Here is a 45,992-nt window from a genome sequence, read left to right as displayed (position 1 = left end):
TCAGAAGCCGAATAGGATCGTTTTTGCATGAAAAAGCTCCCCTTACCGTAGCAGGTTTTATTATTTCACCTGTCTACCGTAAGGGGAGCATATCAGCGGCATACTGCTCTGCTTTCGTACAGTATGCTAAAAGAACCGGCGGTAAAGTTCTCGCCGACGTTCTCCGCGCAGTTGGGCATAAATTTGAGTGGTTGATGCTTTTTCATGCCCCAACATGCCTTGAATGAAATCTAATGGAGCTCCGTTATCAAGGGACTGGCACGCGTAGGTATGTCGAAAACGTGGATATACATTTGCTTTGAGCTCCCCCCGATCAGCAAGCCGTTTTAAAGCCACCTGATCGTCGGAATAGCCATTCGTCTTGTAGGATAAGCATCGGTTACAAATAAGGCTTTACAGGAGTCTTTACGGCTCGCGAGATACTTCTTCAACCACACTTTACACTCGGTTGTAAAGTAAACTTCTCTCTGTTTTGAACCTTTGCCATTAACTATTGCAGAGCAGTTCTCAAAGTTCAGGTCTTCGATGTTTAACTTCTCCACTTCTCCAATTCGGCAACCGGTACTGTAGAGAAACTCTAGAAGAGCCCTTTCCCTTAGGAACTGGCAAGAGATTTTCAAGTGAATGACATCTTCCTCGATCAAAAACTTAGGAATACGCTTGTCCATTTTGGGCTCGCGTAACTTCGGACTGCTTTGCCAAGTATTCCTTCAATAAGTTCAAAGTAACATCAGAAATATCCAGGTCACCTAGTTCACTTACCAGCATCCTGAGCTGTAGGGCATAGGCTTTCAATGTACTCGGACTAAACCCTTGAATACGTTTATCAGCTTCATACAGTCGCCATAACTCACTTAAAAAGCGCTATTAAATCTAGTTTGCTTCTTATGGAAGGTTTTAACCTGATTATGTTAACGTTCCTCGTTAGCTTAAAACCTTCACGTTCGTTTATAAGAATCTAATACAGGTTTTAATGATTCTATTGTAGACCGAGCATCAGTAACAATCCCATCAAGGCGATAATAGAGTTCTGCATGAGACTCCCAAAAAGAAGAGGGCAGTTTTATAACATGTTCTAACAGGTCACCTCTGTAAAAAGACCCACAAACGAAAGGGTCATCCTTTAATACATCAATTGCAATTGGCACAAGTAGCCCTAAACTTATCTGCTGCCCAATCATTAATCTTAAATCACCTGCGGTAAAATCCTTCAGAGGCTTTTTCCTTAAACGATGTGCTGTTATAACTAAATTGGATTGCAATTGCGGTTCGCCCCAAATTACCCCTTCAATCTCCTCTAATGTTTTAGACCTATTAATCCCATCATTGGACATTTACAGCACCACCTTGAATACCTTCACAACAAATCCATATTACCACATATTGGAACCATCCTGCCCTTTAGTTTAACAAAAAGTGGAGCAGCTGCCGCGGCATACTGCTCTGCTTTCGTACAGTATGCTAAAAGAACCGGCGGTAGAGTTCTCGCTGACGTTCTCCGCGCAGTTGGGCTACAACTTCCCCTGCTTTATCCATGACCAAATTCGGTATGAGCCGAAAAGTGCAATTAGCAGCAATAAAATAAGGGTAACAAGCCATATTCCAAGTCGATTGATATTGTTTAGCCCTTCTGAATTCGCAAACACAAACACAGAGAGACCCAAGAAAAAAATGTACATTAAGATATTTGGAATAATCCAAGCCATTCTTAGTCCAATATTCGGTTTAGTCATGCCCCACCTCCACGGTTGGTCGTTGATTAATTATACGTTTCCATGTATTGTGAGTTCCGTTATTCTGCCCGTTACTTCAACGGGAACAGGGAGCAGCTGCCGCGGCGGTCTGCTCCCTGTTTTTTGCACTATCGTTCCCAGTTAACGTAATAACTTAAGACTTACTCCTTCGAAAATCGTCTGTCAAAACACCGCTGAACCCCCAATTTTCTTCATCAATTTCTTGAATAACAATATGGGTATGTTCAGGTTTCTTGCCAAGTACATTGACAAGGGTCTGAGTAAATTCTTTAACGATTTGCGCCTTTTGCTCCCTACTAGCACCCTTCGTTATTTGGAGATTTATATACGGCATTGTGGCCCCGCCTTACACAATATATTTGGACTACTTAATTATATACGGAAATAAGTGGAAATAGTTTTAAATTCACCACGCTAATCTGCCCGTTAGCGTAATAACCATTATTAAAAAATCCGTTTTGTTAATAATTTTATATTTGGGTATCACGCTTTTTGCCATGTCAAAAGGGAGTATCTCCTCGTAATCTGGAGCTCTGGTCCTTGATACATGTATACCTTGATTACATGTTCCACGCCATATAGCCAGATAACTTACTCTTGTCTCTATATCTCCAACAAATTTATATTGGATTCCCGTCTCCCCCTCTACCTGAACCATGATAAGTCTCAACATTCATCCAAAATTTTGGTGACATTAAGTACACCTATTATTCCTAAAATATTCGAAAAAAAATTAAACTATCCTGCGCTTTCACCAAAGAGTGGAGCAACTGCCGCGGCATGCTGCTCCACTCATGTATCCGTTAGCTCAGTCGTTACTTGTGAACGATGTGACGATTTCTTCGATAAATATATCTTGCTGTCCGATGTAATAGTTAGATACATCGTCTTGCAAAGCTTTGATTCTAGGGTCACTGATAAATGTTTCTAGAGCAGCATTTGACTCAAAATACAGATTGAATATAAATGAATATGGAACAGGGGAGCCATCCGGTGAAGATAAGACTTTTTTCACTTCGTACTTGGAAGCCCCCATTTCAAGAACAGTTTTCCTGGACAGATTGGGGAGATGCGAATTAAAATAATAATTTTCATCGAACGGGATATCTCGTTTGTAACAAAAGGTCAATATGACCATATGATCAACTCCTTTTGGATAATGACGTCATTATAAAGCATGTCATTAGTGGTATAGTCAACTTGATTTTGAGCATATCATGCCCAAAAGTACAGTGGGCTGCCAATGATTCCAGCAGCCCGTATGTTACTATCGTTTCCGTCGCAGCATCAAGAGATAGTCAGCACCGCCTTACCAGCAATTTGACGGTTCAAAAGGCTCTGAATAACCTTTGCAATATCGGTCCATGATGCCTCTTGTGTAATTTCCGGTTTCAATCGTCCCTCGGCAACCATTCGGGCTAATCGTCCAAGATCTTTTGACACACTCGGTACCTTACCTATTCCATCAAGAATGATTACTCCATCCGGTATAGATTCGAGTCTATCCTGGAGTGTCATTTTCGGTTCTGTGGCAGCTCCAACGTTAATGCAACTTCCGCCTTTTTCAAGAAATGTCGAAACGATGCTTAGTGATTTTCCACCCAACGTATCAACGATAACGTCATAAGGGCCGAACGATTGGGCTGCATTAACGTCTTCTCCAATAACTACCATGTGTATCCCTACCTCTTGAAGATAAGCTGCACGCTCTTCGCGTCGTACAAGAGCGGTAACTATAGCTCCTGCTTGTTTGGCCAGTTGGCAGGTAAAATAGCCCACACCGCCGGATGCTCCAGTAACCAAAATTTTGCGATTAAGCAGAAATCCTCCTTTCTCCAATGCATATAAAGCTGTGAGTCCAGCTACGGGCAAAGTTGCAGCCTGAGCAAAACTTACGCTTTCTGGGATTTCTGATAAAAAAGCCGTCTTAACGGCGACGATCTCCGCCCACGAACCTGAAGGAACCATTCCAAAGACTCTTGCCCCGAATGCAGGCCCCGATCCATCGGACGCCGGCTGTTCAACAATACCCGCTAGATCCCACCCCGGGCGCCACCCTGCATTTGCTCTAGTTGTAGTTCGCACCTCGCCCAAATTGAGCGAAATCGCATAAACGCGAACTAATACTTCCGACGGAGCTGGATGGGGGGCTCTACTTTGTCAATCTTAAGACGTCCTTCTACAACGGGATCAACAACAATTGCGCGAATTGTACTCATCATGTGTCTCCTTCTTTTAGAATTTTCGTCATATGCTTTTGACATGGTGCCGCTCGACGTATAGAGTGTAAACTATAAAGTATACTTGAAGGTCAAGGTCATTTTGAGGAGAATATTATGAAAATTTATTCGTTGGCGCAAAGGACCGGTTTAACTCCTCCTGCTATTCGTTTTTACGAAAAAAAGGGACTTCTGGATGACCGTCACGTTAAGCGGTGGGAAAACAATTATCGCGACTTTTGCGAAGAGGCAGTCGAACATCTTCTGATGATCAAAAAGCTTCAAGCCGCAGGATTTACGTTAGCGGAACTCAAAGAAGTGATCCAAGCGGATGAGGCATTTGAGCTTCCCCTTTCAAAAAAAATTGAGCTTCTTCTTCAAAAGATGCAGGAGATCGAAAGAAAAAAAGATGAATTGGAGCAAGTTCAAACACATCTGGCACGGATGCTGGCTAACAAGATGGCATTGAGAGATGCTGAGGAAAAAGAGAATGTGTAGCAGACAAAGTGTGTCTTCTTCACCAAATATCTGTCCAATTGTTGTGCAAATCTGCCCATTACTTCAATGAGTATAAAAGTGGAGCTACCCTGCGGTAGCTCCACACTATCGTATCCGTTAGCTCAATAGTCTTATGTTTTAATTAGAGTCGCTGCTAATAGTTGTGAGGCTTGCCGAACACCTAATGCAGTGACGTCCCGACGGGCTTAGGGGGCTGGATGAGGTCACTCGCTTCTCAGAGTGACCCGAAGCGCGGTGTTAGTCGAAGGAAGTTCTGGAAGCAGCCATTGCATTTAAGGCGTTCTCAAAATAGCTATATACTTCATCTGCAATTCCCAGAAACTCTTCGACAAGTACATTATTACTATCTAAGTAACAAGCATACAGATAATCAACTAAAGCGGAGTCAATCTCACAATAGTTTAATATGGCATTCTTCATCTTAATAATGTCATCTTGCCATACACCTGTATCTTCTAAAACCAAAGAGTATAATGCACGAATTAATCTCTTAGAGTAACCTTTAATTAATCTAGTTTTCATTGTGTTATCACTAGCATTAGAAAGTAAACTATGTCTACGATCTACTTCCTTCTTGGTCTCTGTATTTAAGTCTAAAATGAACTCTGGAGAAATAATTATCGGTGGTACTTTTTCACCAACGTCATGACCATATATGCAAACACAAATTATCTTAACCCAAAAACCCCAATCATTTGGTTTACTTAATACATCGTCAATCGAGCAAATTGTCGTATCAATCTTAGATACTACTGGATATTCCTCCAAAAGCCGGTCATTAATATTTGACAATCTTTCGTAATCAATATCTTTGGGATTTACACATACAATAGTAAAGTCTGCATCTGACTTAAAAGGTTTAGCAGTTCCTTTTGGAATCGAGCCACACATATAAATGCTATGAATCTTACCTTTAAATTCGGTCAGTATATTATCTTTATACTTATCAACAAAATCCTTATATTCACTTTGTATTTCAATTCTATTTATAACTTTTTCTAATATCATATAGACTCCTCCTAAACTAAGAACTTCTAACTTCTACCGGACCGAGGGCGAATGCCCGATGCGTGAATATGGTGTTATGTAATGCCGTCGACTTCTTGAATAACCACAATTATTCTCTTGTCGTAAACAGAACTGTTGGATCGTTATCGGGTAAAACAGAAGCACTTGAAATGACTTCATGACCCTTGGCTTGGAAAAACCGAATAAACTTCGTTCTAATTTCATGGGATGTATACAATTTCATCAATATTACCCCGTTCCATTCCGAATTTTTACAACAAAAAAACCGTCCCAAAAATTGGGACGATTTTAATCGCGGTACCACCCAAGTTATTGTCCTCGCGCATAGCGAAACAATCAGCTCTTGTTGACTATAACGAGTCAAACCGGCGGGTATTAACCGCACTCCTGAACCGGCAATATACTAAGTTTCGTGGGATTTCACACCAAAACATCCCTCTCTGAACGAAATGTAGCATATCTTGTTCATTCATCGTTTTCATTCGTATCATTTCCTAATTATTGTTATTGTATCAGTTAGAATTCAGATGTCAATCGTGAATATTAGAAACCTGCATAATACTCGAAAACCCACTCGTAATTAACGTAAACTGCCCGTTAGCTTAACTTATTGGGTATACTCGACCCAATATCCAACTTTTAATCGATCCAATTATCTCCAGCACTCCCCGTATAGCCTCCCCATACAGGAATCTCGATACCATCAGGATCATACATTTTGAATAAAAGTCCACATCCGCCTTGATCAATAATTTCGGTGACCTTGACGCTATTTTCTTGCAATAAGCTATGATACTTTTTGACATTTTTAACATATAGTCCGAAAGGAAGATATTGATCTAATTCATTCGGATTTGCCTTGTTTAACTCAATGTCAGGTCCCCAAGGCATTTTTAAAATGGCAAGTCCATCACCTTGTTGTCTTATTTGACAACCAAGATTAGCTACATACCATGGAACTGAACGGTTAACATCGCTAACTTTAAAACCGATATAAGCAACTCCCTTTACTTCGTTTAGCACGTTTTGTTTTAGTTCTTGTTCCATTCGCTTAACAACTCCTTTGATTAACTTAGTTTTGGTGACTTACATTTATTTTGATGCTATATGATGTCGCAAACCTGACTTATTGAAGAAATAAATCTATTAATAATTTCGTTTCCACAATCACACTATCCTGCCCGTAAGTTCAACGATTACGGTTGCCATATTTCCATTAGATTCCCATCTGGGTCGCAAAATCTAAAGTTAGGTCCGCAAGGTCTGTTTTCTGGAATTTCGGTTACGATGTTCACTCCGTTTTTCTTGAAACGATCGTACATCTCTTGAATACGGGGAGTAATGAAACAAGCCACAGGTTGTCGATAACCATCGCCATATGTATAACCGTAACTCCCGGCTGCTTCTGTTGCAGTACCCAGAAATAAAGCCGGCACCGTACTCCGAAGACCGGCTTCAGCGAAATTTCCATTATGATCGGGAAATCTCAAGATCGCTATTTCCATTCCAGGTCCATGATTGTTGTGATCTGTGTTTTGACACCCTAAATTTTTTTGATACCATTTAACAGACTCGTAAACATTGCTCACCGGAATATAAATACATGTAATACCTGTTATGTCCTCCAGTCTTTCCTCCGATTTGATTTCTTCATTCGTTTTCATTTTTTCATTTCTCCCTTCTCATTTCACATTAGTCTCTAGAATTTGACTTACAGTTATTTTGATGCCACATGATGTCGCAAACCTGACTTACTGAAGAAATAAATCTATTGTTAATTTCGTTTCAACAATCGCATTATCCTGCCCGTTCGTATTATGAGGTCACCAGAACTTACTGGTCGACCTCCTTTTTGTGTGGTCATAAGATTGAGGTAGCCGGGGATCGAACGTTTCTGCCCGTGGGACTCGGATCCCGAGAGCTATTCCGTTCATCCCCCCTACTTGTTAAACCATGATTAGGCTAGTTGGGGCTTTGACTCCGAATCACATGCGATAATGTGGACGACAAGAAGGTTAGGGGCTGCCGGCGAATACAGATTAGGAGTGGTTGAATGAATCCCGTCATAGGGTTGGATATTTCCAAAGGAGAAAGTCATGCACAAGCTTTTACAAATCGAGGAATGCCATACGGTAAGACCTTTCGTTTTGAGCATGATCTTGAGGGCTGGCGTCTTTCCTACGATACGCACAGGAGCTTGAGTCTTTACGGGACTGCGTCCTGCCGTCGTGTTAGAAGCAACCGGGCATTACCACAGCCCTGTCGTTCAGTTTCTGGATGAGCATCAGTACTTGTACATCGTTATTAATCCTTTGATTTCTCATCAGGCTAAAAAAACCAACTTACGTAAGGTGAAAACGGGTATTGCTGACGCGTACCAACTAGGGGAATTGTTTTACAAGGAAGAGTTGGAGCCTTATAAAAAACGTGGCCAATATCTAATGAATCTGCGCTATCTGACACGGCAGCATGAGTCTTTAACAGATATGTATGTGCAAGCGAAGCTGCAGTTTCAGGCGGTCCTCGATCAGGTCTTTCCGGAATACCATGGTGTATTTGGGGATCTCTATTCGAAGCTGTCGCTTCGTTTTCTGACTCTTCACCCTACATCCCAATCGGTGCTGGCCAAGTCCCTGGAAGATATCACGGCGACGATCCAGTGCCTTGCTGGGCGCTCTAATTCCACTTGGGCGCTTGAACGTGCACAGAAACTAATGGCTGCCGCGGAGCGCAATCCTTTCAAGGAGACAGCTTTTCCTAGTCATCTTATCTCACTGGAGCTGCTTATTAACCTACTTCTTCAGTACAAGGAGAATCTAGCCAACCTTGACCAGTCGATAGATGCTCTGGCTGAAGAATTACAGGAGTATGATTTGATCCAATCGATACCTGGCATTGGCACCAAAATTGCTGCAACAATTCTGGCTGAAGTCGGGGAAATCGATCGATTTGATCATGCAAAGAAACTGGTTGCATTTGCCGGTGTCGATCCAAGCGTGTTCTCTTCCGGCAAGTTTACAGCGACTCGAAACACGATTACCAAACGTGGTTCCAAGAGACTCGAACAGCCTTATACCAAGCCGTACGTTGTGGTTTGCGTAGCTCTCGAAACCAGAAGCTCCGAGCCTACTACGAGAAAAAGCGTTCTGAAGGCAAACCGTTTAAAGTGGCCGTAATTGCCTGCGTAAACAAGCTGATCCACTGGGTTTATGCGATTCTCACCAAAAAAGAAGCATTTCGACAGAGCTAGATAAGAAATACTCACCTTCTGAGGAAAACCTTCCCAAACCCTATGGGACGGTTATTTGTTATGCCTTCTTTTAAGTATACCATCTCATGAAAAGGCCATTAATAATTAAATATTGACAAGCTATTAGCTGGAATAGTTCAATCCCCTATGGTATCGTTAAGACGAATTTTTGCCGAGAGCCCCACTCAACCGGCGCCTTGAGCCTAGAGGTCAAGGGGCACCGGTTTTATTCTAGTTTGGGGCCACGTTACTCAAGAAGCAACAAACGAATTTGGGTTATCTTGATACCATTGAGCTTGCGAATTGTACATTCGGGCATATAGGCCGTTTTGCTCCAACAGTTCTTGATGGCTCCCGTCTTCTACGATGTTGCCTTCATCGAACACGAGAATTCGATCAACCACGCTTGTAATTCCAAGGCGATGGGAGATGATGATGGTTGTTCGACCGCCTGTAAGATCGTTCAAATCCTCGTAGAGCTGGGCTTCCGCTCTAGGGTCCAACGCCGCCGTAGGTTCGTCGAAAATCAGGATATCGGTCTCCTTCCTTGCCAAGGCGCGCGCGAACATGACCCGTTGCCACTGCCCTCCGGAAAGATTGATTCCCTTCTCTCCCATCGTTCCGATCACCGTTTCCAGCCCATCCGGCATTTCGTCGGCAAATTTGCTGACCCCCGACTTCCTGCATATCTCCTCAAGTTCTTCGCTTGTCATCTCTCTTGAAATGTCTCCTATGCGAATATTATCGGCGATGCTCATTTCGTATTTTCCGAAATCCTGATACGCGCATGAGATCGTTCGGCGGATCGTTTCCGGATCGTCGTTGATGCTTGCGCCGTTAAACAAAATTTCACCTTCCTCCGCTCTGTAGATTCCCGTTAACAGCAAAGTAAACGTGCTTTTGCCGCTGCCGTTTTTGCCTACGATAGCGATCTTTTCGCCCGGCCGAATCTTGACCGACAACCCTGTGATCGCCGGCTTGGCCGAGCCGGGGTAGGTGAAGCGGACATTCCGACACTCGATCGTTTGGCGGCCCGAGACAGGCAACCCGCGTTCTTCTTGATCTACTTCGAGATTGGTTAATTCGGTGTAATCGTCCACATATTTCGCCGAATAACCGATTTCTAGCATCGTTCTGGAAAAATTGGTAACATTTCCGAGAAAAAGTCCGATCGCTCCGCTCATTAAGGAAAAAGTCCCGAGCGATGTTTGCAGATGATAAATATCGTAAACGACGAGACCCAAACCGACGATATAACTCAGCGTTGCAGGAATGCTGGACAGAAGGCGATAAAACGTCAACCGGTTATTCAACGCGCTCCGTTCTTTAAGGAGTGCTTGGCTGCTCGCGCGGAATCGATCCCGAATCAGAGGGAAATATTCATAAAGATATTTCTCGGCCGTGTAAGCCGTGCTCGACGCAACCTCGACGGCGTAGCTCATTTTTTTATAATTGGTGAGTTCCCAATACGCTTCGTTATACTGCATGTCGTTGCTTTTGTTCGTGAGCAGCAGGCCCGGAATCGTTCCGACGATAATCACAAGGCCAACCATCCAGTTGTTCACAAATACCAGTAAGCCAATACTAATTAAGTTGAATAAACTCAATAAGATCATGAAGGAAGATTGAATCATATTCGTCATTTTATCCGGTACGTTGGAGTTGATAAAAAGAAGTTTTTCCTGGTAATCCGTATCATGGATATATTTCATCTTCATCGAGGTCGATTTTTTGAGAATTCGGCCTTTGACGGCGAGGTAAGCCTTGCTGCGCAATAGGCTGAAGTACAAACTCACGAACGGATTTAATAGCGCGTTTGCGAACTGGGTCAGGAAAAGCCCGAAAATGACGGCGACAAGAATGTTCATTGCATTCGCATCTTTGTCTTGAAACAACTCAACCGCGGAATCGGTAATTTGCTTGTTGAGCAAAGGGATAATAATTGACGATCCCGTGGTAAAAATGGCGAAAACAACAAGCATCGCGATATATTTTTTTTCGTGGATAAGTCCCGTTTCTTTGACCGCATGGAAAAGCAGTTTCAGCGTCCCCTTGAACCCCAGTTTTTTCTTAATCAGAGACTGCCTGAGCTCAAAATGGCTCAATCAACTCATCTCCCCGCAATAGTTTTCAAACTCCACCTTCCGGTACCACTTCGCTTGATTTTCGAACATTTCGTAATATTCGCCTTTGAATTGGATCAGTTCATCATGCGTCCCGTCTTCGGCGACTTTCCCGTCTTTCATTACAATGATGCGGTCGGCCAGCCTGGCAAAGCCGATGCGATGCGAAATAAGAATGGCGGTTCTACCTTGAATCAGCTCACGGATTTTCATGAACTGCAAATATTCCGAAATCGGGTCCAGTTGGGCGGCGGGCTCGTCGAGAATAAGGACCTCGCGATCCCCCAAATGCGCTCTTGCAACCGCCAGCTTCTGATATTGGCCTTGCGACAGATCTACCGCGTTTTCGTTGAACCATTTCATGAGCAGTTGATCGAGCGTTCCGTCTCCTCTCGATTGAATGACCTCCGTCGCGTTGCCGCGGTCGGCGGCAGCCCATATCAACTCGTCATTATGAAGCTCATGCGGCAGCGATAAAGCGATGTTATCGCGGTAGGCATAGCGGTAGGTCATATAATTTTGCATCGTTGCGCCGATATGTCTGTTGAGATCCGCACGCTCCAGCTCGTTATACCGGTATCCCCTGAACCTGATTTCTCCGCCTTCCTGCCCGTACAAGCCAAGCAGCAGCTTGACCAGCGTCGTTTTCCCGCAACCGTTTTCCCCACATAATGCAACAATTTGCCCTGCCCCAATCTTCAAGTCCAGTCCGTCTAGTATGGTTTTGCCGCTGTCATATGAAAACTTCAATGCCTCGAGAGAGAACATCTCGTCCGATTTTGCCGGTTTAGGCGCGTAGGAGCCAGGGACGCTCGTCGGCGGAACAACCGGCGTTTCGCCTTCTCTTTCGCAAATTTCCAGAAGCTCCTTCTGATTTCGCAGCGCGATCAGCCAATGAAAGATTCCCGACAGCGATTGGCTAGCCTCATCAATGCTCGAAAGCAAGGTGAGCACGAGTTGCGTCATCATCGTCATAATCCCGACCGTAATCAGATCAGCTTTCAGCAAAAATGCGGACACGATCATAATAACGGCAACGAACAGAGAGTCCAAAATATTGCATGCCGCAAACAATAACCCGCCCCTGGCGTTAACTTTGTTTTGCTTCTCCTGCACGAGCCGCTCGGCATGAAACCATCGGCCGTAGATGAAATCCCCCAATTTCAGCATCCGGATTTCTTTGGCCTTACCGAAATCGTTCGCAAGCCCGTAATAATAACCTGCCTTGCGGTTGTCTTTTTCGATTTCGTTCCAATAGTTCAGGTGCAGCGTCATAATTTTTTTGGCGACAAAAAACCGGACGACGATCAGAACCGCGGCTATCAATCCGTAGTACCATAATACTTGAACCGCCATGACCATCAAGCTGATCACGGTTACGCATTCCGCCGCGAGCTGGATCATATCCTTCACAAAATACGTGATCCGGTTGATTTCTGCAGGCAGTCTTGCCGCTTTGTCGTGATACTCCGACTTTTCCATCGTGCGCAAAGACAACAACTGCGTTTTGATCAGAAATCTCTCTTGGATGCGCGGAGCGAAATAAAGAAATAAAAATTGTCCCATATAACCGGACATGAGCTGATAAATTTCCCGGAACAAATAGGCCGCCCCGAAAAACAACAGCAGTCTCAGTAATTCGGCGAAGCCTCCGGCAGCGCCGCTGCCAAGCGCGTCGATGATGTCCTTCGTGATATTCAAAGTAATGACGGGGACGACGGCTCCGAGCATCGAGATGAGCGACCAAACCAAAAAAGTGAGCTTGTTCAGGCTCCATGCTGTTTTGAGACCCCAAAGAAATACAGAAACATTGTCTTGCTTTGCGTTCTTCATCCGTCCCTCCGTTTGGCGATGTGGATTTGATCGCACAAAGAGTGTGCACCTTTAAACATAACCTAAATCCAGGTGAATTTCTTGTAATATCGTACAAAATATTGCAAATCACGACCGAATCCGGCTTACCCACATACGTGTAAATAAAAACGGCGCCCGAACCATTGTGGTTCAAGACGCCGTTTTTTTACGACATTACTCGCTCATTTTTGATCACAGTCAGTCGCCGCGTTTCCAGAAACTCTAGGAAAGCTTTACCGAAGCTTAAGGAAGCTCTACGGCATCTACCGTATTTCACTAACATTTCCCGTTAGTTCAGCAACGTACCTGTTATAGATAACACGGTTCAACCGCGCTGTCTGTAACGGCAAGTTAGTTTGGTGCAGTAGAAAAGGCACCCTAATCGGGTGCCCTCCAAAATCCTTATGAATGCCGCGTTTCGATCTCGGAAGCTTTGCGGCTTAAAAATTGTCGAACGGGAACGTCCGAGCTTAGTCCAATGGCACGGCTATAAGCAGAACGGGCATCTTCTTGTCGATTCATCTGCTTGTACAAATGACCGGAAAGCGCCCAATAGGGCTGATAGTTCACCACTTCTTCAGATGGTATAGCTTCCAGTAAGGCAATGCCGTGTTCTGGTCCATAAGCCTCCGCGACCGCGGCGGCTCGACCGACAAATGCTCCCAGTGTGGGGTGATTACGAACGAGGCCCTCGTACAACTGAGCAATTGCCTCCCACTCGATACGCCCCGTCCATAAGCGCTGTGCATGTACCGATTGAATCGCGGCCATAAGTTGAAAGCGACCGATTCTACCGGCTTGCGAGGCGGTATGCAGATAACGCTCCGCCTCTATGATCAAGCGTTGTTCCCATTGTGTGCAATCTTGCTCGGAGAGGGGAATATAGTTCCCCTCGTCGTCATGCCGTACCTCACGGCGCGCTTCACAGTGCAGCATAAGTGCCAGAAGACCGTAAACCTCAGGTTCGCGGGGGGCGAATTGGAGAAGCAGCTTCCCCAGATAAATGGCTTCCTCCGCCAATCCCCTGCGAGGTGAATCCGCAATAGCTGCCTCATCCCACCCGCTCCCATAAGCAGCATAGATGGCCTCCAGAACGGGTTCGAGACGATCCGGAATCTCCTCTGCATCAGGCATTTCAAAAGTGAGGCGTTCGGCACGGATTTTGGCTTTTGCCCGAGTAAGTCGCTGACCCATGGTGGAGGGCTTGGTGATGAAGGCAGACGCGATTAGAGCCGCATCGATGCCAAGCACCGTCTGCAACATAAGCGGCGTCCGCATCACGGCATCAATTGACGGATGCGTACAAAGAAACATCATCCTCAGTCGCTCGTCCGGAAAGGCGGCGCTTGATGAAGTCAGAAGATGTGCATCCTCAGACATGGCAACGAGCGTCGGCAGCGCATTTTCGGAAATACGGGTACGTCGCGATCGGTCGATCAGCCTCCTACGGGCGGCAGTAACCAGCCATGCTTCAGGCTTGTCCGGAACGCCGACCTTCGGCCAAGTTTCCAGCGCGGCGAGAAAAGCATCTCCAATGGCATCCTCAACAGCCTGAAGGTCCCGCCAATTTACAGCCAAATAGGAGAGTAATCGGCCATATGCATCACGAGCCGTTTTTTCAATGACCTGATTTATTTCCATAGAATATTTACAACGGGGGAATGTTCTGTCTGACCTCAACCGTATCGACGGGTGCTCGAGCAGCCCACTCTAATGCGGTGTCTACGTCTGAAACATCAATCACCATGATCCCGCCGAGCTGCTCTTTTGTCTCAGCAAACGGTCCGTCCTGAACCATCGTCTCGCCACCATGCCGCTTCATCGTCGCAGCTGTCTCAGGAGCATAGAGACCCGAACCATATACCACAATTCCAGCCTCCTGCAAAGCACGCACATAGTGCGTCCAGCCAGCCAAATATTGTTGTTGTCTGGCAGGATCCATTCTAGCCGCAAAGTCCTCCTGACTCTCATAAAACATCAAAGTGTAACTCATACAAAAACTCCTCCTGTAACCTTATAGAAATTTTGGTTTCGTTATAATGTCGTATCAGCTATTCCGATTTCTACAATACAGGAAAAATCATTCTTCAAAAACCTCCGACATCCTACTTCTCCTGTTCTTTATCACCATAAAAGTTTTTATGGTCACTTATGGTACGGTTCTCCGCGCTATCTATAACAGCAAGTTTTAAGGCCATCCTTCGCAGGAGGGCCTTTCTTTGATCTCGCTTTTTTCAACTATCATTCCTCGTAAGCGGAATCACTCTTATGTTAGTTTGCATCGAAAGAATTCAATGAACTCCTTTTTAACTTCATCCAGCTTGTCTCTGAGGAAATAATCCCCGTCGGGATATTCCACAAATGTATATTCTTTATTAAGCTCCCCTAATCTATGTGAATAGTTGATCTTTACGCTGTAGCTTGCTGCAATTCACCCAACGGTCATGCTGCCCACTTATTTCTCGTAAGCTTGCTTCAATGCCTGGATATCGATTTTATCCATTTGCATCATGGCTTCCGTGACGTTTTTTGCTTTTCGGGCATCCTTGTCTGCCAGCAACTCGCTGAGGGTCGCGGGAACGATCTGCCACGACAAGCCGAATTTGTCCTTCAACCATCCGCACCGGCCGGGTTCTCCCCCATTAGCAGTGAGCTTTTCCCACAGCTCATCGACTTCCTCTTGCGTTGTGCAGTTCACGAAGAACGAAACAGCCTCGTTGAATTTGAAGTGCGGACCGGCGTTTAACACCATGAACCGTTGTCCCTCCAGTTCGAAAGTGGCGGACATCAACGTCCCTTTCGGAAACGGCGCTCCATCTCCATAACGGGTGACATTCAACGTTCTTCCATTTTTGAACACCGAGTTATAGAAATTGATGGCTTCCTCCGCGTTATCATTGAACCACAAGAAGGGAGTAATTTTGTTTTGCATGAACATTTCCTCTCCTTAGCTCTAAAGTTTTGACTTTTTTAATTCTTTCGTTTTTAACGATGAAGTGAGCCGATGATTGAGGCGAACTTGTCGAGTGACTGGTTCATGCCCATGACGGCGTATTTGGACATTTGGCCCATCGTCCAGTTGTATTCGATGATCGTCAGTTCCGTCTTGGTATCGTTTATTGCTTTAAATTCTATGATGAATTGGACCTCTTTCGGAAAATCGGGGGGCATGCCCACATCTGCCGGGTCGATCGGGTTACCATCCGCGTCGGACAGGCTCTGCGTAAATTCAAGACGTTCCTCGGGCACAATCTTCGTATAAATGCCAGTATTGTAGTAAACTAGACCCCCTTGCTCTAACGGTGCCTGCATGCAGAATAAATACTTGCCGCCAACACGAAAATCAATTTCGCATCGCGGTGAGGTGTAGTGAGCTGGCCCCCACCAGAGTGCTACCAGCTTAGGATCTGTCCATCCTTTCCAGACCCACGCGATAGGGATGTCTATTATTCGAGTGATCACGAGTTCTTGCGTATTCGAGTTTTGGTTCACCGGGATTCCTCCGAATCATTTGGGGTTTTGGTATCTTTCGCAACTTCTGCTTTCATTACGGTCTCGAATGTATCCAAGCGCTGGCTCCATCGACGTCTCATGTTCCTGGACCAATCCTCGAATTCGACCATTGTATCCGTGTTGATCCGATAAATGCGTTGCTGCGCCCTTTTTTCCACAAGGATCAATTTCGCCTCAAGTAAAATCTTCAAATGTTGGGAGATCGCTTGCGGGCTGACTTCGAATTGATCGTGGATCTGAGATGCGGAGAACTCTTCAATGTCGGCAAGTATCTCCAGGATGCGGCGGCGCGTTGGATCTGCCAATGCGGAAAAAATATCGTTAGGCATACAGCTTGTTCCTTTCCCCTCCTTCCTGATTACCGGTCTTGATTGTGAGCTTCGTTTTGATTTCGTGGTGTGACTTTAGTTTATTTGTTGATCTTATATTAAACCATTTACTTTATAAAGTAAATGGTTTAATGAATATTTTCTAGTTACGGACTACACCTCTTTCCTAGAACGTTCCGCACTTGTAAGACAACTCGCAAATGCTGAATATAACTGCCTGTTACTTCAAACGAAACCAGGAAGCAACTGCCGCGGCAATCTGCTCCCTGGTTATTCCACTATCGTAACCGTTTGCGTAACAGGATGGGGCAAATTTGTTTCAACAACTGGCAGGGCATTTACACGGTGTTTTAAATAAAACATGATAGCGGCACAGTCGATGTTAATAAACTGCAGCGGATCATTGTGTATCCGTTCGGCAAGTTCGCCTACTGTGATCCAGCGGGGATTTTTCGTGTGGTTGCCTTAAGCCGAGCATAGATAACGACGCGTCCATACTATGCAACCATTGCGGTACTTATGGCCTTCTTGAGCGGGAGGCAAAATTTCTTGAAGCATCTCATTGTCGACCCGGACCGTCCCCGTGAAAGGGACTGGCGAATAGAGGCGGCACGTAAGCGTTGAACTATCATAATCAAAGTCCGTTCTCACGATAATATCGCCATCATGCGAATTGCGAAACTTAAGATCCCTACGGCCATATACATAGGTGGCATCGCCTCCGAGATGAATGAATCGCAATTCACCCCACATGTCGGTGCTATGATTGTGCTTCTCTAGAATGGAGAGATTGGCCTTCAATGCCGCATCGAATATCAAGGAAGCAACAGCACACACGCTACCGCCATTCGCAAAGGTGACCTCGCCGTTAATAATAACAGGACCTTTTTGGAAACCAAGCTTACTTGATGTATTCTTAAAGAACCTTCGAAGGGAGAATACTTGATTTGGTTCGAGCAACACGCCATCCAAGAGGGCACATGCGGTATGCAAGTTATGGAAACGACAGGCGTTAATCTCATCCCTTCCTTCCCAGCGAGAAATCTGGATGATAGATTCGGAGAGGAGCGAGCAATTTGTGAGCTCATAATCAGCATCCACCTTGTGAGTGGTCATTCGAAATAACCAGCCTCGCAATAGACTTCTCAAGTTGTCCTGGAGCAGCCTTGCAGGCAGCCATCTGACTTGAGTGCGATTCCGATGTCGAAGCATTAACTTAACCCTCCTAAAAAGTGACCATTTTAATATTTCTTACCGAATTTACTACCTCCCGTAGACGCCATAGTAGAACGTATTCCCGATATATGATTTCGAAGTGGATGTCCTTTCGATACAAACTATAAGAAAATCACCAAAACAGTTTTCCCTTTCTTGCCCTTAAGCTTAACAAAGAGCATCCGATTGCGTCTGACCTGCCTATTGAATATTGTACCGTTAGTTCAAACTTTAAATAGATTGTTTAGTTCCTTTTACTAACCCAACTATTAATAAAGCTAGTCCAAGTACTAAGAATATCCCTACGAATAAATTATCAATAACACCAGGCATAATTGGTTCAGCGAAGTATGATCCAGACCCATTAATTTGTACTGGAACAACAACACCCATCCATTTAACGACTGCAATAAACCTTTCCACTGTATACAAAATGCCACTTAATGCAATCAACCCCAAACCAGATATAAAACTGCTTTTCCACATCTGTTATTTCACCTCGCCTTTAATTATTGCTGATCGAATACTAATTAAAGGAAATCATAGCATACATTGTGAATATAATACATAACATATTGCCTACTCTGCCCGATTGCTGCGCGAGACCGCCAAAACAATTCCGCGGCAGTCTCGTGTTGTTAGTTTATTGAATTATTGTACCCTTAATCAGCCCTTCATTGAATCTGCGTCATGGGGTATTTTCCATTAAAGTAGTTTTAGAAATCAAATAGATAGGAGGAATGATCGTGAAATGTACTGTTCTATTAATCACGCTTGTTCTATCATCGTTTCTTCTACTAACAGGGTGTAGCGAAAATAATGAGAAGAGCTCTAAGGACTTGTTCAAAAACCAAATTTCTACTATGGAATCAGAGATTAAGCGTCTCAAACAAACCAACGAGAAGTTAGAAATTGAAACTAAAAAGCTTCAAGAACAACTGAACAAAAATATTGTGCTTCAGGACCAATTAAGTATGCTTATGACAAATGCAGATGTTTTATTTCAATCTACAAAACAATATAACGGCGTATTTCCTATTCTGAACAATGAGGGTGATAAAACGAAGGAAGCTATTTTAAGTAGTATTGATTTTTCTAGTAAGCTCATTGAGCTGCATGATAATGAGTTGATTTTATCAGCCGGACTTGGTGATACTGATGTAGATCAAAGCAAAATTGTAGTCGAATTAATGGTTTATCAGAGCTTTAAAGTCCCCGAGGAAATAAGTCCGCTCAAAGTTATGTTTATACATATGTCGAAGGAAAATGGAAAGTGGATCATGAATTCGTTCAGCAGGACAAACTAATCAATTAGAAAATGGGAAAGTCAGTTCATGACTTATGTAGCCTCACCTGGAGTTCAGTTATTTTGGTCATTTCCGGGCTGCCAAACGATTCCGCGGCAGCCTTGTGTTGTAGTTTTATTGAGCTCTTGTTATCCGTTAACTAAGAAGGTTCATTCACGAGCATTACAACATCACCATACATTTGGTCATCCAAAAACACTTCATATCTCCATAGCCCACTTAAAGGTAAAATGAAATTAGCTGTAAAACGATCCAAACTTGAATAGCCTGGACTTGGTTCGGATATAGTTTGGGGAGAGAATGCAGCTACACGTTTTCCTGTTTCCTTATGGTGGGCATAAATAGCGATTTTTTTCCCATTAAAAGTTTCGAACGGTGATGTGAAATGAAACATATACCCGCATGATTTACCTGCCGAAAGATTAGGATCAGGAAACATACTGAATAACACTTTACCGTTTTCTACAAATTCCGTTCGAACATTCCAATCCCTTACGTCACCTTCAGATGATTTATTCACTTGATTTTCCTTTCCTGTTCCTCTTTCTATTGAGCAACCTGCTAAAGTAAAAGTTAATATCAAAAAGGAACTTAGAATAAACTGGCTTATTTTCTTCATCACACACCCCCAAAATTTGGTTTTTACTTTTAGACGTTTACAAAATTACTTTAGTTTCTTTTTGTTAAAATAAAATCTCCGTAATTCAATTATTTCGTTAAACTGCCCGTTAGCCCCCCATGCCGCGCTTCGCGGCACCACAGATTATGAAAATGGGGCTCGTTCTTGACGATATACTTCTTACGGCTGGCGAGGAAGGTCGTTCAGCTATGGTGTCGCGAACCCATCCGTTAGTCTGACTCCGACGACCACGGTGCACCACGGACTGTCGCACCCTTTAGGGGTAGCACGCAGGGTAGAATAACCCATTTTGGTTGTTGCACCAGCCCGCAATTCCATTGCCGTAGAAGGGTGACTTTAGATGGAAGTACTCATTGAACGAGCATGCGGACTCGATGTTCACAAGAAGTCCATAACAGCCTGTATCGTTACACCGGACGGAAAGGAGATTAAAACGTTTCGTACTCACACCGTTTACCTTATGGAGTTGATTGACTGGATCAAAGAGTGCGGTTGTACCCATGTGGCTATGGAAAGTACAGGTGTTTTCTGGAAGCCAATCGTCAACCTGCTTGAGGCCGAGGATATCGAATTTCTTGTTGTCAATGCTCAGCACATGAAAGCCGTCCCCGGTCGTAAGACGGATGTGAAGGATGCCGAATGGATCTGCGATCTTTTGCGCCATGGGCTCCTCAAAGCCAGTTACATTCCAGACCGAATTCAGCGTGAACTGCGGGAATTGGTTCGGTATCGCCGAAGTTTAATTCAGGAACGTTCTCGTGAGCATAACCGCATCCAGAAAGTGCTCGAGGGCGCCAACATTAAGCTCGCTTCCGTCGTGTCCGACATCATGGGACTTTCCAGTCGGGATATGCTTCAAGCCATGATCGAGGGTGAAACCGATCCGGAAAAGCTTGCCGGCTTCGCGCGTCGATCGTTGAAGCGTAAGAAAGAAGAATTGGAATTGGCTCTTCGCGGTAACATGAGCGCCCATCAACGGCTAATGTTAAAAGCGATGCTAACTCACATCGACTTTCTCAATGAACAAATCGTGGATCTGGATACGGAGGTAGCCAAACGGCTCGACCCTTTTCAGGAGCAACTGGACCGACTGGACACCATCCCGGGGATCGCGCGTCGCACCGCTGAACAAATCCTTGCCGAAATCGGAACCGATGTAGGTGCCCGATTTCCGAGTGCTGCTCACCTTTGCTCATGGATTGGACTTGTTCCTGGGCATAACGAAAGCGCCGGTAAACGCAAGCCTTCCAAGACTCGTAAGGGGAACAAGTATCTCCGTGCGGCTCTCACAGAAGCTGCCCAATCCATACGAGGGTCAGACAACTATCTTGGGGCCCAATACCGACGTATTGCAGCCCGCAAAGGAGGGCAACGTGCGGCCATCGCAGTTGCACATTCGATGATGACGATCGCATATTATCTGCTGACGCGTGGCGAGAATTACCGTGATCTGGGTGCCAATTATTTTGAAACGAGGCAGCAAGAGATGATCGTCAAACAATCTGTACGAAGACTAGAAAACCTGGGCTTTACCGTTACAATATCCAACCCCGCTGCTTCATGACATCCATCCACCCCCATATAGAATGAAGGCGCCGCTTTAAAAAAACACGCTAGCCGCGCTTAGTTTCGTATTGCCATTTTAAGCTGCTCCGTGTATTTGATTTTCAGGGTAGTTGAGAAACAAGAGGAGCAGTTGCCGTGGCATACTACTCCTCTCATGTTCCCATTAGTTCAACAAATGAACGGGTTTCTTGTTTCCTCATAACCGAATAACGAAACCAAATTATTGATTGTTATTTTGTAAAGTTCTCTTTCCTAATTATAACGATATACATCAAATCGGTTTCCGTCTAGATCATAGAAATGAAACCAAGAAAATCCTTCAATCGCTGGATATCCTAGAATATCTGACACTATGATGCCATTATGTACTAAGAACGCATGGTATTCTGCAAATTCTTGTTTATCGTACAGGATGCAACAAGGCCTTGCCGCACCATCTAATCTTTCTTGAGATATTGCCCCGGCATCCTTCTCTAGTATCCAGTGTGAGTCATCATTCGAAAACTCCTTTCGTAACCCCATTAAAAGATATCCATGTTCAGAATGATCCTCCAACAACCACATTCCAACGAAGGTTTCATACCAACTTTTAGCAGCAGATAAATTGCTAACTCCTATACGATTCCATGACTGGACGAATTTTTGCGAACCTTCAGTAAGGTTAGGATCTTCTTGTATGGTTAGTCGTATTTTTTTATTTACAGCCCAAAAATCAAAATAATTATATCCCCCTGGGCCGGTATATGGTTCCCCAACGACCGCACCTGCACCTTGTAAGTAGGCTCTGGTTCCCGGTAGATCTTTAGTTCGCCAACACCATCTCACCCTCGATTCGTCAGAAACAGCGGTTAATAACGGATCAGCATCCTCCCGTAATTCATAGGATTGAATACATACCATGGAGCCTAGTATGGTCTTAAGCTCGTGAATAATCTTATCATTATTTTCAGGACGATTATCGAATTGATTTTCAAAGTTCCACCCCATATACTGACTGAACCAGTCTATCGCTTCTTGGTGTAGTGCCATTGGAACATATAAGTTTCCGCCATCGAATGCTAGTGCAGGGACGTTACCTACCATATTTATTTTCTCTGACTCACTCATGAACTCATCACCCTTTTCATTTGCTTTGTCATTATTATTGTCATTACCACCTTGTATAACTTTTAGTGACAGTGGAAAGATAGTCGGTTTATACCCATCCGAATTATTAGAAACTGTGTTGCTCATTTGTGTTCCTCCTTTACTGGTGATTATACCCCCATTTGAATTGTTAGTAGTGTATTTTTTATCAAAAACTTCCTTTTTGACTTTTATGTGATTTTCATTAATCTCGTTACTTCAATAAAATCTGCCGGTGGGCTGGCAGACTTGTGCATGGTGCTATCGTTGCTATCGTTTTCCGTTAGCTTCGTCTTGCTGCTTATGATTGAAACCCGTTTGGGTAGATCTATTTATTATATTAACTTGGATTCATTATTATTTTTCCACACAAACGGTATAAACAAATGCATTTCCCACTGATCATTCTCAAACGGAAGTGAGTTTTCCCATCTTTCAATCATCGCTCCATTACCGTAATCTCCATTATTATGGATCCAAGCAATAAGCTTGTCATATATGTATCCCATTTCAACTTTTGCCCCGCTATAGTGGAAGTGAGCATATTGCATTTCTGAGAATTCAAAAGGAATCATTCCGTTTGGGAGATTTTCGATCGAAGTGACTTCTACGGCTACTTTCCATACACCTTGAGGGGGCTCAACGGTCTCAGGACCGAAGATCATCATTCCTGCACCTGTTCGATTCCTTTCCTCCGTTTTCTAATCTTGTAATTATATTGGCGCTATGAATCACAGTAAAGGCTTTAGAACTGTTTGTGGTTTGTAACCATCAGCATACTTCTTACGTCCAAGATTCTTGGCATGTAGAGACATAAATTCACACTTCCTTACAGATGTTCTTTTCTCTCCATTCTAACATCGCTCCCAGAATATGTTGTGTATTTTTTTATCAACTTTATATTTCATGAACCGAGTATGGAGAAACGACTATTATTTAATTACAGATAACTGCCAGTTACTTCAATGAATATAAAAGTGGAGCTACCATGCGGCAGCTCCACACTCTCGTACTCGTTTCTTCAATAAGCTTGAATCTATAAAAAATCTACTGTAACCCTTTTCAAAGTTTTGCCCTTTAGTTGAGCGAAGCTGCCAAACGCTTCCGCGGCAGTCTCGTGATGTAGTTATATTGTGCTCTCGTCCCCGTTAGGTGAATCATTATCTGCAATTGATTACACCACAAACTTCTCAAGAGCAACAGCAACACCATCGTTATCATTTGATTCGGTAATGTGTTTTGCACAATTTTTCAGTTCAATTATCGCGTTTTCCATAGCGATCGGAAATCCGCACTTATGGAATAGTCCTAAATCGTTAAAGTCATCCCCGAATACCATCACATTTTCTGACTTCACCCCGATATCATTAAGCACCCATTGCACGGCTTCTTCTTTTGAGGCTGATTTTTGCATGATTTGAACCAATACTCCTCTATCAGTTGCGATTACGTTCACATGATCACCGTATTGCTCGATAACATCTATCCATGTGCTGTAACCATGAACCAATATTTTGGTTGGGGATAGTGAACTAATAAAATCCTTATCAACAACCAGGGGTTTAGGATCATTTGAACGGATACCGAAATGACTAAGTTGCGAGTCCGGAATTGGTGTACACGTATAGCATGAGTCATTGACCTCGTAATTAATTATCGATTGAGGTGCATGTAACTCGATGAAATTGTTGATCTGTTGGCTAATCTCCATAGGGATACTAATGTGCCGCTGAGTTTGCTTAGACTTGCATGTTATTAGAGCACCATTGTAATAAACCAAGTAGTCTACAAAAGGAAAATTCATCACAAATCGATTAGCCGCTCTAGGCGGTCGTGCTGTGGCAACAATTATATGAATTCCAGAATCATAACATCTTTTAACAGTCTGATGATTTCTAGGTGATATGGATTTGTCACTACCGAGCAATGTTCCGTCCAGGTCTAATACAATTGCCTGTATGTCCGACATCTGCTTCTCTCCTCACAAATAATTCTTCCAATAATAACCTATTTTCGGGAGAAATGCTAGACTCACTATTAAATTAATCTGCCCGTTTGTTGAACAAAAATTGGAACAGCTTCCTTGGCACACCACTCACTATTGTCTCGTTAGAGTTTAGTTACTTATTAATGTTACTAGTGACTTCGGCAAAATTAATCCATGTAATGAACTTGGCATGACCAACTAGGATATTTTATATTTAAATCCTCAAGACACTTTTTCATAATTTCTGAGTCCATAGGCAATGTTTTCTGCACATTAGACCAACCAATTATTCTTAAAACTTTAGGCATCTCAACTAAGCCTGTTATTGAATCCCAAAATGCATTCCAATTCATCCCATAAAACGGCGGAAAGCCAAGTGTCTCTTTTAGGATTGTATGGAGTTCTTTACTGGAATGAATTTCACTTAAATCCAGTTCAATGAATGNGCCTGTTATTGAATCCCAAAATGCATTCCAATTCATCCCATAAAACGGCGGAAAGCCAAGTGTCTCTTTTAGGATTGTATGGAGTTCTTTACTGGAATGAATTTCACTTAAATCCAGTTCAATGAATGTTGCCCGTTCTTCCACATCCAATCACCTCACTTAGAGAAAAACTATTCTGTATCTGACTCTAAAACTATGATTGGAGCAGGTCGCCGCGGCGCCTGCTCCAATCATAGTTTTAGAACTCATCGATCAACGAGATACCTTTCGTTATCCGCATTCTACTTTCGCGTAAGAAATCGCGAGTCCAATCGTCTGGTTGACTTAAGTCCCAGCTCCGGTGCATACCGACGACTACGATAATTTCGCGTAATCTAAGGAAAAGCTTCAGTAGTTCTTTCCAGTCGTCAGGCATTTGACGGCCATCCTCTGTGTAGCCTAGCTCAAAATGTTTAATGAAAAGTTCGTATTGCACCTTACGTTCAGACTTTGAATCTTCTCCGAATACATAAAGCAAATAATAGAGTTGGATAGCAATGTCCTCGACATACCAACTATACTGGCACTCGTCGAAATCGAAGAGCGTTATTTGCCCTAATTCATCGACCGTGAAATTTCCTACATTGATATCACCGTGAATTAATCCAAAATTATCAGCATTTACTGGCAGACTAGCCAAGTGTACTTTAAGTTCATCACGGGCATGAAGAATGGGTTGAAGCTCTGATGGTAAATAATCTTTTGCTCGTAAGAGGTATTCATTAAACTCCCAAGCGTGTCTTTTCGCAGTAGGTTTGTATAGTTTGGTAAGTTCATGAAGACGGCCAGTTATGCGACCGCATTGCTCATAAAGAATTGAATTACCTAAGCATTCTGGATATCCGATTTTGCTGCCAGGTGCGTGTCTGAAGGAGGTTACGTAGAAATCCACCGTATCTCCTTGGATACATTCAAAATCCTTTCCAGTAACCGAAGAAACCGGGGCTGAAACCGACATCCCATTCTCCGAAAGATAACGAATCCATTCTATTTCAGCTGCAAGTCCTTCTAACGTGCGAAGAGTGCCCGGAGTGAAACGGAGAATATATTTCAATTCATCGCGATCATAGGAATATATAAAGTTTTGAAAGCCACCGATGAAAATCAGATCCTTTGGGTTAACCCCAAACCGCGCAGCGCCTTCAACGGCATGTTCGTCCAGGAACATTAATTTTATTTTTGGGTCCATGAGTTCTCCTTGGTATTTGATTCATTACAAGCGAGAGCAATCCCAATTATTGAGTAAAGTATAATTGCCAATACGTTAGACAGCTTTTTTCTCCTTCAATTTAGCCTAAACCCCTCCATGAACTATCGAATCTTCTTTCCCCCTCTATATTGTTGTTACTGAGCCAAAGTGGCTAATGATCCGCTATCGAAGTAATGGACGGAGCACGTCTGCCCAGATACGATATCCTCGTTCTGAAAGATGACAAAAATCAGGAGCTGTTTCAGGAGAAAGGGTGCCATCCGATTCAAGCAAAAGTGGACCGAGATCGACGAAATCATATCCTCGCTCTCTGGCCAAATCCGCATACCGGGCGTTAATCTCAGCAATTTGTACACGCCTTGGATGATCAGGATACTGCTCGCGGGGAAATACTGCCATTATGACAATCCTCGCATCACGAGCCAAGTTGCTGACTCGGTCGCAGATCGTCCGCAAGCCTTCGGCAATTTCATACGGGCTGTTCACTCTCGCGTTTTCGGTATCGCTCGTGTTATTCGTACCGATTAGAATGACGACCGTCCTGGGAGAAAGCCCGGTCATCTCACCATGATCGAGCCGCCAGAGCACGTTTTGCGTGCGGTCCCAGCCGAAGCCAAGGTTCAGCACGCGAAAGGATCCGAACACAGCGTCCCACGACTCTGTAGAACCGTGAATGCCATCCGATTTTGGCTCGCCCCCCCAGAAATGGGTAATGGAATCACCGATCAGAACGACCTCCGGGTTAATTCTCGCCTGTTCACTTAATACCTGTTTGTGCCGTTGCCACCAGTCATAGCAGTCTTCCTCCAGCTTTGGAACCGGAATAACCGCCGTATTGACAGATTCATTTTCAATCCTCATGACGATCCCTCCATGGAATACTTTATGATACTGAAATCCAAATAACGAACTGAAATATGGATTCATTTTGAACAACCTTTTGTTGTTTGTTGTATTCAACTATCCTGGAGTAGTTCAATATGTTCGAAGAAAATAAATTCTTAGACTCTTTTTTTCAGTCTAATACTTTATTTTCTTTTGACAATACGTTATTGTGCGAGCTATGCCCAGCCGTCTGCATCACAACCCCGGTGCTTGGCGAAACTGAATATTCCAGAGCAAATTGAGCCATCGTTCCGGTGAGTGAGAGACACGTCCCGGCGTTTTTGAGCCACCCTTCCGAAGGGTGAGCCACCTCGTATCGCCTCCTGTTATAATGATTCTTAGAGGAGCAGTTGCCGCGGCATACTGCTCCTCTCATGTTCCCATTAAATACTATCTCTGGACTCATTAAAAGTTTTTCTGGAATAGAATCACTTTTTCATTTTACTTTAACTCAGTCATATATTATTGCCACACTGTGATTACATTTCCATCTAAGTCCATAAAATTAAAACTACTTATCTCCCAATCTATTTCACTAACTTCCACTCGTAATTCCTTTAACTTGTTGTAGCTTTCCTCAAGATTAGATGTTTGAATTACAAATAAAGATTCAGAACAAGGGCTGAAGTATTCTTTTTCGAATAGTACTACACCAACTCCTAGCTGGTTAGTCCTGTTCCCATCAAAACCACCAAAATTTAATCCGAGAACTTCAGAATACCATTTTTTCGATTTTTCCAGGTCTTTTACATAAATAAAGACTGAAAGAATTTCTTTAGCTAATACAAAACCTTCTACGTTCTTACTCGCCATTTCCACTACCTCCAAATCATTATTCATTTGTCCGTTAATGACTTTTAAGGCCTTTGGAATACTTGTGGGCTTGTACCCATCAGTTTTGATACCTACATCATAATCAGGAACTAGTTTTCTTTCACTCTGACCCACGAATACCACCTCACACAGGAAAAGTATACCACCCTATAACATCCTGCATATGTATTTTTTTATCAATTATTCTGCTCTGTTAGTTGGAGCAGGTCACCGCGGCGCCTGCTCCAAACATAATTATTTCGCTATCGTTCTCGTTAGAGCGTAATGAACATCGATTGTACACCGTACATGTGTGCTTACCCTTTATAAGCTGTAACGACAGAAAACTTATGTCCATCTGGATCTCGGAAGGTGAAACTTCTCCCGCAAATACCTCCATCTACTAGATCCGTTAAATCTGTACCGTCCTCTTTTAATCCCTGGTATAACGAATCAATTGATTCATCATCTACTTCAAAATTAATAGTAAACATTTCAAAATCTGATCCATCATCTCCCTTTGTAAGGAAGCTCAACACTTTCTTGTCCTTAACAGGAATTAAAAAGAATGCCCCTTCTCGCATATAAAGCATAGCACTGCTATCAATCGCGGCTTCACCGTTCCAATCAAAATTAAAATGTTTACAATACCATTCAGCGGATTTCTTTGGATCAGTCACAGGAATATAGTTACAAGAAATACGTCTGATCAGTCGTTCGTTCATAGGTATGCTCTGCCGTTGTGTCATTTTTTCTACCTCCAGAGAATTTTTCATTTGTCCATTTATGACTTTCAATGCTTTTGGAGTACCGATAGGCTTATACCCATCAGAATTTTTTTTACCCACATCATCATTAACAAGTTCTCTTGCACCATGACTCATCAATACCACCTCACATTGGTTAAGTATACCATCCGAATGTTTTGGGATATTGCATTTCTGAGAATTCAAAGGAATCATTCCGTTTGGGAGATTTTCTTTCGAGTGACTTCTACGGCTACTTTCCATATACCTTGAGGGGGCTCAACGGTCTCAGGACCGAAGATCATCATTCCTGCACCTGTTCGATGACCGATTTCCTCCAGGCGTGATTTCATTTCGGCGATTGCTAAGGGGATTGCAGTGCTTTTTTCCTCATCGTAGTTTTTACTGGTATGTATCGTCCCAACTGCAGTGAATGATTTTGAAACAACATCAATTTTCTCCATATCCTTTCCTCCGTTTTCTAGTCTTGTAATTATATTGGCGCTATGAATCACAGTAAAGGCTTTAGAACTGTTTGTGGTTTGTAACCATCAGCATACTTCTTACGTCCAAGATTCTTGGCATGTAGAGACATAAATTCACACTTCCTTACAAATGTTCTTTTCTCTCCATTCTAACATCGCTCCCAGAATATGTTGTGTATTTTTTTATCAACTTTATATTTCATGAACCGAGTATGGAGAAACGACTATTATTTAATTACAGAAAACTGCCAGTTACTTCAATGAATATAAAAGTGGAGCTACCATGCGGCAGCTCCACACTATCGTTCCCGTTTGTTTAATGACTGATTTTTTTATAATTACTTTTCAGCCTAACAATTCTTATATCTTAGAGTTCGTTTTAGCAATTTTCAAAAGTGAGTCTACCACCATATCAGGGGCGCAAATGGGGGCAAAATGATTGGTCTGTATTTCTAGATACTCCACGTTTGGATCCGACTTTGCTCTGGCTGCTTCTCTGATAGACGCATTAGACTGCATTTGCGTACAGGAAATAAAAGTCCGCGGTATCTGAAGTTCACGAATACGTACGGGTTGTAACAGTGTCGCTAGGGGAAAGCGCTGCCCATCCATACGTTCAATAAACCACTCTCGTATCGTTTTGTCTGGAATCACTTCAACTAATTGAGGACTATCTGGACGTTTGATCCATCCGTCTCCCTTCTGGGCACTGGTTTCCCACCAATCCCTTCCTTCGGGACAGACATCAAAGAATGATTGCCCGTCATCTGGCATAACGGCATCAAGGTAAACCAATCGATCCAGTCGATCTGAAGCTGTATCTGCCACCCCTGTAATCGGCATCCCCCCGTAACTATGCCCAACTAAAACCACGTTCTTTAGGTTTTCGTAGTATAAGACATTGAGAATATCCTGTACATGTGTATCCAAATTCACGAGCGCATGACCCAAATGGGAACGATCACCCATTCCTGTTAGGGTTGGGGTGTACACCTCATAGCCTGCTGCGCGAAGAGCTTTGGCAACAAAACGCCAGCACCAGCTTCCTCACCATGCACCAGCAACCAAAACAAAGGTTGTCATTTCGGTCTCCCTCCTTAGAAATATTAAATTTCTTGTGTTAATAAACTGGCATGTACCAGTTTTTTGATACTTATTGTATATTCGTGAAGTGATTACCCCTTCCAATAAATGTGGGAACATCATTCATCTTCTCTTCGCGAATTCATGTCCCTTTCAACGATGCCCGCCCGTTCATTAATGTTCGGAGTATGCAACCCGTTATCCGTTTCTATGCTACCTATCACTGCTCGACGAATCAAATGAATCGCTTCCGGATTTTCCAGTGCCGACATATCGCCGGGCTCTTCTCCCAAATAAGCTGAGCGGATGATACGGCGCATGACCTTGGCGTTTCTTGTTTTGGGAAGTGCGTCAACGATAAGAACCGCTTTCGGCTTTAACGCCTTTCCCAACTGCTGCGTGACCAATTCCAATAATTCCTCCGCCAGTCCCCCGATCACCGCAGCTTCCGAGGAAGAGACGTTCGTGACGACGAAACACACCGCAGCTTCCCCTTTGATATCATCCGGAACACCGATTGTTGCAGCTTCGATAACGCTGGGATGCCCTACCAGTACGGACTCCATTTCCGCAGGTCCAAGCCGTTTCCCGGCTACGTTCAGCGTATCGTCGGATCGTCCGGTAATGTACCAGAATCCGTGTTCAGTGATGGCCGCCCAATCGCCGTGTACCCAAATATCAGTCCATCGCGACCAGTACGCCTTCTCGTAACGCTCCGGCTCCTGCCAGAAACCGCAGGCCATTCCAACCCAGGGACTTTTCAGTACCAATTCGCCTACTTCTCCGCGGATTGGCTTTCCATCTTGGTCGAATACATCGGCATTCATACCTGGTATAGACGTGTTGAAGCCCATTGGAGCAATCGGCTTAAGCAGCACGTTGCCGAGGATACCGCCTGAAATTTCCGTGCCTCCGGAGTAATTGATAATCGGGATACGTTCTTTACCCACCTTTTCAAACAGCCACAACCAGGGCTCAAGATTCCATGGTTCTCCCGTCGATCCGATGACCTTCAAGGAGGAGAGATCACAATCATGGAAGCCTTTCTCGCCGTGTTCCATCAAAACTCGAATCAGCGTGGGGGAAATGCCGAGATGGCTTACCTTATGCTTATGCACCATGCGCCATATGCGATCCGGCTCCGGATAATCCGGTGATCCTTCGTAAAGCAGCATCGTACCGGCATTAAGCAGCGCGCCGAATACGAGAAAAGGCCCCATCATCCACCCCATGTCCGTCACCCAAAATAATACGTTCCCTGGATGAAAATCCATCGCATATCCGGCATCGAACGCCGCCTTGACCGGAAATCCGCTATGCGTATGAACAATACCTTTCGGTGCCCCCGTCGTACCGGAAGTATAAATCAGCATGAGTGGCTCGTTGCTGTCCATCGGCTCTGCCTGCAGATATTCCGCATGAGCAACTAGCTCGGTCCATTCCACGTCCCGACCGTTCTGCCAAGGAATATCGATGCCCAGCCGGCGCACTACAATTAGTTTCTCAACGGTTGAGGCGTACAGCGAAGCTTTGTCAGCTTCCTCCTTCATCAAAACCGTTTTCCCGCGCCGGTAAAATCCGTCTGCCGCAATGATCATTTTGGCATCAGCCGCCGCTATTCGTTTGGCCAACGCCCCAGCTGCGTAACCCGAATAAACCGGAGTAAAAATCGCCCCGAGCTTAGCGACCGCCAGCATGGAAATCACGGTCTCGGGAATCATCGGCATATAGATTACGACCCGATCGCCTTTCATAATGCCTGACCTCCGGAGTCCGTTCGCTGCGCGATTTACCTGTTCGGCCAGTTGCCTGTACGTATAGCATCTGACCTCCCCGCCCTCACCCTCCCAGCGGATAGCATGCCGCCGCCCTACTGCCTCATCGCCAAGCCATTTATCCAAGCAGTTGTACGCGATGTTCATTCGCCCGCCCTTAAACCAAGAAGGCCACTGAATCCCCGCCGACAAATCGACAACTTGATCGTAGCCGCGGAACCAAGTAATTCCCATATCCTTTTCGACCGCATCCCAAAACCATTCCATATCGGTGATCGATTTCTTGTAAAAATCGTCATATTCGGAAAATCCGTGCTTTTGCATCAATCGATAAAGCCGAGTTTTTTCGATCTCCGCCTTATTCGGCTGCCAAACCGCTTGTGACTGCATGTTCAGCATCATACCCTTTCGCGCTCCGGGCGCATTATTTGTCCGAGCGTGGAGCCCAGCTGTAACAGTAATTGCTGTCCTCAATCGCATGAGCCTGCTTGGCTACCTGTAGAGGTCGGAACGTGTCGATCATCACAGCCAATTCCTGCGTTTCCTTTTTTCCAATGCTCTCTTCGACTTTTCCGGGATGCGGTCCATGCGGAATACCCGACGGGTGGATCGTAACGGATCCTTCTTCGATCCCTTGGCGGCTTCCGAAATTACCCTTTACATAATAGAGCACCTCGTCACTATCCACGTTACTATGATAATAAGGGGCCGGAATAGACAGCGGATGATAGTCTAAAAGTCTGGGGCAAAAAGAACACACCGCAAAGTTATTTCCTTCGAACGTCTGGTGAATCGGGGGTGGCATATGGACTCGTCCGGTAATCGGTTCGAAATCGCCGATATTAAAAATCCACGGATACAAATATCCATCCCAACCGACCACATTGAGCGGATGATGATTCAGTACATGAGAGTGAATCCGTCCTCTTTTTTTCGTACGAACCTCATACTCCCCTTTCTCTGTGAACGTTTCCAAAGTTTCAGGTACACGAATATCTCGTTCGCAATACGGGCTATGCTCGAGCAGCTGCCCATGTTCATTGCGGTAACGCTTCGGGGTCGTAATCCAGCTGTTCGACTCCAAGAACAGAAACTTTGACTTCCCGGAATCGGGAACCAGCTTGTAGATCGTGCCGACAGGCAGCACAATATAATCGCCAGGCTTGTAAGATAATGTGCCGAACATCGTTTCAAGCTTGCCCGAACCGTGATGGACAAACAGAAGCTCGTCTCCGTTCGCATTCCGGAAATAATAGTTCATGGGATCCGATGGACTCGCGACGCCGATCAACAAATCTTCGTTGCCTAACATATACTGCCTTCCGGTAACAGCGTCACCCGCTTCCTTATAATTGTTAGTCAGAAAATGCCGATGCCGCAGTGCCCCCGGCACTTCATATTCCGGTTCGCATTCGGATAATAGTTGTGCTTTGATCAATTCGGTAGGTGCATGATGATGGTATAAAATCGATTGGATTCCGGAAAAGCCTTTCGTTCCCATGACCTGTTCGCGGTAAAGCTGGCTATCCGGCTTGAGAAATTGTGTATGTCTTTTGGCTGGAATTTTGCCCAAACGATGATAGAACGACATATTTCCCCTCCCTCCTACTGTAACCTCACTGAATCCTGTTTCTCAGCACACCCAATCCAGTGACCTTCAGTTCCACAACATCGCCCGGTTCCAGCCACAGATGATCCTCTCCCGTGAGCTCAAGGATGCACCCCGTACCTACAGTTCCTGAACCGATCACATCACCCGGATACAGAACGGCATCTTCCGATGCCCGTTCAATCATTTGTCCGAACGTATAATAAATATCTTTGAAATTCCCGTGCGATAACCGTCGTCCGTTGACCGATGCCGTCATTTCAAGTCTATATCTCTCCCCGTCACGATACGGCTCCAATTCATCCTTTGTGACCAGATACGGCCCTAAAGAGGTAGCAAAGTCTTTGCCCTTGGCCGGTCCCAAACCGATTGTCACCTCGTGGCGCTGGATGTCTCTGGCGCTCCAATCATTCATGATGCAGTAGCCAAAAATATAATTGTCCGCTTCATACGCCTTAATATTGCTTCCTTCCTTGCCGATAATGCAGGCGATTTCCAGTTCATAATCGAGGCATCGGCACTTTTTCGGCCTCCGTACAGGTTCTTCCGTTCCCAAAATACAATGAGGATTGGAAAAATAAAAAGCAGGGATCTCGTACCATTCCGGAACCATTTCCAAGCCCCTTTGAGCCCGTGCCGTCTTCACGTGCTGTTCAAACGCATAAAAATCGCGTACGCTGCCAGGCTTGGGAAGCGGGGCGCACAAAATGACCTCTGATAGAGGATAAACCGCCTTTCGTTGTTTCGTAGAATTAGCACTTGCACAGGATTGATGCAACTGCTGCAAGCGGCTCGCGATAGGCAGGAATCGTTCGGATTGCAGTAAAAAATCGATCATATTATTCGGAAGGTTACCATCGCTTACCATGTTCATGTCGATTACGCTATCGCCCTCAAGCCAGCCCGCTCGTTGCTCCGATGATACCGTAATAAACGTAACGAACTTCATCCGCCGCTCCTCGCTTCCCGGCTATTTTTTTCGTTCCAGCTCAAACGTATCGGAAACCGCCCGCGTAAAAGCTTGCCCCGCCAGCCTTCCGATCGGCCGCAGCTTCACCGTATTGATTTTCCCATTTTCGTACAATTCGTCATTGATGCGTACGCAAACGACCCGGCCGATGACCAAGCTGCCGGCCCCCGGCTGTTCACCGAATGAAACGATTTGATGCAGCGTACACTCTAGATGTACTTCGCACTCTTTGACGCTCGGCGGATCGACGCATTCGCTTTTCATTTTCGTCAGTCCGACTTGTTCGAATTCGTCTACATCAGGCGGATATTCAATAGCACAATCATTCATCTGTCCAGCGATCTTCTCTCCCACGATGTTGATAACAAACTGGTTTGTCGCCTCAATATTGGCGAGGGTATCCTTCTTTCTCCCGTCTGTCCCCCGGATCATCGGAGCGAAGCAAACCATCATCGGATCTGCACAGATGCCGGTAAAAAAGCTAAATGGAGCGAGATTGCAACGCCCTTCCAGATCGACAGAGGACACAAAAGCAATGGGTCTCGGAACAATGGAGCCAATCAGCAGCTTATACGCATCTCTCCAATCCAATGTACCTGGATCGATTTTCATCTGGATCCCCCTATCACAGATTCCCTCTGCGTGCCTGTTCCCGTTCGATCGATTCGAACAGTGCCTTAAAATTGCCCTCACCGAATCCGACTGCGCCTTTGCGCTGAATAATTTCCACAAACAACGTCGGACGGTCCACGATCGGCTTCGTAAAAATTTGCAGCAAATAGCCCTCATCGTCACGGTCGACTAAAATATTCAGCTCACGCAGCTTGGAAATATCCTCATCGATGGTCCCGACACGTTCCTTCAGCATTTCGTAGTAACTATCAGGTGTGTTCAAAAAATCAATGCCGTTATTTTGAAGCATGGTTACTGTCGAGATGATGTCATTTGTTAAAATCGCGATATGCTGTACCCCGGCACCATGATGATAGTCAAGATATTCTTGGATTTGCGATTTCCGTTTCCCTTCCGCAGGTTCGTTGATAGGAAACTTGATTCGTCCACCATTCGTCATCACCTTCGACATCAGAGCGGAGTACTCTGTGGAAATATCTTTATCATCAAAATGAATCAATTGTTTAAAGCCCATGACCTGCTCGTAGTATCGAACCCATTCGTCCATACATTCAACATTGCCCACAACGTGATCGAATCCGATTAAACCAGTGGCTTGGTGAGGGATTTGCAATTCACACGGCTCATATTTCGGCAAAAACAGACCGTTATAACCGCTTCGGTCGATTAACGTATGGATCGTATCCCCATAGGTTCCGAGTACCGCCATTTTCACCGTTCCATTTGGATCGGAATATTCCCTCGGCTCCATGACAGCAATTCCACCGCGGGAGATTGCCTCATGATAAGCTCTTTCAACATCGTCGACCCGGAGTGCAATATCTTTGATGCCGTCGCCATGCTTCTTGACAAAATCCGCGATCGGATGATCCGGAGAAAGCGAGCCGGAAATGACAAATCTCGTTTTATTTTGTTCGAGCACATACGATACCTTATCCGTCACACCCGTTTCCAGCCCCGCATAAGCCACCGGTCGAAAACCGAATCCTTTGCTTAAAAAATGCGCAGCTTGCTTGGCATTGCCGACGTAGAACTCAATATAATCTATGTCGTTTACCGGAAAAAAATCAGCGGATTTACGATCGATTCGTTTCTGTTTCTTCATTTTGTCTCACCTCTTTTACCACTATATTCTGCAAGGAAGGAAACTGTCGAAAGATCGAACAATTTGGGTAGGCCATGATGGCAAAGGCAACCAACTGCAAAAGAGTAAGACGTCCTGAACAAGTATTTGTTCTTCCCGTTTAGTTCAATGTAGGCAATCAAACGTTTATGGTCGAATTTCGCAACGTCATCCGCTTCATTAGTTTGGGACATAAAAGTGTATTGTATAATGCTAATTAGAACAATAATCTGTATCGTTTAAGCGCAACAAGCTGCCGATAACTTATCGGCAGCCTGTTCTTTGTAGTATTAACTTTAACAGACATTTACAAATGCGCTTCCGATTACTAGTTAATTATGCCAGCTGCTCCATATCATCCTCAGCCGTTCGTTCCTCCCCCTGCCATAGAAGCTGCATCTCACTGCTGAAGGTCAGCAGCTCTTGCAGCGATCCTTCCGCTTCGATACGTCCGTTCTTCATCACGATAATATGATCCGCTCGGGCTAGCGCCTCTCTGCGGTGAGATACGGCGATACAGGTAACGTCTTGTTCGTTAAACAGACGCTCCCACAACAGCTTCTCTGTTTCTACATCCAGTGCGCTGGATAAATCGTCAAAAATGAACAGGTCCGATTCCGTCAGCATCATCCTGGCGGTAGCGGCGCGTTGAATTTGTCCGCCGGACAACATGACGCCACGCGGGCCAACCATCGTTTCGAGGCCATTCTCGAGATCTTGAACATCTTGCTCCATCACGGCCATGTGAATCGCATTGCCGAGTGAATCCGGGGAAGCTCCGCTGCCTTGGGTAATGTTTTCGCGAAGCGGATCGCTGAACAGGCGCGGCACCTGCGGCGTGTATGCCGCTTTCGGCGGAACCAGGAAAGTAGCCGGATGGTCAACCGTCTTTCCGTTCCACGCGATCGTCCCGCCCTCTTTGGGTAGAAGTCCTAGAAGCGTCCGTACTAAAGTCGATTTGCCCGAACCGACTCTCCCGGTAATGACGAGAAATCTACCGCGCTCCAAGCGGAAGCTGACGTTTTGAATCCCGTTATCGGAATTCGGATACGTATACGAGAGATCTTTTACATCTAGGCATTTCAGCCGCTCATCCTCGCTGCTTTTGTCAAATACCGGTACATCTGGCGGCGTATCGAACAGATGAATGTCATTATGAGCCACAATGTCGTCTTGCGTCCCTGGACGAAACAGCATCCGAATCCGGTCAACCGCCACTTTCAAACGCATGTGCTGAAAAACCATATAGCCGAATAGGGAGATACTGTATGCGAAGGAGCCCACGTACATCGTAAAAAGAGCAAAATCGCCGACTGTAAAACGGCCGGCCTGCATCTGCGCGGCACACATCAATAAAATAATACCGGTACTGATGTTTAACACGTGCTGGCTCAGCGATCGCATCCATTGCATAAATAAATTATCCTTAAGTGCCGCCTGTCTGCGTGCTTCGTTGAGTCTTATAAAGCGGTTTAAGACATTCTCTTCCGCGCGTCCCAGCTTCACAGCTTGAACGCTTCCGAACGTTTCAGCAATAAAACTGGTGATGCGCCCGGTCGCTTCGCGGTTTAGCTGACTGAACTTTCTCGCCCGGCCCCTGGATAAGTTATTCAGCAGCGTAACGATTAACAAAGGAACAATCGCAACGACGGTGATGGGCCAGTTAATTCGGGCCATAATTGCGATTGCAATTATGGCGTACGCTAATTTCCCCCAGAAATCTACCCAGGATTCTACATACTCGACGACTTCGTCAACATCATCCCGGAACCGGGTCATCGCTTCCCCCGGAGAGGCGGGAAGATTACGTCCAGGCCACTGCATGATGCCGGCTAGCATGTTCGTACGCAATAGGGCCTGCAAATGATACGAATAGGTAATCCATTTATAAAATGCGACGAAAAACATTCCGACTCTGATAAACCGTATAAGTGCAACAACCAACAGCGGCATCGCTATCCAAGCAAAGTTATGAGACTCGCCTGTGACAAGGTCGAAGAACCACTGCATTCCAATGCCGAATAGCAAGGGTATGGAGTGAAACAAACACCATAGCAGCCCGTTTATTACATATAACGATAATCGAAATCGTAACAGCCGCCCTACAAAATGACCTACCTTCATGCAAATTCCTCCTGACGATCCGTTCGTAATAGCTTTGCGAAGCGGGAGGACGAGTCTTGCGCGAGCGCTTCCCGCCCACCAAACTCGAGAATACGTCCGTTGCCAAGTACCATGATCTTATCTACTTTCTTCAACGTGGACAAACGATGGGCAATAACGATGCCTGTGCAATGTTCCATTAACTGATCTACTGCTGCTTGCAAAGCGGCTTCCGTCGCAGCGTCGAGCTTGGAAGAAGGTTCATCCAGAATAACAAGGCTAGGTTTAGTTAGAAAAACCCGCGTCAGCGCGAACAACTGAGCTTCACCCGCAGATAACGAAGCTCCGCCAGCCGACAGATGACTATCCAACCCGTGGGGGAGCTTATCAATCCACATTTGCAATCCGAGTCTTTCGATGGTCTCTATTATTTCGTGATCCGATACCTTGCTGTTGAACAACGTCAAATTGTCCCTGAGCGTCCCGTCAAACAACTGCACATCCTGCGTGACCATACCGACCCGTTTGTACAGCGCTTCCAACCGCAAAGATCGAATATCCGTACCGCCTATTCGAATTACGCCGCTATCCGTGTTATACATACGAAGCAGTAGACGGCTAAGGCTAGACTTCCCGCTGCCTGTACGTCCTACAATGCCAAGCCGTTCCCCCGGCCGCAAGGAGAAGCTGATATCTTGAAGTACGTGGTTGTCATCGTTATAGCTAAAGCTCACCTGGTCAAAATCAACTCCGAGAGCCCCGTCAGGAAGCGTGTCCCCCGTTCCTTCACGAATCTCGCTTTGCAAAGAAAGGATTTCACGGGAGCGGCGCATTCCCGATTTTGCTTTCTGAAATTCCTGCACTTGGTTACCGAGCTGTTCAATCGGATCGTTCAGCATTTGCGTGTATTGATAGACAAGATATAACGTGCCTAAGGTGATTTGACCTTTGAGATACATAGAAACGCCAATCATCAGCACCACCGTGACTGCCACCGAGAATAAGACGACCGTGGCGTTCCAAGGGACAACCCGAAGCATCCATGCCTTGCGGCCGGTCAGGAAGACGCTGCGCATGGCTCGATGAAAGCGGTTCATCACATACGGTACGCCTCCGTTCGCCTGGACGTCTTCTATTCCGGCTATACGTTCTTCAATAAGACCGAGCAGCGATGCTCTGGCTTGTCGTTCAGCTTGTGTTGCTGTAACCCCGAGGTCGCGAATATACACCATGACCCCTATGGAAATACAGGTAAATACGGTCATCGTCGTTGCAATCGGCCAATTCGTAACAAACATATAACCCAAAATACCCGCAAGGAGAACAAAGCTGCCGATAATTTGAACAACAAACAAAGCGAAAAAGTTCGACATATGGGTCACGTCGCCGTCCACGCGTTCAATCATTTCACCGGGTGTTTTAAGATTGTGAAAGCGCATGTCGAGCCGCAGGCAGTGTTTGAACAGATCAGCCCGCAGCCTATTGGTGGCTCTCCAGGCCACATCGTTTCCCATGTAACTTACGGATACAGTGAGAAGTTGGTTGCTAACGGCTACGACCAGAAACATGCCGGCGAGACTGAGCAGCCCCCCAATCGCTCCTTTGGCGGAAGCCGTGTCGATAAACCGCTGAACAATTTGCGGATTGATAAGTTGAAGCACGGTTGAGGTAAGCAGCATTCCCAAGAGAATGGCGATTCGCCCCTTGACGGGAAGGAGATAACGAAACAGCCAAAAGATTGATAATTTTCGTTCAGGTTTCAAAACATACACTCCTTCCGAAGTTATTGCCTTGCTATTCGCTGAGATATCAAATATAAAGGATTTTTCCATTAAATTATAGACTTATGTTTTTCCGTGGGTTATACTAATATTGTAAGGGGTTGGGAATAGATCCCTTGCTTAAATAATGTCTAAAATCGAGTACGCCACCTGATTAGGTGGCTTTTTTTCATATTAGGATATCAGGTATACATAGGATGCAGCCGATTGCTTTCGATCGCAATTGAAGCACCTTTTAAAAATTAGTTTAGCTGTTTCTAATGATGAAGAGAAAATAAGAAACGATTATATTCGAATTTTCTTCAATTCACGTCAGCGTCTTTGACGGCAGACCGGTCGAGGAGCTGAGTCCGACTGCCCTCCAATGTTGTCATTACACGATTTCCATTAGTTAAGGTAACAATTTAGCCCAAACTCTTGAGCCAGCTTTTATAGAAACTTAATTGCTCGTCAATGCTTACAAAAGTTAGATCCTGTTCACATTCAAAAATATCAACCAAATCGGTTGTTTTGGTCTGTCTACCAATATTTAACAAACAAGAGGAGCAGCTGCCGTGGCATGCTGCTCCATTCTCGTATCCGTTACTTTATTATTACCATCTAATACTACTTTTCAGAGAAACAATTCAAAAACCATGTGGGTTCCAATAACGATGTTGTTAGAGGACAACACATGGCAATTTATTTAATTCGCCTTTTTTAATTTACTGTAACCTATAAATCTTTTCATCTCACGAGAAGAACAGTCTTATTCTATTAGTTCTATTGCATGGTCCGGATGTTCTTGATTAAACTGTTCCACTGCCAATTTAAACTCCCTAACCGCATCTGGATCGATCTGCTTCAAATACCAAGGTACGGATGCCTCATCATTATTAATTTTAACTTGTCGAAAAATTTCATGGCGGCCTTCTAGTGCTTTTGTAAAAAATGTATCGAAATCAAAAATAAAAAGAGTAATCATCAGCACAATTCGGTCTTTCCAATGCGGGCTATTCGATTTATTCCCGTATATTTTTAAGATTCCCTCAGCGCGTTCCGTGAGGGGAAGAAATACTTCTCTAACATCAGCTACGTCCTCCATCGTTGCGGGCTCAACAGGATCGGTCGGACACCAATCACGCTTGATGATTTCAAATGCATGCTGAGGGTGTTCCAAACTAAATTGATGCAGGGTTTCTAAAAGAGATTCCAACCCTTCAGGATCAAGTTTTTGTAATACGTTGTACCCCGGAATCACGATGCGCCGATGTTTCAAATCACTCTTTTTCACTCTCGCCAAAAACGAATCAATATCCCATCCTGCTGGTTCTTCGTTCTCATCAAAGCCGGAATTGGCCATACAATATTGCTCTTCTCTTTTCCAATTATAATCAAAACTATCAAACTTGGACCTGCATATTATCGTCTGCGGTTGCCACATATCCAGCATATTTCCATCGGGGTCATATAGCTGGAACTGTCGCCCGCATCCGCCTCTGTCATGTATATTATTAACTTTATGTCCTTGTTTCAGCATTTGACGGTGCATTGCATCAAGATCATCCACAGCAACATTAATGATCGACCAAAGTCTATGATAGGGCTGAGTCGGTCCCAGATCCAGTGATCTGTAGAAGCGAAGCTCTTGTCCTTTTCTTGTTACCGGCCACCCTGAATCATTTAACTCCAAACCGCTAACCTCCGAATACCACTTGCGCGTTTCTTCCGGGCTCGCTACCGGGAAAAATAGAGTGGTTACTCCGATTAATGCAGGAACATCGTCTCGCAACGGTTGGGGTTCAGTATCCGGATGCTGCCATACTTGAAACTTGTTCCCTTGCGGATCGGTAAATACAAACGAGTTGCCCTCATCATCCAAATCCTGCATCGGCTCCAAAGCAACACCGGCTTTCGACAGGCGTCCATACAATGCTTCTATACAATCTGTTTCAAATCGAACAGCAAACATTTCGTATGTTTCACCCGGAATGTATTCATCCGTCATGAAATTACAGTTGACCACATTTTCTTTCTTTGGTCCCCAAAAAAGTGTATGCTTTCGTGTATTACACGAATTAAAATGCTCTTTATACCAGTCTACCAATACTGGCGGATCATCTGCCGGAAGATAAAGACAGATAAATTTGTTGAATACAGATGTAGCGGTTTGCAACATTTTACTCATATGAAATAAATCCTCCTCGACACTTAAATTGTTTAATTGTAGTGGAGCAGCCGCCGCGGCACTGCCCCACTTTTGTTCCCGTTAGCCTAGCATGATTAAAAATGTGTTGTGGAGAAAGTCAAGCCATCATTGAGTCTACCGCGCCCATGCTAATTAAATTGTGATCTCAAGTAATTCCATTCCAAAACCGCCTGCCCATGCACCTACTTTATTGTTATCAGGATCCCTGAACGCAACCCAGTGTCCATGATCGTCCTCAATGACGATATTGTTTTCGGCAAGATGCGTTCGGAATTCTTCCATTCTCTTCGTTGAAAAGGACAATCCTCTTTCAGAATCCTCATCGGTGCTTAAATAGAAAATTACACCGGGCACAACCTGCATAACAGCCGTATCGGGGCCCGACTCCAGCATTTGAAACCCCCATATCTTGCAGTACCACTCGGCAGATGCTTGAATGTCACTGGAGTACAGAGTAGAAACGGAAAACTCCAAGTATTGCCTACTGGTCATGCTTCGTCCCCCTTATTATTAAGATTATCATGGATTTGCCAGCCTTTATCCCAGTAATAAGGCATATATACGTGGATGAAATCATCTTTGTAGTATTCAAGCACGTAGTAGCTTTCCTCAGGTTTTGTAAACGACCAACTCATAAAACCCGCTAAATAATTGAAATGTTCTGTACGTAGCTTTTCACTAAAATCATAGGATACGGGGAATATAACGTAGTCATGCTTTGGAATTTGTAAGTATTCCGCACCGTCCAGCTCTCCTGAAAATGGTTCGGTAACAGCAATACATGTGAAGACAGCCTCAACTTCGTTTAAATATCGAGATACGATGAATGGGTCTCCATTCGTATTTAATCCATGATGTTTAGATATGGAAATAAGCTCAGTCGAGACAGAATCAAATTCGATATCTTCGTAAATTTGCTTTGCAATAACGTGCATCTCATCCCTTACTTCGAGTCGACAGCGAATTAAATCACGCACGAACTTACTCGGCATGGATATATTCAGCCCTTGATATTCAGGGCTGAACGATCGGACCTCGATCGTATTTCCATCGAGATCCTTAATTTGCATGAAGGATTCCTCATCCACTTCGATCTCGGCATTCGCGAGAATCAATTGACGCCTTAGAGCCTTCATGTTTCTAGTGGAAAAGCTTATCTTGCGTGAAGATTCGGGATTTCTGCCCATAAACATGATTCGACCAGGTGCATATTCCATTGTTGCGAAATCGGAATTAATAGAAACGATTTGAACTCCAAAAGCTTTATAATACCATTTTGCAGATTCCTCTAAATCACTTGCATAAATTCCGCCGTACGTCAGATGAGCAAACGACTTCACTGACTCAGCATTTCCTGTTACATTTTCTTTGTTTGAAGTTACATTATCATCCTCAACAACATTGCCACTACTCATATTACTTCCTCCTCATCTACCGGATACATGGCCTGCTCCAATCATAATGATTACTCTAACGTTTCCGTTAGCTGAACAAGCTACCGATTGTTCCGGCAGCCTGCTGTCTATCGTTCCGTTAGCCGTAACAACCTCTACTATTTTTTTGGATTAAACTTAACTTTATTTTTACTCCAATTATCAATTTCTTTTGTTATATCGCTAAAACTATATTCACCCGAAGATATCTTCCAGCTACTGTCGTGATAAAGCGGCATATATTGGGAATGAAAAACCGAATCCATAATAATCGGCTCCTGGTAGCCTATTGTATTGGAAAGTTTAATTGCATCCAAGTTTTTTCCCTTCCAGTGGTCCATTTCATCGTAATACTGATCTAGCTCCGGATGTTTAATTGTTGGTACTCTTCCAATATCCGCTAAAAATTTTTGCGTTTCTAATTCGTAGAAGAAGCTAATAAATTTGAAAGCTTCTTCCTTGTGTTGTGATGCTGCAAGTACCCCCATTGGTGTAATTTGATGCATCGTAACTTGCTTCTTTGTCCCCCTCGGCATCGGCAATACGTCCCATTCGAAGGTCCAGCTAGGTTCTGGCGGGTTTTCTGAAACTGCAAATAATGTTTTTCCTTGACAAAACAGCGGTTCCGGAAAAGTGCGTACTACATTTTCATTAACCATCACCTGATATTTGTTAACAAGATCGTAAAGCCATTGAAGGTCAGCAATGACTTCAGGTGTATCAATAAGACCTTCAGTCAAATCCCCGTTTATGAAAAATGGATGATCTGCATGTCCATTCGCAATCGAATATAAACATTTTACATACCATGTGATGGGTGGACCATTGTCAAGACCATATTGATGTATCGAAACGTCTGTGGCCTTAGTCGCAAGTTCAACCATTTCATCATAAGTCCAATCGTTCGACGGCATCTCCAGATTTAAGCTTTTCAACAAATCTTTATTCACATAAAACCAATAGGTGTCTAAAATTACGGGAACAGTATAGGTATGTTCACCTGTTTTGTAGGTCTCCAGAGTTCCTTCAACAATATGTGGGTTATTCATCGTTTTATCGTTCTCAATATAAGGCGTTAAATCCTCCAATAACCCTCTTTCAATCCAGTAATAATATTCGTAAGTTATCGCTAAATCCGCAGACTGGCCCTTCTCTTGTGAATTATTCTGCCACTCGATTAATCTCAGATCTTCGTGTCCCGCGGGAACAGGTTTTATCGTAATCCAGGGATATTTCTCATTGAACTTATCTATGCATTTCTGAAATCCACCTACCATCCAACCGTAAAGTAAAATGTTTAGTGTGACTGGTTCTTTGTTCATAATAACCTCCGAAATTCCGTAGTTTTTGTGACTTACAGTTAATTTGATGCCACAGATGTTGCAAACCTGACTTCTTGAATAAAATATTATTTATAGTTCATCTCACTAGAAGAACAGTCTTATTCTATTAGTTCTATTGCATGCTCCGGATGTTCTTGATTAAACTGTTCCACTGCCAATTTAAACTCCCTAACCGCATCGGGATCAATCTGCTTCAAGTACCAAGGTACGGATGCCTCATCATTCAAATCCTGCATCGGCTCCAAAGCAACATCGGCTTTCGACAGGCGTTCATACAACGCTTCTATACAATCTGTTTCAAATCGAACAGCAAACATTTCGTACGTTTCACCCGGAATGTATTCATCCGTCATGAAATTACAGTTGACTACATTTTCTTTCTTAGGTCCCCAAAAAAGAAAATGATTTCGCGTACTAGCTGAGTTAAAATGCTCTTTATACCAGTCATGCAATGCTGGTGGATCATCTGCCGGAAGATATAGACAGATAAATTTGTTGAATGCAGATGTTGTGGTTTGCAACATTGTACTCATATGAAATAAATCCTCCTCGACAATTAAAAATTGTTTTAATTGTTATTGTTTTTCCGAAATCGCTTTAAAATTTTGATTATTGTTTATTTCATCAACTCCCTTTTCATTTCACATTAACTTTGTTTTATGACTTACAGTTATTTTGATGCCACATGATGTCGTAAACCTGACTTACTGAAAAAATAAATCTATTAATAATTTTGTTTTTTCTACAGTCGCACTAATCTGCCTTTAATTTAACAAAAAGTGGAGCAACTGCCGCGTGAACAGCCCCCCGTCAAGTAGACAGTATAAAAATCAAAATCAATCAAGCGGCCTTCGTCCTGAACTCCATCGGACTGAGGCCGTTTAGTTTTGCTTGTAA

At 44.3% G+C, this 45,992-nt stretch carries 45 protein-coding genes and 3 pseudogenes; 5 read left to right on the top strand and 43 right to left on the bottom strand.

Going from position 1 to position 45,992, the window contains the following annotated elements:
* A partial coding sequence (locus AC0LWM_RS31170; RefSeq protein ID WP_474678941.1) for a hypothetical protein occupies nucleotides 1-227 on the top strand: 227 nt, incomplete at its 5' end.
* Here the strand turns inward: AC0LWM_RS31170 and AC0LWM_RS31165 are convergent.
* The 7 genes and pseudogenes from AC0LWM_RS31165 to AC0LWM_RS31135 all read right to left on the bottom strand — a co-directional run.
* Nucleotides 127-336 carry a tyrosine-type recombinase/integrase gene (locus AC0LWM_RS31165; RefSeq protein ID WP_474678937.1) on the bottom strand — a complete coding sequence of 70 codons (210 nt, stop codon included), beginning with the start codon at nucleotides 334-336 and terminating at the stop codon, nucleotides 127-129. The genes AC0LWM_RS31170 and AC0LWM_RS31165 overlap by 101 nt on opposite strands.
* Nucleotides 327-668: a tyrosine-type recombinase/integrase gene (locus tag AC0LWM_RS31160; protein WP_474678936.1), complete on the bottom strand. Its 342-nt coding sequence runs from the start codon at nucleotides 666-668 to the stop codon at nucleotides 327-329. Before AC0LWM_RS31160 ends, AC0LWM_RS31165 begins: the two co-directional genes overlap by 10 nt.
* A 270-nt stretch (nucleotides 669-938) precedes the next feature.
* A complete protein-coding gene (locus AC0LWM_RS31155; RefSeq protein ID WP_474678935.1) occupies nucleotides 939-1,334 on the bottom strand; it encodes a contact-dependent growth inhibition system immunity protein in 396 nt (131 codons plus the stop codon).
* A 553-nt stretch (nucleotides 1,335-1,887) separates the two neighbouring features.
* Nucleotides 1,888-2,088 (bottom strand): tautomerase family protein, encoded by a 201-nt coding sequence (locus AC0LWM_RS31150; protein ID WP_379307043.1) that lies wholly within the window; start codon nucleotides 2,086-2,088, stop codon nucleotides 1,888-1,890.
* 474 nt (nucleotides 2,089-2,562) lie between these two features.
* The gene (locus AC0LWM_RS31145; RefSeq protein ID WP_167064856.1) at nucleotides 2,563-2,892 is read right to left on the bottom strand and encodes an EthD family reductase; all 330 of its coding nucleotides are present in this window, start codon (nucleotides 2,890-2,892) and stop codon (nucleotides 2,563-2,565) included.
* Nucleotides 2,893-3,041: 149 nt separating this feature from the next.
* The gene (locus tag AC0LWM_RS31140) at nucleotides 3,042-3,626 is read right to left on the bottom strand and encodes a zinc-binding dehydrogenase (RefSeq protein WP_474678940.1); all 585 of its coding nucleotides are present in this window, start codon (nucleotides 3,624-3,626) and stop codon (nucleotides 3,042-3,044) included.
* A 39-nt stretch (nucleotides 3,627-3,665) separates the two neighbouring features.
* Nucleotides 3,666-3,878: pseudogene (locus AC0LWM_RS31135) on the bottom strand (zinc-binding dehydrogenase); the annotation flags it as partial.
* Nucleotides 3,879-4,090: 212 nt separating this feature from the next.
* On the opposite strand from AC0LWM_RS31135, the gene AC0LWM_RS31130 reads away from it, so the two are divergent.
* Nucleotides 4,091-4,471, top strand: a complete 381-nt coding sequence (locus tag AC0LWM_RS31130; protein WP_474678934.1) for a MerR family transcriptional regulator — start codon at nucleotides 4,091-4,093, stop codon at nucleotides 4,469-4,471.
* Nucleotides 4,472-4,729: 258 nt separating this feature from the next.
* Here AC0LWM_RS31130 and AC0LWM_RS31125 read toward each other — a convergent pair whose 3' ends face one another.
* From AC0LWM_RS31125 to AC0LWM_RS31110, 4 genes are all read right to left on the bottom strand, one after another.
* Nucleotides 4,730-5,500 (bottom strand): nucleotidyltransferase domain-containing protein, encoded by a 771-nt coding sequence (locus AC0LWM_RS31125; RefSeq protein ID WP_474678933.1) that lies wholly within the window; start codon nucleotides 5,498-5,500, stop codon nucleotides 4,730-4,732.
* Nucleotides 5,501-5,609: 109 nt separating this feature from the next.
* A complete protein-coding gene (locus tag AC0LWM_RS31120) occupies nucleotides 5,610-5,744 on the bottom strand; it encodes an alanine--tRNA ligase-related protein (RefSeq protein WP_474678932.1) in 135 nt (44 codons plus the stop codon).
* Nucleotides 5,745-6,160: 416 nt separating this feature from the next.
* Nucleotides 6,161-6,568: a VOC family protein gene (locus AC0LWM_RS31115; protein ID WP_474678931.1), complete on the bottom strand. Its 408-nt coding sequence runs from the start codon at nucleotides 6,566-6,568 to the stop codon at nucleotides 6,161-6,163.
* Nucleotides 6,569-6,717: 149 nt separating this feature from the next.
* Nucleotides 6,718-7,185: a VOC family protein gene (locus AC0LWM_RS31110; RefSeq protein ID WP_474678930.1), complete on the bottom strand. Its 468-nt coding sequence runs from the start codon at nucleotides 7,183-7,185 to the stop codon at nucleotides 6,718-6,720.
* 389 nt (nucleotides 7,186-7,574) lie between these two features.
* Between AC0LWM_RS31110 and AC0LWM_RS31105 the strand changes: the two are divergent.
* Nucleotides 7,575-8,771, top strand: a pseudogene (locus AC0LWM_RS31105) (IS110 family RNA-guided transposase).
* Nucleotides 8,772-9,022: 251 nt separating this feature from the next.
* On the opposite strand, the gene AC0LWM_RS31100 reads toward AC0LWM_RS31105, so the two are convergent.
* The 9 genes from AC0LWM_RS31100 to AC0LWM_RS31060 form a co-directional block, all read right to left on the bottom strand.
* On the bottom strand, nucleotides 9,023-10,876 hold the full coding sequence (locus tag AC0LWM_RS31100) for an ABC transporter ATP-binding protein (RefSeq protein ID WP_474678929.1): 1,854 nt from the start codon (nucleotides 10,874-10,876) through the stop codon (nucleotides 9,023-9,025).
* Nucleotides 10,877-12,727 (bottom strand): ABC transporter ATP-binding protein, encoded by a 1,851-nt coding sequence (locus AC0LWM_RS31095; protein WP_474678928.1) that lies wholly within the window; start codon nucleotides 12,725-12,727, stop codon nucleotides 10,877-10,879.
* Nucleotides 12,728-13,150: 423 nt separating this feature from the next.
* Complete coding sequence (locus AC0LWM_RS31090; protein WP_474678927.1) at nucleotides 13,151-14,389, bottom strand: RNA polymerase sigma factor; 1,239 nt, start codon at nucleotides 14,387-14,389, stop codon at nucleotides 13,151-13,153.
* Between the two features lie 7 nt (nucleotides 14,390-14,396).
* A complete protein-coding gene (locus AC0LWM_RS31085) occupies nucleotides 14,397-14,741 on the bottom strand; it encodes a YciI family protein (RefSeq protein ID WP_474678926.1) in 345 nt (114 codons plus the stop codon).
* Between the two features lie 462 nt (nucleotides 14,742-15,203).
* Nucleotides 15,204-15,680 carry a VOC family protein gene (locus AC0LWM_RS31080; protein ID WP_474678925.1) on the bottom strand — a complete coding sequence of 159 codons (477 nt, stop codon included), beginning with the start codon at nucleotides 15,678-15,680 and terminating at the stop codon, nucleotides 15,204-15,206.
* A 53-nt stretch (nucleotides 15,681-15,733) separates the two neighbouring features.
* Nucleotides 15,734-16,240, bottom strand: coding sequence for an SRPBCC family protein (locus tag AC0LWM_RS31075; RefSeq protein WP_474678924.1), 507 nt, complete (start codon nucleotides 16,238-16,240; stop codon nucleotides 15,734-15,736).
* Complete coding sequence (locus tag AC0LWM_RS31070; protein ID WP_474678923.1) at nucleotides 16,237-16,590, bottom strand: ArsR/SmtB family transcription factor; 354 nt, start codon at nucleotides 16,588-16,590, stop codon at nucleotides 16,237-16,239. The genes AC0LWM_RS31075 and AC0LWM_RS31070 overlap by 4 nt, the downstream gene beginning before the upstream one ends.
* 465 nt (nucleotides 16,591-17,055) lie before the next feature.
* On the bottom strand, nucleotides 17,056-17,706 hold the full coding sequence (locus tag AC0LWM_RS31065; protein ID WP_474678922.1) for a VanW family protein: 651 nt from the start codon (nucleotides 17,704-17,706) through the stop codon (nucleotides 17,056-17,058).
* A 330-nt stretch (nucleotides 17,707-18,036) separates the two neighbouring features.
* Nucleotides 18,037-18,291 (bottom strand): hypothetical protein, encoded by a 255-nt coding sequence (locus AC0LWM_RS31060; protein ID WP_474678921.1) that lies wholly within the window; start codon nucleotides 18,289-18,291, stop codon nucleotides 18,037-18,039.
* Between the two features lie 260 nt (nucleotides 18,292-18,551).
* On the opposite strand from AC0LWM_RS31060, the gene AC0LWM_RS31055 reads away from it, so the two are divergent.
* The gene (locus AC0LWM_RS31055) at nucleotides 18,552-19,112 is read left to right on the top strand and encodes a hypothetical protein (RefSeq protein ID WP_474678920.1); all 561 of its coding nucleotides are present in this window, start codon (nucleotides 18,552-18,554) and stop codon (nucleotides 19,110-19,112) included.
* 139 nt (nucleotides 19,113-19,251) lie between these two features.
* Here the strand turns inward: AC0LWM_RS31055 and AC0LWM_RS31050 are convergent, their stop codons facing one another.
* Nucleotides 19,252-19,731 (bottom strand): hypothetical protein, encoded by a 480-nt coding sequence (locus AC0LWM_RS31050; RefSeq protein ID WP_474678919.1) that lies wholly within the window; start codon nucleotides 19,729-19,731, stop codon nucleotides 19,252-19,254.
* Nucleotides 19,732-20,092: 361 nt separating this feature from the next.
* Between AC0LWM_RS31050 and AC0LWM_RS31045 the strand changes: the two genes are divergently transcribed.
* Entirely contained in the window at nucleotides 20,093-21,316 is a 1,224-nt protein-coding gene (locus AC0LWM_RS31045; protein WP_474678918.1) for an IS110 family RNA-guided transposase, read from the top strand.
* Nucleotides 21,317-21,570: 254 nt separating this feature from the next.
* On the opposite strand, the gene AC0LWM_RS31040 is transcribed toward AC0LWM_RS31045, so the two are convergent.
* From AC0LWM_RS31040 to AC0LWM_RS30935, 22 genes and pseudogenes are all read right to left on the bottom strand, one after another.
* Complete coding sequence (locus tag AC0LWM_RS31040) at nucleotides 21,571-22,551, bottom strand: VOC family protein (protein WP_474678917.1); 981 nt, start codon at nucleotides 22,549-22,551, stop codon at nucleotides 21,571-21,573.
* Nucleotides 22,552-22,778: 227 nt separating this feature from the next.
* Nucleotides 22,779-23,108, bottom strand: coding sequence for a hypothetical protein (locus AC0LWM_RS31035; RefSeq protein ID WP_474678916.1), 330 nt, complete (start codon nucleotides 23,106-23,108; stop codon nucleotides 22,779-22,781).
* A 509-nt stretch (nucleotides 23,109-23,617) separates the two neighbouring features.
* Nucleotides 23,618-24,412, bottom strand: coding sequence for a Cof-type HAD-IIB family hydrolase (locus AC0LWM_RS31030; RefSeq protein WP_474678915.1), 795 nt, complete (start codon nucleotides 24,410-24,412; stop codon nucleotides 23,618-23,620).
* 185 nt (nucleotides 24,413-24,597) lie between these two features.
* Complete coding sequence (locus tag AC0LWM_RS31025; RefSeq protein WP_474678914.1) at nucleotides 24,598-25,020, bottom strand: barstar family protein; 423 nt, start codon at nucleotides 25,018-25,020, stop codon at nucleotides 24,598-24,600.
* A gap of 94 nt (nucleotides 25,021-25,114) precedes the next feature.
* Nucleotides 25,115-26,104: a phosphotransferase enzyme family protein gene (locus AC0LWM_RS31020; protein WP_474678913.1), complete on the bottom strand. Its 990-nt coding sequence runs from the start codon at nucleotides 26,102-26,104 to the stop codon at nucleotides 25,115-25,117.
* A 183-nt stretch (nucleotides 26,105-26,287) separates the two neighbouring features.
* Complete coding sequence (locus tag AC0LWM_RS31015; protein WP_474678912.1) at nucleotides 26,288-26,986, bottom strand: GDSL-type esterase/lipase family protein; 699 nt, start codon at nucleotides 26,984-26,986, stop codon at nucleotides 26,288-26,290.
* Nucleotides 26,987-27,472: 486 nt separating this feature from the next.
* Nucleotides 27,473-27,958, bottom strand: coding sequence for a VOC family protein (locus AC0LWM_RS31010; RefSeq protein ID WP_474678911.1), 486 nt, complete (start codon nucleotides 27,956-27,958; stop codon nucleotides 27,473-27,475).
* A 182-nt stretch (nucleotides 27,959-28,140) separates the two neighbouring features.
* The gene (locus AC0LWM_RS31005; RefSeq protein ID WP_474678910.1) at nucleotides 28,141-28,707 is read right to left on the bottom strand and encodes a VOC family protein; all 567 of its coding nucleotides are present in this window, start codon (nucleotides 28,705-28,707) and stop codon (nucleotides 28,141-28,143) included.
* Between the two features lie 74 nt (nucleotides 28,708-28,781).
* Nucleotides 28,782-29,033, bottom strand: a complete 252-nt coding sequence (locus tag AC0LWM_RS31000) for a hypothetical protein (RefSeq protein WP_474678909.1) — start codon at nucleotides 29,031-29,033, stop codon at nucleotides 28,782-28,784.
* A 381-nt stretch (nucleotides 29,034-29,414) separates the two neighbouring features.
* Nucleotides 29,415-30,086 (bottom strand): annotated as a pseudogene (locus AC0LWM_RS30995) (alpha/beta hydrolase); the annotation flags it as partial.
* A gap of 170 nt (nucleotides 30,087-30,256) precedes the next feature.
* Nucleotides 30,257-32,302 (bottom strand): AMP-binding protein, encoded by a 2,046-nt coding sequence (locus tag AC0LWM_RS30990; protein WP_474678939.1) that lies wholly within the window; start codon nucleotides 32,300-32,302, stop codon nucleotides 30,257-30,259.
* A 34-nt stretch (nucleotides 32,303-32,336) separates the two neighbouring features.
* Complete coding sequence (locus tag AC0LWM_RS30985; RefSeq protein WP_474678908.1) at nucleotides 32,337-33,503, bottom strand: homogentisate 1,2-dioxygenase; 1,167 nt, start codon at nucleotides 33,501-33,503, stop codon at nucleotides 32,337-32,339.
* A 25-nt stretch (nucleotides 33,504-33,528) separates the two neighbouring features.
* Nucleotides 33,529-34,470, bottom strand: a complete 942-nt coding sequence (locus AC0LWM_RS30980) for a fumarylacetoacetate hydrolase family protein (RefSeq protein ID WP_474678907.1) — start codon at nucleotides 34,468-34,470, stop codon at nucleotides 33,529-33,531.
* Nucleotides 34,471-34,491: 21 nt separating this feature from the next.
* A complete protein-coding gene (locus AC0LWM_RS30975; RefSeq protein WP_474678906.1) occupies nucleotides 34,492-35,103 on the bottom strand; it encodes a flavin reductase family protein in 612 nt (203 codons plus the stop codon).
* Between the two features lie 13 nt (nucleotides 35,104-35,116).
* Nucleotides 35,117-36,229, bottom strand: a complete 1,113-nt coding sequence (gene hppD / locus AC0LWM_RS30970) for a 4-hydroxyphenylpyruvate dioxygenase (RefSeq protein ID WP_474678905.1) — start codon at nucleotides 36,227-36,229, stop codon at nucleotides 35,117-35,119.
* A 354-nt stretch (nucleotides 36,230-36,583) separates the two neighbouring features.
* On the bottom strand, nucleotides 36,584-38,371 hold the full coding sequence (locus AC0LWM_RS30965; protein WP_474678904.1) for an ABC transporter ATP-binding protein: 1,788 nt from the start codon (nucleotides 38,369-38,371) through the stop codon (nucleotides 36,584-36,586).
* A complete protein-coding gene (locus AC0LWM_RS30960) occupies nucleotides 38,368-40,122 on the bottom strand; it encodes an ABC transporter ATP-binding protein (RefSeq protein WP_474678938.1) in 1,755 nt (584 codons plus the stop codon). Before AC0LWM_RS30960 ends, AC0LWM_RS30965 begins: the two co-directional genes overlap by 4 nt.
* Before the next feature lie 757 nt (nucleotides 40,123-40,879).
* Nucleotides 40,880-42,298 carry a VOC family protein gene (locus tag AC0LWM_RS30955; protein ID WP_474678903.1) on the bottom strand — a complete coding sequence of 473 codons (1,419 nt, stop codon included), beginning with the start codon at nucleotides 42,296-42,298 and terminating at the stop codon, nucleotides 40,880-40,882.
* A gap of 153 nt (nucleotides 42,299-42,451) precedes the next feature.
* Entirely contained in the window at nucleotides 42,452-42,811 is a 360-nt protein-coding gene (locus tag AC0LWM_RS30950; protein WP_474678902.1) for a VOC family protein, read from the bottom strand.
* A complete protein-coding gene (locus AC0LWM_RS30945; protein WP_474678901.1) occupies nucleotides 42,808-43,734 on the bottom strand; it encodes a VOC family protein in 927 nt (308 codons plus the stop codon). The genes AC0LWM_RS30950 and AC0LWM_RS30945 overlap by 4 nt, the downstream gene beginning before the upstream one ends.
* A gap of 137 nt (nucleotides 43,735-43,871) precedes the next feature.
* The gene (locus AC0LWM_RS30940; protein ID WP_474678900.1) at nucleotides 43,872-45,074 is read right to left on the bottom strand and encodes an extracellular solute-binding protein; all 1,203 of its coding nucleotides are present in this window, start codon (nucleotides 45,072-45,074) and stop codon (nucleotides 43,872-43,874) included.
* Nucleotides 45,075-45,193: 119 nt separating this feature from the next.
* Complete coding sequence (locus AC0LWM_RS30935; protein ID WP_474678899.1) at nucleotides 45,194-45,628, bottom strand: hypothetical protein; 435 nt, start codon at nucleotides 45,626-45,628, stop codon at nucleotides 45,194-45,196.
* Between the last annotated feature and the right edge of the window lie 364 nt (nucleotides 45,629-45,992).

This window comes from Paenibacillus sp. sgz302148, assembly GCF_056120465.1.
This window is presented reverse-complemented; position numbering and strand designations above follow the sequence as displayed.

Coding starts and splice junctions, on each gene's coding strand:
- AC0LWM_RS31115 (WP_474678931.1), bottom strand. CDS start 6,568: ATGGAACAAGAACTAAAACAAAACGTGCTAAACGAAGTAAAGGGAGTT.
- AC0LWM_RS31040 (WP_474678917.1), bottom strand. CDS start 22,551: ATGAGCAACACAGTTTCTAATAATTCGGATGGGTATAAACCGACTATC.
- AC0LWM_RS31130 (WP_474678934.1), top strand. CDS start 4,091: ATGAAAATTTATTCGTTGGCGCAAAGGACCGGTTTAACTCCTCCTGCT.
- AC0LWM_RS31095 (WP_474678928.1), bottom strand. CDS start 12,727: ATGAAGAACGCAAAGCAAGACAATGTTTCTGTATTTCTTTGGGGTCTC.
- AC0LWM_RS31070 (WP_474678923.1), bottom strand. CDS start 16,590: ATGCCTAACGATATTTTTTCCGCATTGGCAGATCCAACGCGCCGCCGC.
- AC0LWM_RS30940 (WP_474678900.1), bottom strand. CDS start 45,074: ATGAACAAAGAACCAGTCACACTAAACATTTTACTTTACGGTTGGATG.
- AC0LWM_RS30975 (WP_474678906.1), bottom strand. CDS start 35,103: ATGAAAATCGATCCAGGTACATTGGATTGGAGAGATGCGTATAAGCTG.
- AC0LWM_RS30945 (WP_474678901.1), bottom strand. CDS start 43,734: ATGAGTAGTGGCAATGTTGTTGAGGATGATAATGTAACTTCAAACAAA.
- AC0LWM_RS30935 (WP_474678899.1), bottom strand. CDS start 45,628: ATGAGTACAATGTTGCAAACCACAACATCTGCATTCAACAAATTTATC.
- AC0LWM_RS31065 (WP_474678922.1), bottom strand. CDS start 17,706: ATGACCACTCACAAGGTGGATGCTGATTATGAGCTCACAAATTGCTCG.
- AC0LWM_RS30985 (WP_474678908.1), bottom strand. CDS start 33,503: ATGTCGTTCTATCATCGTTTGGGCAAAATTCCAGCCAAAAGACATACA.
- AC0LWM_RS31085 (WP_474678926.1), bottom strand. CDS start 14,741: ATGAGTTACACTTTGATGTTTTATGAGAGTCAGGAGGACTTTGCGGCT.
- AC0LWM_RS31020 (WP_474678913.1), bottom strand. CDS start 26,104: ATGGACCCAAAAATAAAATTAATGTTCCTGGACGAACATGCCGTTGAA.
- AC0LWM_RS31030 (WP_474678915.1), bottom strand. CDS start 24,412: ATGTCGGACATACAGGCAATTGTATTAGACCTGGACGGAACATTGCTC.
- AC0LWM_RS31110 (WP_474678930.1), bottom strand. CDS start 7,185: ATGAAAACGAATGAAGAAATCAAATCGGAGGAAAGACTGGAGGACATA.
- AC0LWM_RS31125 (WP_474678933.1), bottom strand. CDS start 5,500: ATGATATTAGAAAAAGTTATAAATAGAATTGAAATACAAAGTGAATAT.
- AC0LWM_RS31155 (WP_474678935.1), bottom strand. CDS start 1,334: ATGTCCAATGATGGGATTAATAGGTCTAAAACATTAGAGGAGATTGAA.
- AC0LWM_RS30980 (WP_474678907.1), bottom strand. CDS start 34,470: ATGAAGTTCGTTACGTTTATTACGGTATCATCGGAGCAACGAGCGGGC.
- AC0LWM_RS30955 (WP_474678903.1), bottom strand. CDS start 42,298: ATGAGTAAAATGTTGCAAACCGCTACATCTGTATTCAACAAATTTATC.
- AC0LWM_RS30965 (WP_474678904.1), bottom strand. CDS start 38,371: ATGAAGGTAGGTCATTTTGTAGGGCGGCTGTTACGATTTCGATTATCG.
- AC0LWM_RS31035 (WP_474678916.1), bottom strand. CDS start 23,108: ATGATCTTCGGTCCTGAGACCGTTGAGCCCCCTCAAGGTGTATGGAAA.
- AC0LWM_RS31045 (WP_474678918.1), top strand. CDS start 20,093: ATGGAAGTACTCATTGAACGAGCATGCGGACTCGATGTTCACAAGAAG.
- AC0LWM_RS31080 (WP_474678925.1), bottom strand. CDS start 15,680: ATGCAAAACAAAATTACTCCCTTCTTGTGGTTCAATGATAACGCGGAG.
- AC0LWM_RS31015 (WP_474678912.1), bottom strand. CDS start 26,986: ATGAGGATTGAAAATGAATCTGTCAATACGGCGGTTATTCCGGTTCCA.
- AC0LWM_RS31145 (WP_167064856.1), bottom strand. CDS start 2,892: ATGGTCATATTGACCTTTTGTTACAAACGAGATATCCCGTTCGATGAA.
- AC0LWM_RS31160 (WP_474678936.1), bottom strand. CDS start 668: ATGGACAAGCGTATTCCTAAGTTTTTGATCGAGGAAGATGTCATTCAC.
- AC0LWM_RS31005 (WP_474678910.1), bottom strand. CDS start 28,707: ATGAGTCATGGTGCAAGAGAACTTGTTAATGATGATGTGGGTAAAAAA.
- AC0LWM_RS31060 (WP_474678921.1), bottom strand. CDS start 18,291: ATGTGGAAAAGCAGTTTTATATCTGGTTTGGGGTTGATTGCATTAAGT.
- AC0LWM_RS31050 (WP_474678919.1), bottom strand. CDS start 19,731: ATGAAGAAAATAAGCCAGTTTATTCTAAGTTCCTTTTTGATATTAACT.
- AC0LWM_RS30990 (WP_474678939.1), bottom strand. CDS start 32,302: ATGCAGTCACAAGCGGTTTGGCAGCCGAATAAGGCGGAGATCGAAAAA.
- AC0LWM_RS31000 (WP_474678909.1), bottom strand. CDS start 29,033: ATGGAGAAAATTGATGTTGTTTCAAAATCATTCACTGCAGTTGGGACG.
- AC0LWM_RS30950 (WP_474678902.1), bottom strand. CDS start 42,811: ATGACCAGTAGGCAATACTTGGAGTTTTCCGTTTCTACTCTGTACTCC.
- hppD (WP_474678905.1), bottom strand. CDS start 36,229: ATGAAGAAACAGAAACGAATCGATCGTAAATCCGCTGATTTTTTTCCG.
- AC0LWM_RS31090 (WP_474678927.1), bottom strand. CDS start 14,389: ATGGAAATAAATCAGGTCATTGAAAAAACGGCTCGTGATGCATATGGC.
- AC0LWM_RS31150 (WP_379307043.1), bottom strand. CDS start 2,088: ATGCCGTATATAAATCTCCAAATAACGAAGGGTGCTAGTAGGGAGCAA.
- AC0LWM_RS31120 (WP_474678932.1), bottom strand. CDS start 5,744: ATGAAATTGTATACATCCCATGAAATTAGAACGAAGTTTATTCGGTTT.